The sequence below is a fragment of the Bradyrhizobium sp. Unk1 genome (assembly GCF_059512345.1).
The window spans coordinates 1-56,520 of record NZ_JCAMOP010000031.1; the positions used below are offsets into that span (position 1 = coordinate 1).

A 56,520-nucleotide genomic window follows, 5' to 3' on the forward strand; every position below is an offset into this window, starting at 1 on the left:
CTCCGAATCGTGGGAGCCTCAAACGGCGCCCACTCCTTGGCACTCTCGTGCCCGTGGAGGAGCCGTCCACAGCATCATAACCGGAAAGTTCCACTGTCCGCTTCGGGAGTTCTCCGGGGCGAAGTTACAAGAAGCTGTGACAAGCGGTAAGTCTTGGCACATGCTAGCAGGCCACCGCTATCCGGCTCACCCGCAGGTGGCAGGATACAATCTGGCCCGCGCGAGGCCTAAGATCGTCTTCCGGTACCCATGCGCGTGATGAGGGATGCAATGCGCCAGTCCTCGACGCTCGACCGTCGCTTGTTCATCAAGGCCGCCAGCCGTTTCGTTGGCACGACGGCCGCCGCCGGAGGCCTGTTATCGCTTGGCCCATCGATGCCGGGGGCGCGTTCGCAGCCTGGAGCACCAACGCCCGTGCCGCTTATCCAGCCGCCCGAGATGCACAGCGTCAACGGTGTGCTCGATACGACGATTACGGCAGCGCCCGGACCGGTGCAGCTCGGCGATCGGGCGTTTACCGGACTGCTTTACAATGGCGCTTATGTGCCGCCAACGCTACGAGCACGCCTGGGTGATACGCTGCGGATCACCTTTCGCAATAATTTGACCTCGGGGCTCGATCGTCCTGGTTACATGGGCCCTCTTTGTGCCGGAGCCGGAACCGCGTCGAATCTACACTTTCACGGCATGAGCGTGTCGCCACAGGGCAACGGCGACAACGTATTCGTTCACATTCAACCCGGTGAAACATTCCAATACCAGGTGCGCATTCCTGCGTTCGGCCGGCAAGGTCCGGGCTTGTTCTGGTATCACCCCCATGCGCACGGGTTCGTCAATGATCAAATCCTTGGCGGCATGTCGGGTGCTTTGGTCGTCGATGGCATCGACCAACATTTCCCGCTGCTGCACGGATTGCCGGAGCGCTTTTTTCTGATCAAGCACGTCAAGTGTGGCGAGGAGGAAAGCGAGATTGTTTCGATCAATGGTCAGATCAATCCCGCCGTCGCCATCCGCTCCGGCGAAATGCAATTTTGGCGCATCGCGCACATCGGAGCGTCGGATTTCTACAAATTCCGTATTGAGGGCATGCCGCTTTATGTCATGGCAACCGATGGGCACGCCTTGTCGCAGCCACGCAAGATGACCGAATTGTTCATTGGCCCAGGCGAGCGGATTGACGCCATTGCGATCGGTCCGCCTGCGGGTGAATACTCTATGCGAACCATTTCTTTTCAGAACGAAGCCTGGCGGCCGCCGGAACCGGAGCTGCAATTGGCAGTCATTTATTCCAGCGGTTTGTCGCAGAGTGCGGCGATCGAGGATGATATCTTGCGCCAGCGATTCACTGGGCCGCAATGGATCAACGACGTTCGCGCCGCACCGGTTGCGCGGCGCCGCACGCTACCTTATTCGCGCACCACCGACCGCAAGATATTCATGATTGACGGCCGCGTTATCGACGAGGCGCGCACCGACCAAACCGTCAAACTCGGCGATACGGAAGAGTGGACGGTGGTCAACACGGATCAGCAGTATCACAGCTTCCATATTCACCAGACACCGTTCCTAGTGACAGAAGTAGGCGGCGTTTCTTGGCACGATGATAGTCTGCGGGACACTTTTTCAGTACCGCCGGCAACGGACCAAGGGCCTGGCTTGCTCAAGGTCGTCATTCCGTTCACCGATCCAGTAATCGTCGGTCGATTTGTGTATCATTGTCATGCAGTCGATCACGAAGACAAAGGCATGATGGGCGTCATCGAAGTCGTCGCTTGAACGCACTGGCACACGGCGATTAGGTGACCAACACATCTTCCGCTTCGGGTCATTTCTACGGTTTCAGCGAAGATTGTCGGCTGGCTGATGTCCGCTTCTGCCCTTAAGCACCGACCGACGGAGGGCCGGGGGCGTAGCATTCAGCCAGCCCCAGTCAGGCGCGCAAAGTGAGGATTCTCTGCGTGGTGGAGGAGTACAGACGCCGTTTGCTAACGCTGCTGTACGAGGGACCCTGTCGGTTTTGACAGGTGCGCCGCTTCCGAGATGTGGGCATGATCACGGCTAAAGGACGAGGGCCGCGGCTGTGCGACGTTACTACTTCCCGATTTTCCACAACGGAGAGACACAGGCGGACGATGTGGGGGAGCTATTTCGCTCTGCTGAACTAGCTGTCCAATACGGCGCACGGATCGCACGCGAGATTGGCGGCGATCCCGACTACGATCAAGCGAGCGGCACCGTCGTAATCGTGGTCGACGACTCCGATGTTGAGATCGCGCGGCATAGACCACAGTTGATGCGCATCGACAGCCGGACTTGGCGAAAACCATCCGGCGGACTCGGGAGAGTGAGCCGGCACTCTTAACGGAATGCGTGGTTAGTGGTTTTCGCCGGCATACCATCGTAACTCGCGGGGTTGGCAAGGCGAGTGTACCCTTCATCGTCTGAACTTAGTCCACGCCGGCCGAGGAGGATTACGCTTGGGGACGCCCATTCCGGTGATTTCGACAGGGATACGCTTTCGCCCGATGAGCAGGCCATTCAGATGGACCGCGACATCCATGTGATGCGTGCCGCGATACTCTGACTCGCGCGATACGGTAAGCCCTGTCCCGACCCTATGACCAAGGTCGTTTTGAAGTTCGGCTTCCTTGCCTGAGTTTCGGACCATCCAGCTGACGATCGCTCCCGGCGGCAATTGGTGCGCATTTGCCAACGTGAATGTGATGTCGCAACCCTTAGGGATAGGCCCGATGCGATCGATGCCTTGGTAGCTGTGTCTGCCAGTCGAAGCATGGACGGAGACAATAGGATTGAACTGGATGGTGGCAAGTGCTCGGCTGTGGTCCTTCAGCACAGCCTCCTCCTCATCGTCTTCCGGCACCGGAAAGAAGTGATCAAACGCCTGAGACCATATTTCAGCGCTCGCGGCCTTCGTTGACGCAGCCAAAGCTCGATCGGCGATCGACAGCAGTTCATCGAACTTATGAACGAGCGCGGTCGATTGTTCGCCGTTCAAACGATTCAGATTTTCTTTCGTATTGGCCGGATTTTGAACTTCGTCGTCATCGCGTAGTCGAGATGCGATCTCGGATACGACTTCGCGCAGAAATTCGTCGTCGCCGGTGAATTGATCACGGTCCAGACCGTCAAAAGCGTCTGCTACAAGCACCGTGATCAAGATCGACGATGGACGGCCATCGGCATCGATTTTTAGAGCAGCCCACATCTTAAGATACCGAACCATTCGCCGGCACCTGGCCCTGTCGGCTTGTCCTGTGATCACCTTCCACCAGGCGTAGATTGCCTTCGGATCGCTATTTTCCCACTTGTTCTCAGATGTTGCTAGCGATCGTGCGTCCCGGCCGTCATCAAGATGATAGGCCGGTACGTCGATATGAAAATTGTGATCGAAATGGACGCGGCTGCATTTCGCTCGCGGTTCATCGATGCCGCTCGCATCGTTGGTCTCGTCGTCAACGTAATCAGCAAGGCTAGCTTGAACGAAGCCCTTTAGGTCGGTCGGATCGTGGTCGCCGTCTTCCGGCTGACCGGACCATATGAAATAGACACCAAGATCGATGTCGAACTCGTCGTTTAGGCTCGCAGGTCGAACCTGAGTGCCGAACTTGTACGATCCCTGCAGCCAAGAGGACATTCGGCAATCGGAGCGTTTGGCAAGATCCTCCTTCAAATGCTCGGCGAGATCGTTCCAGCGCTCTTTCTGGGTGTCGTACTGTTCGTCCGAGGGACGCACCCGCCAATCAAGACAATTCTCTGTGTCATCGGAGTTGTAGAAGAGACTTGCGGCGATGCCCATCACAAATCCCTTCTGTTGTAGAAAGTTGCAGGGGGCGCCGTGTGCTGGAGAAACGATTGTAGCGGACCTTTCCCGAGGTTCTCACGAACCGATGCCTCGGCAAGCGCTCGGAGATCGTCAATTGCTCCCGGGCTTGCGCAGTCCAGGGCTAGCTTTCGTTCCTGCTCGGGCGACTGGTCATGATCGATTCTCAGGTATCGGGCTTTAAGGCGATGCCCAATCATAGCGTCGGTGTTCAACTGCTGAGCCGATATCATCACTCGCGGCAGGCGCTGGTTTTCCATCCATCCCATCCAACCGAGATCGATCTCTCCCGAATTCGAAAACGAAAAGCGTGATGTGGTTGTACCGATGCTCAAGATCGAAATGTCTTTAAGGGGCTGTTCAAGAAAATACTCGGCCTCGTGGAGCGCAAGATGGTCCGGGGAGTTTGCGTAAAGCCCTCCGTCAGCGAATAGCTCGCCGCGGATTTGATGAAGTGGAAAGAACGTCGGCGCTGCGGATGTGGCGAGCGCGACATCGACCACAGGCACCTTCCAGTCTCGATGAAACGACGGGTGGTGGTCGGTTTTGAATACCTGAGGTGATCCCTTCGTGAGATTGACAGCGGGAACCATGACGCGATGCTGGAGGTGTCCGATCTTTTTCTTTTCGTCGATGATGCTCGTGATCGTTGCCCGCAGCTTTGCTGCGCGGTATTTTGCATGGCGCGCGTTCGACATTAGGGACAAGCGTTTCGCCAGATTGCTTTGAGGGGGCGGCTTGCGTGAAAATATCTTCGGGCCATCCACAGCAATGGCATTTCTTATCGCCCCAGCCTGCACCTCTGCAGCGAGACCTAAGGCGATTATGCCGCCGATTGAGGTGCCGGCGATCAGATCGAAACATCGTGCAATGGGGCCGCCGATCTCCTCTTCGAGTTCGGCCAGAACGCATGCTGTGTAGAGACCCATGAAGCCCCCACCGGATAATGACAGGATCTGAAAAGCCAAGTTAGTCTCCTAGATAACGAGCCCTGTCAGTCGCGGACCTAAGGGGAGCGCAACACGATGCGCCGCAACTACTCGCGCTAGCTCGATGGTTTCGTTGCAGCGGACGGCTTCTTTGGTTTAGGGGAGGGCGCCAGTGCTGCAGCCTCTTGCTGCTTCTTCAACTCAGCAACCCTTGCCAACTCCGCGCGCTTGGCGTCGGCCTCTTCCTCGTTGACGAGGAGATAGCCCTTCTCGGCCATGCAACCCTGGCCGACAGTATCGGCGGCGTTAGTTCGCTCTTGGGCTGCTATAGCTCCCGCCAATCCACCGCCAGCGACGGTGACGCCGGACAGAGCCGCCTTGTTGCGCTCGCCAAGACATGAGGTTCTGTCCACCTCGAACTGCGTTGCGAGAACCGGATTTTCGCGGGCGGACTGTCCGTCGACGCGCACCCAACCCGTTTTTGGCGCTGCGGCGCAGCCGCCCAGCGCGGCGCAAAGCGCCGCAATCGCAATTTTACACATGTGAAAGCCCCCGGCCCAAAATGTAGGCACATCCAATAGCAACCAGTGCGCGAGATCAACAGCTTGCGCGCGCGAGTATCCACAACCCGGGAAAAATATGCACAGACGAGCTGAAGCGCCCCGTTAGGAGGGGTGTGGCCAGTCACCCCTCCAGCTTCGCCTGCGTTAGGGGGCGAATTAAATCTGAATTGGGGTTGGGCGCTCTACTTCCCGCCGTTCAGCGCCGCAGCGATCTTTCCGCCGTAGGCGCCTCACTCGCGAGAGTGGGCGCTTTACTTGCTCTATTTGCCGCACGGCGCTAACCCTGTACCGGCAGGGAACGTCACATGTCAGACAAGGCCCGCGAGTTTATCGATTTCTGGGTGGAGAACAGCATCCACGCGGTGGAGCAGTACCAGACTGCGGGCGCGTCGCAGGATGTGGCGGAACTCACGCGGCGTCTCGTCGAGGCTGCCAAGGGGCAGGGCATTTCCGAAGCCAAGTTGCAGGCGGAGCTTGGCGACATCGCCGCCTACATCGAAGAGCTTTTAAGGGCGGCGAACGACGCTGAGCGCGAACGGCGCAAGCCTACTTAGGCTTGTCCACCCTACGAACATCACCGGGCTCCAGGTTAAGCTGCTCAAACATCCGCTGCTGCGCGGCTGTCAATGCGACATTCAACACTTCGGCGGTCCAACCCTCAGGAACGGCGGCGAGCACCAACGTCAACGCTTGGCTCGGTTTGGCGAGCGCGATCCAAATTTGCGTTGTTGTGTCGTCCGCGGTCACTTGAACGACAGTGAAGCTACTACCGAAGGATTCCGCCATTTTCTCTCAATGCGGCAACTAGCGGGGCGGGCTTCTTTCTTTTGCTGCAGGAGCGCGGGTACTGGCCGAAACAGGACCATTCGCGGATGCAATTAGGCCACGCGGCCTTAGCCCTTCCGTTTTTCCTCTCTCGAAAGCGCATCCAGGAAGCGCTCGATGGCTTGTTTTCCTGCATATTCAGCCGCCATTTGTGACTGAAAACCGCCAGCACCGACTTTGATTCCCATCGGCATGCCGCGTCTCCGCAATTCCCATCTCCAAGGATGAGGACGCGTTCCTGTATCGATGATCTCGATGTAGTAGTCAGGCTCCGTTGCCATGGTTGCAGAATATATATCGCGGCGCACCAAAGGGAATAGGCAGGCTCGAAACCGAACGGTTGAACTCGAACCAGGACGCTCCCGATAGGGCGAGCTTTCGCACAGCAGCGCCTAGTTACCTCTGCGGTTCGGTTGCGCAGTAGGCGGCCCAATCATCCATCAGCGCCCGGCGCTTCTTAAGGGCGTCCCCCCGCCGGTAGGCACGCTCAACGGCATCACCGGCAGCATGGCCCAACGCGGCCTCCGAAACGTAGTTCTCGTGCTCGGTCTCCTCGGTTGCCCAGTCCTTGAAGGTGCTGCGGAAACCGTGAGTGGTCGCGTCACCGCCGCCATGGGCACCGATGACCTTTCCGAAGGTCATATCGGAGATAGGCCGGTTGGCGCGCACGCCTGGGAATACAATGTGATTGAGCGACTGTGCCTTCATCGCCTTCACGATCCCAACTGCGCGATCGCAGAGCGGGACTCGAAGCTCCCTCCGTTCCTTCGTGCGCGGGGCAGGGATCGTCCACGTAGCGGCATCAAGGTCAAACTCATCAAATACAGCTAGGCGGGTCTCGGCGCTTCTGGTGGCCGTCAGGATAAGGAATTCCAGCGCTCTCGCCGTTATCGTGTGGGTGCCGCGCAGGCGCTCCACGAAGGCGGGCGCGGCCTTGTAGGGTAGGGCCTCGTGATGGCCGCGCGTGGACTCGTCCGGCTTGTGGAGGACATGCTCCAGGTTGCCCTTCCACGCAGCAGGATTGTCGCCGCTACGCAGCCCCTCAACCTTGGCTGCGTCCAGCACACGCTCAATACGCCAGCGGAGTTTCTCGGCGGTCTCCTGCTTGGTGCCCCAGAGGGGACGCACCGCCGCCAGCACGTCCTGGACGTCGATGTCAGCCACCGCCTTTTCCCGCATCAGCTTTACGTGGTTGGTGAGGGTGTTCCGCCAACCGGCCTCAGTCTTGGCGCCCCGCCACCGACCGGCCTTCACGGCGGCGTCTATGTAAGCGTCAGCGTATTTGCCGAAGGTCATCACACCGGCCGACACCTTGGCCGCCTTGATCGCCTCAACGGCCCGGTGGGCGATTGGATCAATGCCACGTCGGAGTAGGGCGCGGGCTGCCTCTGCCCTCTGGCGCGCCTCTCCGAGCCCTACAGTGTGCAATGGCCCGATGCCCATTTCCCGGCGCTTGCCGCCGAACCGGTAGTCCAGGATCCAGTATCGGCCGTTGCCCTTGGTGACCAACCAGAGACCACCGCCATCGCGTAGCTTTACGGATTTGCTCGCCGCTATGGCCTTCACCGTGAGCGCATTTAAGGTATGGCTCCCCATTTCCGATCCCCGCTAGCTTCCCCGCTTTTTCCCCTCTTTAGGGGTATGCGCTAGCAGTAACCGCTATGGACGATATGGACAAGAGCCTCCCTATACGTCTGCGAAATAACCGCTTTTTTGCTCGTTCATATTGGACACGTTGTCTTTATGGACGCGAACGAATATCCAGCCCGGGGAGCCAAAATCCAGCAAATTCAAAGCCTTACCTGCGTTGCAATTACGCAACACGGCCCGCGGCCGCCGGTGCACGGCTGTGCAGTCGGCCGGTGGAGAGGGAATCGGTCGGACCATAGCCGTCCCCCAGCACAACCGAACCAGGCGCCTATAATTCATGCTCAGAGGGTTGAACCCTCAGGCGAGGGACAGTTCGTCCTCCCAGGGTCTGCGACGGACGTTCCCCGAACATCGCATGGTAATACTGCGAGAACCGCCCGAGCTCGTAGAAGCCCTGCTGCATGGCGACAGCGGCCACGGTCGTCGAGCCCGGAACGCTCTCATGCAGAATGGAATGAACCGCACACAGCCGCTTGTGCCTGAGGAAGCTGACCGGGCCCAAGCCGAACACCTCCTGGAACGCGCGATGGAGGGTGCGGCGCGACACCCCGAGAGCGGCGCAGATCTCCGAGACATGCACCGGGCGCGTGCCGGCCTCGTCGAGATACTCCTCGACCCGGCGGATCAGCCGCCTTGCCGAAGGCAGCCAGCCGGTGTCGTCGGGCGGTAGCGACGACATCACGTTGGCCGCCATGCATTCGACGATCGATCGCTTCCAGAAATCGGCGGTCGAGGGCGTCAGGCCGCTCCGGTAGGTGCGCAGATGTGACATGATCCGGACCAGACGATGTGCGGCGATCGCTCCGCTATCGGGGGCCGCCCGGAAATGGTCGCGCCTGCGCCAGGTGTCGGGATTGCTCAGCCTCGCTTCGTCGCCGAACAGCGATGCGACCTCGTTGATGTCGAAGCGCATGGCGGCGTAAGCGGATGCACCGTGAAAGATTCCGTCATGCTCGAGCAGCGGCGGAATCACGAGCACGTCGTTGAGGCGCATGTCGAAAGACCAGTGGGTGACACGCTCTTCGGCCGCGAGCAGCATCCCGATGATCAGCTTGTCGTCGCTGGAGACACGCTGCGTACGCATGCCGACGCTGAAGGTGCCGATGCTGAGCGAGAAATCGCCGATGCCGACATGGGACAGCGATCCGCGCAATCGCCCGCGCCCCAGCTGCATGACATCGACGTGCGAGCCGTGAACGGCCTGGTGAAGACCTTCGAAGCCGTCGAGCTTACGCGAATCAACCAGAAGGAATTGGCCCATGGCTCCACCCTGTTACGCAAGCGCGACAATTCTGCGGCAGGTGGCAGCGAAACACCACTACAACGCGAAGTGGGTACGACAGTCCGAGTTCGCGCTTTGAGGTAAATTATCGCAGAATTTGACGCGAGCTGTGCGCCACATGACGCTGTGGATTGAGGAATTTGCGACATGTGTCGTTAAGCCTCACCGATCGGCAGGACGTACTGGCACAAACTGCACATCACGGGCATCCAATCTTCGGATACCATTTTCAACCTAGGCGATATCGGTGACAACAGCTCTGCGAACCTGCGGGGTGGGTCAGGCGGTATGTTATTGCCGCTCGCTCGAACGGTGTACGCAAAAGAGGGAGAGATGCTGACGCAAGTCTACGACACCCATCTCGCACCCTCGGCGCCAAGAAGAGGGGACCAGACAATGCGTCCAGAATGCCGGGCAATGTGCTCTCGTCGACGCCTGCTGAAATCCGCGCCATAGGATCGGGTGGAATACTCGTATCGGAGTTTCCACGATGCTGCGGGCGGATACGGATCACTGCGAGTGGTTGCCGGACGACGTGAAGACCGGCGAGATGGTCTTCATTCCCGGCGGGACCTTCCGTATGGGATCCGACCATCATTATCCCGAGGAGGCGCCGAGCCACCGCGTCTCCGTCGACGGTTTCTGGATCGACCGCACCTCCGTCACCAACCGGCAGTTCAAGCAATTCGTCAACGCGACCGGCCACGTCACCGAGGCGCAGATCGTTCCCGACCCCAAGGACTATCCTGGCGCGCTGAAGGAGATGCTCTACGCAGGCTCGCTGGTGTTCTCGCCGCTGCCGCGCATCACCGACCTCACCGACTGGAGCCAATGGTGGTCCTTCATGCGCGGCGCCAACTGGCGTCATCCTTACGGCCCCGGCAGCAACATCAAGGGCCTCGACGACCATCCGGTCGTGCACGTCTCCTATAGCGATGCCGCAGCCTATGCCCGCTGGGCCGGCAAGGAGCTGCCGACGGAAGCGGAATGGGAGTTCGCCGCGCGCGGCGGCCTCGACGGCGAGGAGTTCGCCTGGGGCGATGCGCTGATGCCCGGCGGCAAGCACATGGCCAACATCTGGCAGGGCAATTTCCCCGTCCAGAATCTCGGCGAGGATGGGTTCGAGCGTACTTCGCCGGTGATGGCCTTCCCGCCGAACGGCTACGGCCTCCACGACATGATCGGCAATGTCTGGGAGTGGACCTCGGACTGGTGGTCGGCGCGGCACGCCGCCGAGGCTGCGAAGCCTTGCTGCATTCCCAGAAATCCGCGCGGCGGCCGCGAGGAGGCGAGCTTTGATCCATGTCAACCCGACATCCGCATCCCGCGCAAAGTCTTGAAGGGTGGCTCGCATCTCTGTGCGCCGAACTACTGCCGCCGCTACCGCCCAGCCGCGCGCCACGCCGAGCCGATCGACACCTCGACCAGCCATGTCGGATTCAGGTGCGTGGTGCGGTCACCCGAGTCTCCACTATCGTAAAGGGCCTTCGGCCACGTAGGGAATGTCACATGAGCCACGACGTCAAAGACAAGGCCGACGCCAAAGCAAATCCGATCGACAGCGGTCGGAGACCGCTGCTTCGTGGTCTGTTCGCAGCGGCCCTGATCGCGACGAGCCTGTCCCCCCTTGTCAGATCGCCCGCAGTTGCTCAGCAGCCCAGTACGGCAAAGCCCAACATCCTCGTCATCTTTGGTGACGACATCGGCCAGTCCAACATCAGCGCCTATACGCGCGGGGTCGTGGGTTACAAGACGCCGAACATTGATCGTATCGCTAATGAAGGGATGATGTTCACCGACTACTATGCGGAGAACAGTTGCACGGCCGGCCGCTCCACGTTCATCACCGGACAGGTCTGCTTGCGCACTGGCTTATGCAAGGTCGGTATCCCCGGCGCGCCAGTTGGCTTGCAAGATCGCGACGTGACCATCGCGCAGGCGCTCAAGCCGCTCGGCTACGCGACCGGTCAATTCGGCAAGAACCATCTCGGCGATCGGGACGAGTATCTCCCCACCAAGCACGGCTTTGACGAGTTCTTCGGCAACCTCTACCACCTCAATGCCGAGGAGGAGCCGGAGCGCCCGTATTATCCCAAGAACGATACCACGTTCACCAAGAGCAACAGCCCGCGCGGCGTGCTCAAGGCATCCGCCGACGGGAAGATCGAGGACACCGGTCCGCTCAATAGAAAGCGGATGGAGACGGTCGACGACGAGACGACGGCGGCCGCGATTGACTTCATGCAGCGGCAGGCGAGGGCGAATAAGCCGTTCTTCACCTGGATGAACACGACCCGCATGCACGCCTTCACCCATGTGCGTGCGTCCATGCAGGGACAGAGCGGCATGCCTGGCAACGATTATGCGGACGGCATGATCGAGCATGACGGGGATGTCGGCAAGCTCTTGAAGACGCTCGACGAGCTCGGCATCGCCAACAATACGATTGTCGTCTACACCACCGACAACGGCCCGAACCAATGGTCTTGGCCGGATGCCGCAACGACACCGTTCCGCAGCGAAAAGGACACCAACTGGGAAGGCGCATTCCGTGTGCCGGCCATGGTTCGTTGGCCCGGCCGCATCAAGGCCGGCGACGTCTCCAACGAGATGATGTCGGGTCTTGATTGGTTCCCGACCCTGCTGGCTGCAGCCGGCGATACCGACATCAAGGACCGGCTGCTGAAGGGAACGAGCCTCAATGGCAAGTCCGCCAAGGTGCATCTCGATGGATACAACCAATTGCCGCTACTGACGGGGCAGGGCAAGTCGGCTCGCAACGATTTCTACTATCTCAATGATGATGGCGAAGTCGTTGCCTATCGCTACGGCGACTTCAAGATCGTGTTCTGCGAGCAGCGCAAGCCCGGCGGATTCGAAGTCTGGGCCAATCCGTTCACCTGTCTGCGGGCGCCGAAGGTCTTCAACCTGCGGATGGACCCGTTCGAGCGGGCCGACGTGGTCTCCGACCAGTACTACGACTGGCTCGCCAAGAATGCTTATCTGATCCAGTACGGTACCTGGCGGGTGGCGCCGTTTCTCCAGACCTTCAAGGACTATCCGCCGAGCCAGCGCTCCGCGAGCTTCAGCATCGACCAGATGGTCGAGGGGCTGATGAAAACGCTCGACAAGACGGCACCGAAATAGCGCGACAAGCACATGAGCCCCGCTGAGTCAGGCGGCAGGGCTCCTTCTTATCGACAGCAACGCCGATCTTCGCATGAACCAGTTGAAAGCTGTGACAGAGCCAAAATCCTCCAAGAGCTCGCCCGCCCGCGACGCCGTGTTGGAACTGAAGTCACGGATCGGAAAGTCCGTACTGGGGCAGGATCATCTGGTCGAGAGCATGCTGATTGGCCTCCTGGCCAACGGTAATCTGCTCATTGAGAGTCTCCCGGGGCTGGCCAAGACCCGCGCGGTCAAGACGCTGGCGAAGAACCTCGCCGCCGATCTGTCGCGCGTGCAGTTCACGCCCGACCTACTGCCGTCGGACGTGACTGGCGCCGAGATCTACGTCCAGACCGACAAGGGCGGCCAGTTTCAGTTCCAGAAGGGACCGATCTTCGCCAACCTTGTGCTGGCTGACGAGATCAACCGCGCTCCGGCGAAGGTGCAGTCCGCGCTGCTAGAGGCCATGGAGGAGCGCCAGGTCACGGTTGCCGGCAAGACCTACAAGATGCCGGACCTGTTCATGGTGCTCGCGACCGAGAACCCGATCGAGCAGGAAGGCACCTATTCGCTTCCCGAAGCGCAGCTCGACCGTTTCCTGATGCATGTCGTCATCACCTATCCCGACGAGGCATCCGAAGGCGAGATCATCCGGCTCAATCGCGCCGAGAACGCGCAAGCACCGAACGACCACAACTCGGTGCCGCCGCCGATCCCGCAACAGGCGATCCTGGACGCACGTGGTGAGATCGACGGCATCTTCGTCTCGGACCTCGTTCAGAAGTACATTGTCGACGCGATCTACGCGACGCGCTTTCCCGGGCGCTATGGCGAACCGCTGAGCAAATGGATCCAGGTCGGCGCCAGCCCGCGCGGCAGCCTGGCGCTCGATCGTTGCGCGCGAACTCGCGCCTGGCTCGATGAATACGATTTCGTGACGCCCGACCACGTGCGCGCGGTGATCCACGACTGCCTGCGCCACCGGATCATCCTCAGCTACGAGGCAGTTTCGCAGGGCGTTACGCCCGATCAGGTGATCGACAAGATGACCGAGCTGGTTGCAGCAGCCTGAGGCCGTCATGACCGAGACATCAGCCAATATGCCAGGTGTCTATGTCGGTCTTCACGAATTGATCGCGCTCGAACATCGCGGACGCAAGGTCTCCTTCCTTCCGCGCCAACCCGTGCATAGCCTTTTGTCCGGCCGCTTTGCGTCCCGCATGCGGGGCCGGGGCCTGAACTTCGAGGAGATCAGGGACTATCGTCCCGGCGACGACGTCCGCTCGATCGACTGGAAGGTGACGGCGCGCCTGCGCAAGCCCCATATCCGGGTGTTCAACGAGGAGCGCGACAGGCAGACGATCCTGGTGGTGGACCAGCGCCTGTCGATGTTCTTCGGCAGCCGGCATGCGATGAAATCGGTGACGGCGGCCGAGGCCGCAGCGATCGGGGCGTGGCGGGTGCTAGGCGTCGGCGATCGCGTCGGCGCCGTCGTGTTCAACGATCGAGACTTCATCGAGGTGAGGGCGCGTCGTAGCAGGGCGACCGTGCTCCAGATCCTCGCGGCCGTCGTCACGCAGAACCAAGCGCTCGGCGTCGGGCGCGGTCTAGTGTCCGCGCCGACGATGCTCAACACAGCGCTCGATCATGCAAGGCGTCGGGCACCGCACGATGCCGCCGTGATCATCATCAGCGATTTCGACGGCGCGGACGCTGCAACGCGCGATATGGTCGCCGCGCTGGCGCGGCACAATGATGTCGTCGCTGCGATGGTCCATGATCCCCTACAAAGCGATCTGCCACCGTCAGCCAGTATGACCGTGACCGATGGCGAGTTGCAGATCAGGCTCGATGTCGGCCGCGACAGTGTCCGCAAGAGCGTATCGCAGCTCACTCGGGACCGCCTGAAGGGCATCTTCGACTGGACGCGCGAGCTCGGCATTCCCGTGCTGCCGCTGAGCGCGGCGGAGGACACCGCTGCGCAGCTTCGGCGTCTTCTTGGTGGTTTGCCAGCCGGTCGTGGCCGCGCGGCCCCGCATAACCAGACGGAGGCGGCCCTTGGCTGAGGCTACATCCGTGACTTCCGACCCGGTGGCCGGCCTGATCGACTTCCCGCTGCCGCGCGAGGTCAGCCTCTGGCCACAGACCTGGGAGGCGAGGCTTGCGATCGCCCTGCTGCTCGCGGCCATCTGCGCTACCGTGTGGCGCGTGGCGCATCTGCGCCGTGTCAACCGCTATCGCCGCGAAGCACTCGCGGAGCTTGATAGCATCGAGCATGCGCGAAATTCGGTGCCGTCGGAGCTGTTGTCGAAGCTGACCTTGCTGGTGCGGCGCACGGCGCTCGCGGCCTTTCCGCGCGAGCGAGTGGCGCCACTGGTCGGGCCGGCATGGCTGGCCTTCCTCGATCGCAGCTATGGAGGCGAGGAGTTTTCTCACGGCGTGGGCCAGCTGCTCGCGAGTGGTCCTTATCGGCAGATTCCGCCCGATGGCGCCGAGCTGCAATCGCTGGTCCGTCTCGTGCGCCGCTGGATCAGGGGGCATCATGCTTGAATTCGCCTGGCCATGGTTGCTTCTGCTGTTGCCGCTGCCAGTCCTGGCGTGGTGGCTGCTGCCGCCATACCGGGCGCGACAGGCGTCGATCCAGGTGCCGTTCTTCGACAGGCTGGCGGTGGCAACCGGACAGACGCCACAGCGGGGCGCAGTCGTTGTCGAACGCCGCGCTGTCCAGATGGTCGCGGCAGTCGCCATCTGGACGCTGCTGGTCGTGGCGCTTGCCCGGCCGCAATGGGTCGGCGATGCCGTGACGCGTGAGGTCTCCGCGCGCGATCTGATCCTCGCGATTGACATCTCGGGATCGATGGACCAGCGCGACTTCAAGGCGCCGGACGGCACGACGCTCTCCCGTCTCGACGGCGTCAAGCGCGTGGTCAAAGACTTCATCGCCCGCCGCAAGGGCGACCGTGTCGCCCTGATCCTGTTCGGCACGAAGGCCTACGTGCAGGTGCCCTTCACGCAAGATATCTCGACAGCGCAGCAATTGCTCGATCAGGCAGGGGTCGGCATGGCCGGGCAGCAGACGGCGATTGGCGACACTATCGGGCTCGCCATCAAGACGTTTGCGGCCAGCGCGACGAAGCAGAAACTCATGATCCTGCTGACCGACGGCAACGATACGGCGAGCCGGGTACCGCCCGCGCACGCCGCCGATATTGCCCATCAGAACGATGTCACGGTCTACACGATCGGCGTCGGCGATCCCACTGCCTCGGGTGAGAACCGCGTCGACCTTGGCGTCTTGCAGCATGTCGCAGACACCACCGGAGGGCATTTCTTCCGCGCCGAGAATGGTGCGCAGTTGCAGGCGATCTATGCCGATATCGACCGCCTCGCGCCGGCCAAGCTTCAGACCTTGTCCTGGCGACCGAAGCTGCTGCTGTTTCAATGGCCACTTGGCGGGGCTGTCGCAATTGGTCTGCTTTTGTGGCTCGCGCTCTTGCTCAGCAGCGGATGGCACCGGATGCGGGGCGTCGGCAATGCGTGATGCAGCCGCGATGTCCTTCCATCTTCTGCGCCCGCTCTGGCTGCTCGCGCTGATCCCGTTCGCTGTCGTGTTTGCGGTACTGCTTCGCCGGCAGGATGTGCGCGCTCAATGGGGCGGCGTGATCGCTCCGCATCTGCTGACGCATCTCATCGTGCGACCGGAACGAGGGCGCCAAATCAACCCGCTCTATCTAGTGGCGGCCGGCATGATGCTTGGCATCATCGGTCTATCCGGACCGACATGGCGCCGTGAGCTTCCGCCCTTTGTCGAGGACAAGGCGCCGTTGATGATTGCGCTCGCAGTCGGATCGTCGATGAACGAGACCGATGTGGCACCCTCGCGCCTCGAACGTGCAAAACAGAAGATCAGGGATCTACTCGTGGCACGCGCTGGCGCCAGGACCGGGCTTGTGGCCTTTGCGGGTACCGCGCATCTGGTGATGCCGCCGACCGACGACCGCTCCGTGATCGAGCCTTTTCTGGCGGCGCTTGAACCGGGGTTGATGCCGGCAGATGGCAAGAACGTCGCGGTTGCCGTCGCGTTGGCGGCGGACGCCCTGGCGGCCGAACCGGTCCCCGGAACGGTCCTGCTGGTCGCGGACGATCTCGGGACCGCGGATGCGGCCACGGTCCGGCAGGCGGCCGGCCGCAATGGTCTCGTCATATTCGCGGTCAGCCCAGACACATCGGCGCTGCCGGCCGGCGCGGACGTCATCCGGGTCAGTATCGACGGCTCGGACATCGTACGACTGGAGCGCCGGATCGAGACGCGTTTCCAGGCCGCCCAGGGCGATACGTTCGGCACGCAATGGCGGGATGAAGGCTATTGGCTGCTGCCGCCGCTGGCGCTGTTAAGTCTGCTCTGGTTCCGGCGCGGTACGACAGTGGCGTGGGTCCTGGCTCTCTTCATCGTGACGCACGCCAGCGCCTCGAGAGCCGAGGAGTCGTCGCGCTTCGCCAATCTGTGGCTGACGCCGGATCAGCAGGGACGGCTTGCATTTGACCGCGGCGACTATGCCGCTGCGAAAACAATATTCACCGATCCGATGTGGCGCGGCATCTCGGCCTACCGCGCGTACGATTTTCTCGTCGCTGCGGAGGAATTCTCGCGCGTTGAGACTCTGGAGGGACAATTCGCGCTGGGCAACGCGCAAGCGCAGAACCACGCTTATGAGAAAGCACTCAAGACCTATGACGAGGTTCTCAAAGCGCAGCCGGGCAACGTCGCGGTGAAGACAAACCGCGCCATAGTTCAGGCGGCTCTGGATGCGCGCGAAGCCAAACGCCGCAAGCAGGAGCAGGATGACCCTGCGCCGCCGGATGAGAATGCCGACGAAATGCGCGTCGATCCCAATCAGAAAGGCGGCAAGAAGATCACGGTTACACCGCAGGATGTCACCACCGCCGGCGCCGCCGAAGCCTGGATGCGCCAGGTCCAGACCTCGCCCGAGGATTTCCTCAAACTCAAATTTGCGATCCAGGCAGCCACTCCGGTTCAGGGGAGGGCGTCGCAATGAGAATTTGGATCGGCTTCATCGCGTTGCTGCTCGGCGGCATGCCGCCGCCACAGGCCGCGTATGCTCAGCAATCGGTGGCACTCGCGCCGATTGTGCAGGTGACGATCGCTCCCCAGCGAGTGGTGGTCGGACAGAAGATCACGCTGAGTGTCCTGGTCCTCGCGCCAAACTACATGACGTCGCCGCCCGAACTGCCGGATTTTCAGGTACGCAACGCGGTGACGCGGCAATTGCAGAGCGTCAATACCAGCGAGCAGCGGGATGGCCTGCCTTATGCCGGCGTGCGCTTCGAATATGCGATCTCGCCGCAGGAGCCGGGCTCCTACGCCGTCGCCGGCCAGAGCGTCAGGATCATATATGCGGCCGAGCCACCAGCCGCGCGTGAGGTGGCTCTCGCGCTGCCACATGTATCGTTCGAAGCATTCATTCCGGGCGCGGCGAGCGCGCTTCGCCCGTTCGTATCGGCCAACAGCCTGACCGCCGAGCAGGACGTCAAGCGTTCGTCCGACCCGCTCAAGGCCGGTGACGCCGTGACGCGAACCATCACGATCCGGGCGGAAGGCACGCCGGCGATGCTGCTGCCGCCTCAGCAATTCCCGTCTGTCGATGGCTTGAAGCTTTATCCGGCGCAGCCGACACTCGAGGACAAGGTCGACGGGCGCTCCGACGTCATGACGTCGACCCGCGTCGATTCCGCAACGTATATGGTGGAGCGGGCAGGTGACTATTCGCTGCCGTCCGTCGATATCGGTTGGTGGAATGTCGGTAGCGGCAAGGTCGAGCAGGCTCGCCTCGAGGCCGTGCCTCTCAAGGGAATCTTGACCTCGGCGGCGACAGATTCGGCTTCCTTGAGCCGATCGGGCCAGGGGTGGATGTGGGATAGCGTCGTCGACTTTATCGTCGACAACTGGATGACAGTGCTGCTCCTGGCGGCCATTGCCGCGGGGGTCGCTTGGTTTGCGCCTCGTGTCGCACGCCGCGTCGCAGCCGGTCTTCATCGTCGGCACCAGGCTTATCTTCAGTCGGAGGCGTTTGCTTTCAGCCGGCTGCGCCGCGCGATCCGCCATCGCGACGCAAAGGTGTCTTATTACGCACTCCTTGAATGGCTGTCGCATCTCAACGCGACGCAGCCTCCAATCACGGCCGGAGCTTTCAAGGCCATCGCACGCGATCCGGAGCTCGACCGCCAGCTTGATGCGATCGAGAGCGAGTTGTTCGGAAATCGGCACAATCTGGCTCATTGGTCGCCACGCCGGCTGCTGCACCAATTGGTCGCCGCCCGCCGTAGGCTTCGCCCGCGCGTCAGAAGCCGGGCCACGACAGGCCTGCCCCCGCGTTTAAACCCGCTCGGGACCCCGAAGGTCGCCGCGTATCGAAAGCCCGCGAGGTAAGCAAAACACAGGAGGTCACTCAGACGGAACGGACGATCTAGATTCGCCCTCATCCACGACAACCAAGATCGAATAAATCAGGGAGCGTCGAATGACCAACGAGACGAAGAAGCAGGATAATGCCGTTGCCGATTCCGCCCGTGGCGACCATGCGGCGATTCATCGCCGCGCCGTGCTGCTTGGCACATCGTCGATCGTCGCAACAGCAGCGCTGACATCGCAGGCGCTGGCACAGGCTCAGAAGGCAGCCCCTTCGGCGGCGCCGGCTGCGGGCCGCAAGCCCAACATTCTCGTCATTTTCGGCGACGACATCGGCATTCCCCAGATCAGCGCCTATACCATGGGAATGATGGGCTATCGCACGCCCAACATCGACCGCATCGCGCGCGAAGGAGCCATCTTCACCGACTCCTACGGTCAGCAAAGCTGCACCGCCGGCCGCGCCTCGTTCATCCTGGGCCAGGAGCCGTTCCGGACCGGCCTCCTCACCATCGGCATGCCCGGCGATCCCCATGGCATTCAGGATTGGATGCCGACGATCGCCGACGTGATGAAGACGCAGGGCTACGCCACTGGCCAGTTTGGCAAGAACCATCTCGGCGACCGCGACGAGCATCTACCAACCAAGCACGGCTTCGACGAATTCTTCGGCAATCTCTATCACCTCAATGCGGAGGAGGAGCCGGAAGGCTACTTCTATCCGAAGGATCCCAACTTCCGGAAGCAGTTCGGGCCGCGGGGCGTGATCAAATCAACCGCGGACGGAAAGATCGAGGACACGGGACCTCTGAACACCGCGCGAATGCCGACGGTTGACGAGGAGTTCCTGGGCGCCGCCAAGGACTTCATTGGCCGGCAGGCAAGGGCGGACAAACCGTTCTTCGTCTGGTTCAATTCGACCCGAATGCACGTCTTCACGCATCTCAAGAAGGAGTCGCTCGGCAAGACCGGCAAGGGCATCCATGCCGACGGCATGGTGGAACATGATGGCATGGTAGGCGAGCTGCTTAAGCAACTCGACGACCTCGGCATCGCCGACAACACCATCGTCCTCTACACCACCGACAACGGCGCCGAGCTTGCTCTGTGGCCCGACGGCGCGCAAACGCCTTTCCATGGAGAAAAGGGCACCACCTGGGAAGGTGGCATGCGCATTCCGATGATGGTGCGGTGGCCGGGCGTCGTGCAACCCGGCACCCAGTACAACGAGATCATCTCGCTGATCGATTGGTTCCCCACGCTCTGTGCAGCAGCCGGAATCCCAGACATCAAGGAGAAGATGAAGGCGGGATTCACCGCCAGCGGGAAAAGCTTCAAGGTTCATCTCGACGGCTATAACTTCCTGCCCTTTTTCAAGGGTGAGACAACGACGCCGCCGCGGGATTCGCTCTACTACTTCGATCAGGGCGGCAATCTCAACGCCATCAGGTGGAACGATTGGAAGCTGAGCTTTGCAATAGCTTCCAAGGGAAACATCGCAACTGCGACCCGCGAAGTGCCCTCATGGGCTCTGATCGCAAACTTGCGCATGGATCCTTACGAGCGAGGCATGGAGGAAGGCGGAGGAGCCATCCAGTTCCTGGCTCAGAATATGTGGCTGATTGTGCCCGTTCAAGGGAAGATCAAGGAGTTTTTCGCCGACTTCAACGACTTCCCCTTCCAGGAGGGCAGCTCGCTGAATGCGAGCGGCATCAATTACGGCTTGCTCCGACAGCAGGCGGCTTTGAAGCGGCTTGGTGAGATCGAACGCCTGAAGCCACAGTAACGGGAGCGTCACGAACGACAGCGCGGCGAAGACAGCAAGCACCGACTTCGTCGCGCATGTCACAACGTGGTGCGGGATCGCGTTCGACCGCGGGAGGACGGGGCATCGCAACGACGAAGAAGATCGCGACGAGAAACTTGATCAACAAAGAAGAATATCAGGAGGTATCGAGATGTTTGGGCATATGCGCACTGTCCGGTTGACGAGCTGCTTGCTGACACTGGCAACCGGCGTTTCTCTACCGGCTGGAGTAGTGTCGGCGGCGCCTCTTCAACCCGCGGCAATCCATCTGGACGCAATTGGATCACCCGATCTCATCGAAGTCCGCGCCGCCGGCCGTCGTGGTGGTGCAGCGGTTGGCCCGCGCGGCGGCGCCGTTGTTCACCGCGGCGGAGCCGCGGTCGGGCCGCGTGGCGGCGCCTATCGCGGCACCACGGCCGTTAGGGGACCACGAGGCAACGTTGCGGTTCGCCACACCACCGCGGTCGCGGGCCGCGGCGGGTGGGCGCGGCCCGGCTGGTATGGCTGGCCGAGAGGCGGCGCGATCGCGGCCGGTGCGGCGATCGGTTTCGTGACTGCAGCTACGGCTGCCGCCTGGGCGGGTGCGGCGCCCGCGCCGGGGATGTGCTGGTACTACACCGATCCGTCCCGCACGCAGGGCTTCTGGGACTACTGCCAGTGAAGGCGCGTCACTGACGCGATAAGGCGGTCGCCATGAGTGGTTACGACATCTTCGCCTGGATCGTGCTGGTGATCCTGCTCGCCAGCGCGATCGGCGTGGTCTGCATTGCCGGCTGGCTGCCCGGGCATATCGCGAAGTCGCGCAATCATCCTCACGCGCAGGCGGTGACTGTGGCCGGCTGGATCACGCTGTTCTTCGGCTTCGCATTGTGGCCGATCGCCGTCATCTGGGCCTATCTCGACGTGCCAGCACGTAAGTCAGGAGATGCGTGATGGCCGTCGCGATCCTCAATACCTACCTGGTGCTTCTGTTCCTGCTGGTGCACTTTGGCGTCGTTCGCTTCAACCTGTTCTGGAAGGCGTCGCCTTTCATCGTCATGGCGATCGTCCTGATCTGCCTCTTCATTCCGATGGGATGGGGCGCGCCGCAAGGAAGCGCGCTGGTCGTCCGCAACGCCGTCTCGATCGTGCCCGATGTCGCCGGCGAAGTGACGGACGTCCCCGTCGTCGCCAACGTCCCACTCAAATCCGGCGATGTCCTCTTCAAGATCGATCCGACGCCCTACGCCGCGCAGGTCAAGGCGATCGATGCCCAATTCAAGCTCGCCAGGACACGCCTCGGCCAGATGACGCAGCTGTTCGAGCGGGACGCCGGCCGCGGCTTCGACGTCGAGCAGCGGCAATCGGAGGCCGACCAGCTTTCCGGCCAGCTCGAGGCCGCACAATGGAATCTCGACAAGACCGTCGTGCGCGCACCTAGCGACGGCTACGTCACCAACCTCGCGCTGCGCAAGGGCGCGCGCGTCGCCAACCTGCCGCTGTCGCCGGTGATGGCGTTCATCGATACGTCCAACACCATCATCGGCGTCGAGATCAACCAGATCGACGCGCGCTACGTTGCGCAGGGGCAGGAGGTCGAGGCCACCTTCAAATTCGCGCCAGGGCGGATTTTTGCCGGCAAGGTCGAGAGCGTGCTCCAGGCGATCGCGCCAGGGCAGACGCAGACATCGGGAACCGCCGTCGCGCCACGCGCGATCGAGGCGGCCCCCTTCGTCGTACGCGTGAGGCTTGAGGATGCCGAGTTCGTCAAGCGGTTGCCGGCCGGCAGCGCCGGGACGGCTGCGATCTACACCGACCACGCCAAGCCAACCCACGTCGTGCGCCGCGTCATCCTGCGGCAGGTCGCGATCCTGAATTACGTCAATCCGTTCTAGGCGAGGGGACACATGAAGAGAGCAGTGCTGACGGTTTCGATACTCTTACTCACGTCCACCGCATATGCGCAGTCGCCGATGCCGGTGACGGTCGACAATTTTGCTCGCGCGGAGTCCGATCTTTATCTCGGCAACGCCGTCAAGGATGCCGGCGGCACCGGTAAGCTGTTTCACCATCGCGAGCCGATGCAGATCGATAAGCAGGGTGTGATCCGGTCAAATCGCGACACGCTGTACTCGTCGGTCGTATTCGATCTTGATGCCGGACCGGCAATGATCACGTTGCCGGATGCCGGCAAGCGGTTCCGCTCGATGCAGGTGATCAACGAGGATCACTATGTCGTCGGCAAGGTCGAGTACGGCGCGGGCCGCTATGCGTTCGACAAAGACAAGGTTGGAACACGCTATGTGTTGGTGGCGCTGCGGACCCTGGTCGATCCGAGCGATCCGAAGGACGTCGAGAAAGTCCACGCGCTCCAGGACGCCGTCACGATCAGCCAGAAGACCTCAGGCAAGTTCGAGATCCCGAGCTGGGACGCAACCAGCCAGAAGAAAGTGCGGGATGCCCTTCTCGTGTTGTCTTCGACCACGACCGGTTTCAAGAATGCTTTTGGTGCCAAGGGACAGGTCGATCCGGTCAGACATCTGATCGGGACCGCCGCAGGGTGGGGCGGTAATCCCGACAAGGACGCCACGTATCTCAGCGTCACCCCCGAGAAGAACGACGGCAACACGGTCTACAGGCTGGCCGTTTCCGGCAATGTGCCGGTCGACGGTTTCTGGTCGATCAGTCTCTACAACGCCGAGGGCTACTTCGAGAAAAACCCCTACAACGCTTACTCGCTCAACAATCTGACGGCGGCGAAATCAGCCGATGGTTCCACGGTGGTCCAGTTCGGCGGCTGCGACGGCAAGATCCCGAACTGCCTGCCGATCATGAAGGGCTGGAATTACACGGTCCGACTCTACCGGCCGCGCCCCGAAATCCTGAACGGCAAGTGGAAATTCCCAGAGCCGAAGCCGGTGAGCTGAACGGCGAACAGATGGAGGTTGTCATGAGGCATTTATTCGCCGGGGTCGTGGCCATGACATTGATGGCTGCAAATGCGCACGCGCAGAGCCTGTCGCCGGATGAACTCGCCGCGCGCGCTATCCAGCGTCGCGCAGTCGAGGCGATGATCTGGGGCATGCCGGCGGTGAATGCCGATCTCATGCTCCAGACCATGCTTGGGACGACCAAGGCAAAGCCGAACGAGATCATTTACTGGTCGAAGCCGGTGAACTGGAAGAACCAGACGCTGACGCCCAATCCGGACTCGATCTATCTGATGTCGTTCTGGAACGTGAAGGACGGCCCGGTCGTAATCGACATTCCGCCCGCGCAAGGCGGCTCGATCGCGGGCAACATCGTCACGGCGTGGCAGATGCCGCTGGAGGACGCAGGCCCCGAAGGCGCCGACAAGGGGCAGGGCGGCAAATATTTGATCCTGCCACCCGGTTACAAGGGCGACGCGCCCGCGGGCTACATCTCGCTTCAGTCGGACACGTTCAGCGGCTTCGCACTGCTGCGCTCCAATCTCGCAAGCCACGGCGATGTCGACGTGGCGAAGTCGGTCTCCTACGGCAAGCAGGTCAAGGTCTACCCACTCGCGCAGGCGAAGGACCCGCCGCAGACCAATTTCACTGACGCCTACGACGTACTGTTCGACTCCACGATTCCCTTCGATGCGAGCTTCTATCGCAGCCTAGACCGCGTGGTGCAGAGCGAGCCGTGGCTCGATCGCGATCGGGCCATGATCGACCAGCTCGCGAGCGTCGGCATCGAGAAGGGCAAGGCTTTCAATCCGGATCAGAAGACCGTCGCACTGCTCGATCAGGCGGCCCGCGAAGCCCACGCGATACTCGAACAGCGCTACGACGCCGGCTTCGCCGTGATCAATCCAGGCATCCGCTGGTTCCCGGCTGCGGTGGCGGAGATGGTCAAGGCGGCGAGCACGGGATACGCCGATCCGAACACTTATCCGGTCGATATGCGCGGCGTCTCCTACACGCTCGGCTTCACCGGCATCAAGCGTCTCGGAACTGCGCAATTCTACCTGATGGCCAACAAGGACAGGGATGGCCAACCGTTCGACGGCGCCACCACTTATCGCCTGACCGTGCCGCCTGACGCGCCCGTCAAGCAATACTGGTCGGCAACGGTCTACGACCGCGAGACGCATGCGCTGGTGCGCAACATGCCGAGCGCCAGCCGCGCCTCAATCAGCCCGGGCATCGAGAAGAACGCCGACGGTTCGGTCGATGTCTATTTCGGCCCGAAGGCTCCGGAAGGCAAGGAGGCCAATTGGGTGCCGACCGATCCTGCGCGGAAGTTCGAACTGCTGTTCCGCCTCTACGGGCCCGAGAAGCCGCTTTTCGATCACAGCTGGAAGCTGCCTGATGTCGAGCGCGTCGCCACGACGATCGGAGGAGCCAAGAAGTAGCGCAATCATTGGACGGGCGTGATGCGTTAGGGTGGATGACGTGACGAGAATGGGAGACACGACTTGACGGGACACATGCGAAAAGCCGGACTTGTGACGACATTGGCAGTGGCGAGCTTCACTGCCCAGCCTGCGCTGGCCGACTCCGCCGGCGTCAGCTTCTGGCTTCCCGGCATCTTCGGCAGCCTTGCCGCCGTACCGGTGACGCCGGGCTGGGCCTATTCGACGATCTACATTCACCTCAACGAAAAGGCCGGAGGAGGGCAGAACTTCGTCACCAGCGGCGGCATACCCGGCTCGGTGACCGCCGGCCTCAACGCACATGCCGACGCGTTCGTCATGGGCATCACCTACACCTCGCCGATGCCGGTGCTGGGCGGCCAAGCCGGCTTCACCGTGCTCACCGCGCCCGGCAACATTGGCGCCGGCATCGATGCGACGCTGACCGGGCCGCGCGGCAACACCATCTCGGGCAGCGCCACCGACAATCGCACCACGCTGACCGACGTCTTCTACCAGGGCACGCTGAAATGGAATCAAGGCGTGCACAACGAGCTGGTCTACATCACCGGCAACATCCCGAGCGGCACCTATGATTCCAGCCGGCTCGCCAATTTGAGCTTTGGCTTCCCCGCGGTCGATGTCGGCGCCGGCTACACCTATCTCGATCCGAAGACCGGCCACGAATTCTCGATCGTCGGCGGGCTCACCTATAACTTCATGAACGCAGCTCTTCAGTACCAGAACGGCATCGACTTCCACGTCGACTGGGCCGCGTCCCAGTTCGTCAGCAAGAACGTCCACATCGGTGTCGCAGGCTATTTCTTCCAGCAGCTCACCGACGACAGCGGTCCCGGCGCCAAGCTCGGTGGCTTCCGCGGCCAGGCGGTCGGCATCGGCCCGCAGATCGGGTTCATGATCCCGATGTCCGACGGCTACCAGGGCTATCTCAATGTCCGAGGCTACAAGGATCTTGAGACCGAGAACCGGCCGAACAGCTGGTCGACCTGGGTTACTTTCTCGGTCTCGCCGGCGGCGCCCGCGCCGGCCGCGACCAAACCCATCGTGCGAAAATTCTGAGGGGAGGCATCAACGCAGCTCCGATGACCGGAGAGAAAACCAGCAAACGCACATTACGGATCGGCTTTCAGACATCGATCATCGCGGTGTTCGTGGGGGTGGTGCTGCTTGTGGGCCTAACGCTGGTCTATCTCAGCTTCGAACGCGTCACCGCCATCACCAGAACGGCCGCCTCCGGCTTCATCGAGAAGGTGGCGCAGCTTGGCGCCGATCACATCGACGAGCAGTTCAAGAATGTCCGCGACAATCTCGACATCCTGTCCGGCCTGCCGCCGATCCAGGAGGCCGACATCGCGGACAATACGCGGCTCTACAACCTGATGGCGGCGATGCTGCGCAACAACCCGCAGCTCTTCAATCTCTATATCGGCTACGAGGACGGCTCGTTCATCGAGATGGACGTGATCGATCGGGCCAAGCCGTCGTTCCGGAAGGGTTTGAACGTCGATGAGGACGTTGCCTTCCGTCTGGTCGTGATCTCGCGCACGGCGGGGGCCGCGCCTGTCACGCAATATCTCTCCGAAAACCTCATTCAGGTTGCCGAGGTCGCCGGACCCGCGAGCTACGACCCGCGGCAGCGGCCCTGGTATGTCGAGGCGTTCAAGAACGACAAGACGCTGTTGACCGGTCCTTACGTCTTCTACGCCACGGGCGAGCCGGGCTACACGCTGCGGACACCGTTGAGGGAAGGGCGCCGCGGCGTCGTTGCGGGTGATTTGCTGCTGAACCGGTTCGAGGACATGCTGGCGGAGCAGAAGCTCGGCCAATCAGGGCTGGCGTTCCTGTTCAACGATGCCGAGCGCATCGTCGGCCATCCCGAGATGAACCGCCTGATGGCGGAGATCCCGGAGCGGCAGGACGACCTGCCACAGATCGGCGCGCTCAGGCTGCCTGCGCTCGTGCCGGTCATCCGCTCCTGGCGGGGCGGCGGGGCGGCCCAGCAGTTCTTTGCCGACGCGTCGGGCCGAACCTATGTCGCGGCGGTTCACAGGCTCGAGACAGCCGGGTCGGCCAATATCCGGATGGCGATGGTCGCGCCGCTCGACGAGTTCTATGCGCAGATCATCAGCGAGCGCCGCACGCTCTTTGCGCTGGCGCTGGCCTTCGTCGGTGCCACGCTTCCGTTCGCGTTCTGGCTGGGATCGCTGATGGCGCGGCCGATGCGCAACCTCGTGGACGAGACCGACGCGATCCAGCGGTTCGAGATCGCGGAGCGGCCGCGCATCCATTCGGCGATTGCCGAGATCGAGGAGCTCGGCCGCTCGGTGTTCACGATGCGCAGCGTGGTCCGCAGCTTTGCGAGCTTCATCCCGCGCCAGATCGTGCGGCAGCTGATCGAGACCGGCTCTTCGCTCAGCCTCGGCGGCTCCAGGCGCGAGGTCACCGTGCTGTTCACCGACGTCGCCGACTTCACCGCCAAGACAGAGCGCGCCGACCCGTCGCAAGTGATGATCCACACCTCGCGCTATTTCGCGGCGCTGTCGGACGAGATCATGCGGCACCAGGGCACGGTCGACAAATATATCGGCGACGCCGTGATGGCTTTCTGGAACGCGCCGGCCGACGATCCCGACCACACCGGCAATGCCTGCCATGCCATCCTGGCGTGCCTTGCGGCCAACGAAGCGCTCAACAAGGAGTTTCGGCGCGAGGGCTGGCCGCCCTACGACACCCGCTTTGGCTTGCATGTCGGCGATGCCGTGGTCGGCAACATCGGCTCGAGCGACCGGATGAACTACATGGCGCTCGGCGCCACCATCAACCTGGCGTCGCGGTTGGAGGGACTGAACAAGAATTACGGCACGCGAGTGCTGGTCAGCGCGGCGGTCCGCGCCAGCGTCGGCGATCGGTTCCTGTTCCGCAGCGTCGACAGTATCACGCCGAAGGGATTTGCCGACGCGATCGAAGTCAGTGAGCTCCGCGGCGAGCTGGCGCTCGCCGATGAAGCCGACATTGCGATGTGCCGGCGCTGGGACGAAGTCTTTGCGGCGATCGTGCAGGACGGCGCGGTCGAGACGACGCTGGTCCGGCTGTCGGTCTTCCTGCACGACTATCCCAAGGATGGCATCGCGCTATTTCATTCCCAGCGATTTCGGTCCGCGGCCCGGAATGCGGGAGCGGCGGCATGAACATCCGCGCTGTCAATCGCCGGCAGTTGCTGCGGCACGGCGCGGCGCTGGCGGCTGCGTCAATGCACGCGGCACCAGCCATCGCGCAGGCGCGCAGCAGAGTTCGGCTCGGTTATCTCCACGTGGTCGCCGTGGACGGACACATCTGGACCGGGCTCGATCGCGGCTCGTTCGACCGCGAGGGGATCGATTTCGAATTGCACGAGTTCAACACCGGACCTGAAGTCTTCGAGGCGATGGCGCGGGGTGAGCTCGACGTCCTCTCGGCCGGCGGCGTCATCTCCAACTATCTGGCGCTCGGCCGCGGCCGGGGCTTTCTCATCAACGACATTGAGGTCGCCACCACACAGCTCTGGGTCCGGCCGACGCTCGGCGTCAAGGGGATGGCGGATCTCAAGGGCAAGCGGATCGCGACGACGATGAAGACCACGGCGCACATTTTTCTCGATCGCGCGCTGCGGGCCAACAACGTCAATCCGTCCGAGGTCGAGATCGTCAATGGCAGCATGGCCGCCGCCGTCAAGGCCTTCATTGCCGGCGAGGTGCCGGCCGTTGCGCTCTGGGTGCCGTTCAACATTGCCGTTCGCGAGGCGTTGCCGGATGCAGTCAAGCTGGTGGATGCCTCCGCCTTCTATCCGCAATCCGCCGTGCTCGGCGGCTGGGCCGCGCGGATCGATTTTTATGCGGGGAACAGGGACGTGCTGGCCCGGATCATCCGCGCCTGGGCGGATGCGAACGACCACATGGTACGCAACCCGGCAGCCGCGGCGGAGGCGCTCCAGAAACACTACGGGCAGTCGCGTTCCGCCGACATCGCGGAAGCCTTCAAGGCCCAGAAGCTGTATTCCTCGCGCGAATGGAAGCGGCTGTATTCCGACGGGACCGTCGTGAAATGGCTCCAGCAGGTCAGTGACTTCTTCATGACGGATGCCGGCGTCGCGGCACCCGTGCGGGCCGCAGACTATTTCGACACGCAGCTCTACCTTGCAACCGTCGTCTGAATTTGCGGGGGGGGGAACACGCGCTCGCACGAACACTCTCTTCCGGTCTTCCATCGGCTTGCAGAGGTTCAGAGTATATTTCAGTGTATTTTCAATGCGCTGCGTTCACATTCTAATGTCGCTGCCGCACCACTTCAGGCGACATTTCAACAATGACCCACCCAAATCCAGCGCAGAATCGCACTCAAGCAGTTGTGTGTGTCGGGCGCGGTCGCGTCATGCGGGCGACGCCAATTCGACCCAATTTAAATCGAGCTTGCGAGTGTCGGATTTCTACGGAGCTGATTCCCATGCAAGACGTCCAGGTCGACCGTTCCGAAATGGCCCCCTCGATTCTGCCGGCGGACGTTCCCGAGCTCAGCGATGATGAATGCCTGGCCTGCCTTGCGCGCGCCGTCGAGGCGCACGATTCGGCGCGGCTCGACGAAGTCGCCGCGTTGATCGGCCGCCTCGCGGTCACGATCGAATAGCTCACCGACCACCTTGACGCCGTGGGTTGCGTAGCGTGGTCCGCCGGGGCCAACGGACGTGTTGCGTTTTCGCGGAGCCTGTTCCAAAGATGCCGCCAAATTTCGTCCGCGGCATCGTCCGCATTGCAGGGTCCGCAAATGTCCGGTTTCTCGACCGCGCGCCTAAAAATGGTCGATGGCCAGGTGCGCACCAATGACGTCACCGATCGCCGTATTCTCGACGCGATGCTCACAGTTCCGCGCGAGGCGTTCGTGCCGGTTGCCAGGCAGGCTTTGGCCTATCTCGACCTCGATCTCGACGTGAGCGAAGGCGGAGCCAAGCGGTTCCTGATCAAGCCGCAGCTCACCGGCAAGCTGCTCCAGGCCGCCGAAATCGGCGAGGGTGACAACGTGCTGGTGGTTGGCTGCGCCACGGGCTACCTCGCCGCACTGACGGCCGGGCTCGCCCGTCAGGTCACCGCGACGGAATGTGATTCGGCCCTGGCCGCGAAGGCCAAGGAGGCTTGCGCCAGCCTCGCCAACGTCACGTGCAAGGCCGCAGCCTGCCCCGAAGGGGATCCTTCTGCCGCTCCCTATGACGTCATTATCCTCAACGGCGCCTTCGAGGTGACGCCTGAGGTGCTGCTCGGGCAGCTGAAGGAGGGCGGGCGCCTCGTGGGGGTGTCGGCCCAATCCACGCCCCCCCGGGCCGTGATCGTGACCCATACCCACGGTGAATTCGGCCATCGGGCGCTGTTCGATGCCGCAGCCCCGGTCCTTCCCGGGTTGGAACGGGCCGCCGCTTTCGTCTTCTGAAGGCCCGATTGGGGGCTTTGGCCCGTTAAAATCCCGTTCTGAATCAGAAGTGTGGCCCGGATGCTGCACGTGAAGAGTTTCCACCGGGAACTAGCTTCAGGTGGTTCCGTTGCGCCAATTGGCGGCCTATGTTGCTGAGGGGCAACGACTCCACTCGGTAGACGGTATCCTAGCTCGCGGGCACGAGCGGGGCGTTAGAATGAACGGAATTTAAGGGATGCATGGGGTGAAGCTCTTCACCGGAGCTGCGGTTTCGGTCCTGCTGCTGGCGCTTGCCGGGCCGACGCCTGCCTTGGCGGACACGATCGAGGCCGCCTTGGTGCGGGCCTATCAGAACAATCCGCAGCTCAACGCGCAGCGCGCCCAGGTGCGCTCGACCGACGAGAACGTGCCTCAGGCGTTGTCGGGCTATCGCCCCAGGGTCGCACTGTCGGCGAACGGCGGCTATCAATATCAGGATACGCTGAGTTCGCCGGGGCCGGGCAACACACCAATCAACGGGCCCTCCGTGCCGCGCAGCGTGGGCGTGACCGTCACGCAGACGGTCTATAACGGCAACATCACCGGCAACAGGACGCGCGCCGCCGAGAGCCAGGTTTCCGGCTCCCGCGAAGCGCTGCGCAGCCTGGATCAGAGCGTGCTGCTTCAGGGCGCCACGATCTACATGGACTATCTGCGCGATGCGGCTACGCTCGAAGTCCAGCGCAGCAACGTGCGCGTGCTCGAGCAGACCCTGAAGCAGACGCGTGATCGCTTCAACGTCGGCGAAGTGACGCGCACCGACGTTGCGCAGTCGGAAGCGCAACTGGCGGCCGGCAAGACGCAGGCCCTCACGGCCGAAGCGAATCTCACCACGACGCGCGCGAACTTCCGCCGCATCATCGGCAACGAGCCGACGAACCTCGCGCCCGGCTCGCCGGTCGATCGTTTCCTGCCCGCAAGCCTCGCTGGGGCAGTCGAGCTCGGCCTGATCGAGCATCCCAACGTCACGGCCGCCATGTTCGGCATCGACGTCAATTATCTGCAGGTCAAGGTCGCCGAAGGCGCGCTGCTGCCGACGATCGCGTTGCAGGTTGCGGCCACGCAGGGGAACGAACAATCCTTGATTCAATACAGGTCGTTCAATGCGTCCGCCATCGCGCAGGCCAATTGGCAGCTCTACGACGGCGGCAATTCATATTCGCTGATCCGTCAGTCCAAGGAAAATCTGGCGCAGCAGCGTCTCAACCTCGAGACGACCCGCGACCAGACTCGTGCGAACGTGGTGCAGTTCTGGGGGACGTTGCAGGCCGGCAAGGCGCAGGTGCAGTCTGCGCAGGCGCAGGTGACGGCGTCCGAGATCGCACTCAACGGTGTGCGCGAGGAAGCCAAGGCGGGTCAGCGCACCACGCTCGACGTGCTCAACGCGCAGCAGGCGCTGGTCAATGCGCGCGTCGCGCTGGTGACCGCACAGCACGACCGCGTCGTGGCATCGTACAACGTCCTTGCCGCGATCGGCCGTCTGTCGCCGCAGGTTCTCGGCCTCGCGACCACGGTTTACGATCCGAGCGTTCACTACCATCAGGTCCGCGACAGCTGGGCCGGCGTGCGCACGCCTGACGGACGCTAAAGTCCCGTAGTCATCCGGTCGGCCTCGCAAACAGACGGGGCCGACTGGTGCTTTGCTTGCAATCGTCAAAATCCCTGACATAGCCTTGCCAAGAAGATGCGGGTCGATTCGCCCCGCGCCTGATGTTGTGTGCGTACAGCTTGAGTGCCGAGGGCAGGGGCGCACCGCCGCACGTTGAGCCGTGAACTGGGGACAAGTCGGGCTGCCGCGACGAAAATGTCGGGGCGTCCGTTACGGAACCGGCCAATCCTGTCGTGCTTGGTGTAAAACAACGCATGCGAGGGCGTTGATGATGTGGAGTCGGAGATGACGCAGCCTGCAAAGGTCACAGAACCCTCGATGGAGGAGATTCTGGCCTCGATCCGGCGCATCATTGCCGACGATGAGGCCAAGCCGCCGCCGGCAGAAGCTGCCAAGCCCGCTCCCGCGGCGCCCGCACCAAAGCCTCAGGCGATGAACGACATTCCGCCGTCCAAGGTCGCACCCACAAAACCTGTTGCCGAGAAGCCCGCGCCGCCGCCGGCTGCGAAGCCGGCTCCTGCGCCGCCGCCACCCGCACCTGCGGCGGATGCATCCAACAACCAGGACGATATTGATGCTCTGCTGGCGGGGCTGGATGCGGCTACGCCTGCGCCCGAGGTCCGTGCGCCTGAGCCAGAGCCCGAACCTGAACCCGACGTACTCGAATTGACCGACGAGATGGCGATGGATCCGGAGCCGACGCCGCCTCCGCCGCCGCCGAGCTTCCGCAAGGTCGAGCCGCGCGACGATCTGGAATTCGCCGAATCGCCGCTGCGCCCGATGCCGTCATCGTCCTATGCGTCGGTGGACTACGATGCGCCGCCGCTGCCGCCCCAACAGCCGATCCTGGCGCAATCGACGGTCTCAGCTGTCGAATCCGCCTTCAACTCCCTGGCCCACACGGTACTCAGCAGCAATGCGCGGACGCTGGAAGATCTGGTCAAGGAGATGCTGCGTCCGATGCTGAAATCCTGGCTCGACGACAACCTGCCGGGCCTCGTTGAACGCATCGTGAAGGCCGAAATCGAGCGGGTCTCACGCGGCGGCAGGTGAGGGCGGCTCCCGAGCCCTCATAAAGCCCCTCTTATGCGCCTGTTTGGTCTGCCGACCGGCCGGAAAGCCGTTTTGCCGCGGGGCTTTCCGTTGATCCTCTCCCGGACCTTTTCGTTGACTTGCCCCCCGCGCGCGGCTTTCTAGCAGCCCATGATCGAGAAAAATTACCAGCCCGCCGATATCGAAGCCCGCATGTCCGTCGTGTGGGAGGACAGCCTTGCCTTCAGGGCAGGCCGCCCCGACCGCCGCGACGCAGTGCCCTTTACCATCGTGATCCCGCCGCCGAACGTGACGGGCTCGCTGCATATGGGCCACGCCCTCAACAACACCCTCCAGGACATCCTGTGCCGGTTCGAGCGCATGCGCGGCCGCGACGTGCTGTGGCAGCCCGGCACCGACCATGCCGGTATCGCCACCCAGATGGTGGTCGAGCGGCAGCTGATGGAGCGCCAGCAGCCGGGCCGCCGCGAGATGGGCCGCGAGAAGTTTCTGGAGCGGGTCTGGCAGTGGAAAGCCGAGAGTGGCGACACCATCATCAACCAGCTCAAGCGCCTCGGCGCCTCCTGCGACTGGTCGCGCGAACGCTTCACTATGGACGAGGGTCTGTCGAAGGCCGTCATCAAGGTGTTCGTCGAGCTGCATCGCGACGGCCTGATCTACAAGGACAAGCGGCTGGTGAACTGGGACACCAAGCTGCTGACCGCGATCTCCGACCTCGAAGTGCAGCAGACCGAGGTCAAGGGCAGCCTGTGGTATCTGCGCTATCCGATCGAGGGCAAGACGTTCAGCCCCGAGGATCCCTCGAGCTTCATCGTCGTCGCCACCACGCGGCCCGAGACCATGCTCGGCGATACCGGGGTGGCCGTGCATCCCGACGACGAGCGTTATCAGAAGCTGGTCGGCAGGAACGTGATCCTGCCGCTGGTCGGTCGCAAGATTAAGATCGTCGCCGACGAATATTCCGATCCGGAGAAGGGCTCGGGCGCGGTGAAGGTGACGCCGGCGCACGACTTCAACGATTTCGAGGTCGGCAATCGCCACGGCCTGGGCCGGATCAGCGTCATCGACAAGGAAGGTTGCCTCGACCTCGTCGACAACGAGGATTACCTGCGTAACCTGCCCGAAGGCGCCGCGCAATTCGCCGAGGAGTTCCACAGGGTCGACCGCTTCGCGGCGCGCAAGCGCATCGTCGAGCGGCTGGAATCCTTCGGCTTCGTCGAGCGGATCGAGCCGCACACCCACATGGTGCCGCACGGCGACCGCTCGAACAGCGTGATCGAGCCCTATCTGACGGACCAGTGGTACGTCGACGCCAAGACGCTGGCAAAGCCCGCGATCGCGGCGGTGCGTTCGGGCGAAACGACGTTCGTGCCGAAGAACTGGGAAAAGACCTATTTCGAGTGGATGGAGAACATCCAACCCTGGTGCATCTCGCGCCAGCTGTGGTGGGGTCATCAGATCCCGGCCTGGTACGGCCCCGATGGCAAGGTGTTCGTCGCCGAGACCGAGGAGGAGGCCGTCAGCCACGCGCTCGGCTATTACGTCGAGCAGGAGGTTATCACGGCCGAGCAGGGCCGCGAGATGGCGCTCGACCGCAACAAGCGCGAAGGCTTCATCACGCGTGACGAGGACGTGCTCGACACCTGGTTCTCCTCGGCGCTCTGGCCGTTGTCGACGCTCGGCTGGCCCGAGGATGCGCCGGAAGTGCAGCGCTATTACCCGACCAACGCGCTGGTGACCGGCTTCGACATCATCTTCTTCTGGGTCGCCCGGATGATGATGATGGGCCTGCACTTCATGAAGGAAGTGCCGTTCTCGACGATCTACATCCACGCCCTCGTCCGCGACGAGAAGGGCGCCAAGATGTCGAAGTCGAAGGGCAACGTCATCGACCCCCTCAACCTGATCGACGAATACGGCGCCGACGCGTTGCGCTTCACGCTGGCCGCCATGGCGGCGCAGGGACGCGACATCAAGCTCGCCACCAGCCGCGTCGAGGGCTACCGGAATTTCGCGACGAAGCTCTGGAATGCGTCGCGCTTCGCGGAGATGAACCACTGCGCCGTGCCCGAAGGTTTCGAGCCGGCGAAGGCCAAGGAGACGCTGAACCGCTGGATCGCGCACGAGAGCGCGCACACCGCGCGCGAGGTGACCGAGTCAATCGAAGCCTATCGTTTCAACGACGCGGCCGGTGCGATCTACCGCTTCGTCTGGAACGTCTATTGCGACTGGTACGTCGAGCTTGCAAAGCCCGTGCTGCTCGGTCCTGACAGCCCGGCCAAGGACGAAACCCGCGCCATGGTCGCCTGGGCGCGCGACGAGATCCTGAAGCTGCTGCACCCCTTCATGCCCTTCATCACCGAAGAGCTGTGGGAGGTGACGGCCGAGCGCGACGGCCTGCTGGCGCTGGCGCAATGGCCGCTGAAGCCGTCCGAGCCGACGCCGGAGCAACTCGCGATGCTCGCCGCGGCTGCCGGGCCGACCGATCCGCTGATCTCGCCGGTCCTGATCATGCCGATCTTCGACCATGCCGACTTCACCGATCCCAAGGCGGAAGCCGAGATCGGCTGGGTGATCGATCTGGTCACGCAGATCCGCTCGGTGCGCGCCGAGATGAACATCCCGCCGGCAACGCTCACGGCGCTGGTGCTCGCGGGCGCCTCGACCGAGACGAAGGAACGCGCGCCGCGCTGGACCGAAATCATCAAGCGCATGGCACGGCTGTCCGACATCTCCTTCGCCGACCGCGCACCTGATGGTGCGGTCCAGCTCCTCGTGCGCGGCGAGGTGGCCGCGCTGCCGCTGAAGGGCGTGATCGACGTCGCCGCCGAGCGCACGCGCCTCGACAAGGAGATCGGCAAGGCCGACGCCGACATCAAGCGCGCCGAGTCCAAGCTGGCGAACGAGAAGTTCGTCGCCAACGCGGCCGAAGAGGTCGTCGAAGAGGAGCGCGAAAAGCGCGAGGCCGCGCTGGCCCGCAGGGCCAAGCTGCTGGAGGCGCTGGAGCGGCTGAAGCAGGCGACGTAGGTCTACTTCGGAAACGGCTTGCTGAGGAATTTCGAGCCCTTGACGCCATAGCGCCAGGGCAGCTCGACGGCCTTGGTGATGCCGATCCGGATGCCGGCCACCACCTCGACCTCCTCTGTTCGCGCATGCAGCGCGATCGGCGGCCGGTCCAACGGCAGGGCGTTGTGCGCGATGGTGATGCCGAGCGCCTCGGTCAGCTTGCCGGGGCCCGAGCACAGCGTGTGCACCTCTTGGAGATGGCGGCGGCGGCGCATCGCCGCCAAGCCATGCGTCGGCTCCAGCGCGCGGATCAGCACGGCGCTGGCGGAGCCTTCCTCCTCGCAGACGAAGTTCACGCACCAGTGGATGCCGTAGGAACGGTAGACATAGGCAAAGCCGGGCGGGCCAAACATGATTTGGTTCCGCGGCGTCGGGCCATTGTAGGAGTGCGCCGCCGGCTCGGTATGATGATAGGCCTCGACCTCGACAATGAGGCCGCCGACGCCGTCGACGAGCATGGTGGCCCCGATCAAATCGGGCGCGACCTCGTGGACGCTGCGGCCGAAAAAGGCACGCTTCAGGGCTTTGCCAAGCCGCGGTGGTGAGGCTTTCGAGGTTGGAGCCATTCGAGGTGAGAATCGCCTGAGAACAGAGCAGGATATTGCCCATATCTGCCATGTTCCCTGAAGCGGCGCGAGCCGGGTTGCGGCAGGCAGCCAGACCGACTAGGTAGGACCTGAACAGACCGGACAGCCCATGGTCGTTATTGTCGACACCATCTCGAACCCGTTGCGCCCGCGTCACCCTGAAAAGGTGAATCGCCCCGATTCCGCTTCGCCGCCGAAGCCGGACTGGATCCGCGTGCGCGCCCCCAATACCCGCGGCTATGCCGACACCCGCAACATCGTGCGCGCCAACGGCCTGCACACGGTGTGCGAGGAGGCGGGCTGCCCGAACATCGGCGAGTGCTGGGACAAGAAGCACGCGACCTTCATGATCATGGGGGACACCTGCACCCGGGCCTGCGCGTTCTGCAACGTCAAGACCGGCATGCCCAATGCGCTGGATGCAGCCGAGCCGCAGAACGTCGCCGAGGCCGTGGCCAAGCTGGGGCTGGCCCACGTCGTCATCACTTCCGTCGACCGCGACGATCTGACCGATGGCGGCGCGGAGCATTTTGCAGAGACCATCCGTGCGATCCGGGCCGCGTGCCCCTCGACCACGATCGAGATCCTGACGCCCGACTTCCTGCGCAAGGAGGGGGCGCTCGAAATCGTCGTCGCGGCGAGGCCCGACGTGTTCAACCACAATCTCGAGACCGTGCCGTCGCGCTACCTCACGGTGCGGCCCGGCGCGCGCTACTTCCACTCGATCCGGCTGCTGCAGCGGGTCAAGGAGCTCGATCCCACCATCTTCACCAAGTCCGGCATCATGGTCGGTCTCGGCGAGGAGCGCCACGAGGTGCAGCAGGTGATGGACGATCTGCGCTCCGCCGACGTCGACTTCCTGACCATCGGGCAATATCTCCAGCCGACCCGGAAGCACCACGCCGTGATGCGCTATGTGCCGCCCGACGAGTTTTCGTCCTACGAGAAGGTCGCCTACACCAAGGGTTTCCTGATGGTGTCGGCGAGCCCGCTCACCCGTTCGTCGCATCATGCCGGCGAGGACTTTGCGAGACTGAAGGCCGCACGGGCCGCGACTGCCCGCTGAACCGCCATGCCCAAATTTTCAAGCAAGCGCCGTGTCCATCACAGCGCGTCCGAGATGTTTGATCTGGTCGCCGACGTCGAGCGCTACCCGGAATTCGTGCCGCTGTGCAGCGCGCTCAAGGTCCGCCAGCGGATGGCCAAACCCGACGGCACCGAGGTGCTGGTCGCCGACATGACGGTGTCATTCAAGCTGGTCAAGGAGTCCTTCACCAGCCGCGTGACGCTCGACCGCGCCAATCTGCAGATCCTGGTCGAATATCTGCAAGGTCCGTTCAGTAACCTCGAAAACCGCTGGACGTTCGAACCGAAAGGTGAGGGCGTCTGCGACGTCGGATTCTTCCTCACCTACGAGTTCAAGAGCCGCATGCTGGCGATGCTGATGGGCTCGATGTTCGACGCCGCGTTCGCGCGCTTCTCCATCGCATTCGAGAAGCGGGCTGATGCGATCTACGGTCGGCCGAAGCTGGCGTCGTCGTAAGGGAGCGCAGCGGGGAACGCTCTCTCCGCCGTCATTGCGAGGAGCCCTTGCGACGAAGCAATCCAGGATCTTTCCGCGGAGGGATTCTGGATTGCTTCGCTGCGCTCGCAATGACAGTGAGGCTCAATCCACCGCCTTCACCACATCCGGCGGCTGCGAGGCGTAGTACGCCGCGGCCGCCTCGATCTCCTGCGGCGTCATCGCGCGCGCGATGTTGCGCATCTGCTGGCTGATGTCGTTGCGCCGCTCGCCGGACGCGAAGGCATGGAGCTGCACCTTCATGTAAGCTTCGGACTGGCCTTCGAGCCACGGACTGCCGGTCTTGTTGTCGAGGCTGCCATGGCACGAGCCGCAGGGCGCGATCCCGCGCATCGGCGCGCCGTAGATGACGATGCTCGGTTTCGGCAGCTGCGGCGTCGGGTGATAGGCTGCCGGCCGCGGCAGATAGGCGTAGTAGTTCGAGAGATCGGCGATCTCCTGGTCCGTCAGATTGACGGCGAACGGCGACATCACGGCATTGGTGCGCGCTCCGGAACGGAAATCGTGCAGCTCCTTGTAGATGACGGCCGCGTACTGGCCGGCGAGATTGGGCGAATCCGCGCGGCTGATGCCGGTCGGGCCGTGGCAGATCGCGCAGCGCTGCGCCAGCGTGGCGCCGCGGCCGATCGCTTCCTGGCTCGGACGCGATAGCGTATGCGAAGTCAGCACGACCTCCGACAGGCGTTTTGTCTGTTCCGGAGCAGTAACGTTCGCCGCACGCTGCGGGACGCCGGCGGCGCTGCAGATCGCATCCCAGACATTGGCGAACTGAACCCAGTGCTGCGCGAAAGGCAGCACGATGAAGCCGGTGATCGCCGTCACGATCAGGATCGCGGCAGTGATGCCGACGCCAATCCTGAAATGGCTGTTGCGGAAGGTGAAGAGGTCGCGCGCGCTCATCACTGCGCTCCCACATAGACGGCCGGCACCGACGTGCCCTCGGTCAGCGCCAGCGTCACGATCGGGTAGCCGTAATTGGTGAGGGTGAGGACGATCATCAGCGCCACCCACAGCGCATGCGTGTTGAGCGCGACCGGCACGGTCGCGGGCTGATGCACGGCCAGCGCAAAGCGGTAGGGGCCGGCGTCAACCTGAGGCGCCCGCATGCCACGTGCCAGGATGACGATGAACATGATGCCCGAGGCCAGCAGAATGAAGCCGCCGATCGCCGAGAAGGTGACGGAGAGCGCCTGAGGCGCGATCGCGGGATCGCCGAAGTCGAAATAGGCCATGCGGCGCGGCATGCCCAAAATGCCGACCCAATGCCACGGGAAGGTCGTGATGATCATGCCGACGAACCACAGCCAGAGCTGGGTACGGATCAGGCGGAGGTCGATCAGTTCGCGCCCGGTCAGATGCGGCCACAGATCATAGGCGATCGCAAAATACATGATCACGATGGCGCCGCCGAAGATCAGGTGGAAATGGCCGGTGATCCACTGCGTGTTGTGGATCGACGCATCGAGCTGGTAGCTCATGTTGATGAGGCCGCCGGCGCCGCCGAAGCCGAGCATGACGAACGAGAACGCCAGCGCCAGCATCATCGGATTGTCCCAGGGCAGCGCCCTGATCCAGCCGAACATGCCGCGGCCGCCGCGCAGGCGCGCGGCGATCTCGACGGACGCGCAGATCGTGAACACGGTCAGCAGCGTCGGCAGCGCGACCAGCGCGGTGAAGGCCGAATGGATGAACTTGAAGCCGGCGCCGACCTGCGGATCGGCGAAGGTGTGGTGCATGCCGATCGGCATCGCCACCACCAGGAACAGGATGAAGGAGATCCGCGCCATGCTGTCGGAATAGACCCGGCCACCGATCGCGCGCGGCACGATGGTGTAGTAGGCGATGTAGGTCGGCATCAGCCAGAAATAGACGATGGCGTGCAGCGTCCAGGAGAAGAACACGCGGGCAAGACCCGCGTCGATGGTCGCCTTCAGGCCGGCCGCGACGGGAATGATCTGGAGCAGCAGTTCGAGGGCGGCGCCAACCGCGGTCCAGGCCCACAGATAGGAGCCCGCGACATTGGCGAACATCGCCAGCGGCACCGGTGCGCCGGGATGGGCCCTCCGCCAGACGCGCAGATTGATCGCCATCAGCGCGACCCAGATCCAGGAGCCGACCACGACCAGCACGACGCCGAGGTAGTAGAACACGTTGCCGATCAGCGGCGGATAGAACGTATAGAGCACCGAGGCGCGGCCAAGCACGACCGGGACCATCGCCATGATCGCGCCCGCCACGATCAGCCAGAAGCCGGTCCAGGCCCAGCGCACGCCGACGAGGCGCTGCTCCAGCGCGGACTCGCTGATGGCATAGCCAAAGCCCATCGCGACCAGCGTGGGAAAGACGTAGCCCATCACGGTGCCGTGCGCGGTCAGCGAGCGGTAATAGAGCTCGGGATTGGACAGCCAGGTGCCGATCGGGCTGCGGATGAACATCTGCCAGGCGCCGAGCGTGAGCGCAATGCCGAACACGCCGAAGGCCAGCCAGAAATGGGCGAGGATGAGCTTCCTATTGGCCAACACAGTTCAGCCTCCCGCCACCCTTCGCGCGATCGGCGAATTCGGTCTTGTCGATCACCTTGACCTTGCCCCACATGCCCTCGTGGCCGAAGGAGCAAAACTCCTGGCAGGGCATCAGATAGTCGCCGGTCCTCGTAAAGCGCATGAGCTGTTCGGAGACGTAGCCGGGCACCAGCATGGTGTTGACGTTGGTGCCCTGGATCAGGATGCCGTGGACGACGTCTGCGCTGGTGGCGCGCATCGTGATCGGCGTATCCACGGGCACCACGATGCAGGCCGGCGTGAAGGAATATTGCTGGCCGATCGCGTGCACGGTCACATTGCCATTCGCCTCCAGCACGCTGCCGAGATTGCTCTCGACGAACTCGCCGGAGAGATGAATCCGCGATGGATCGGTGGTTTCGACGCGCGGCTGCGGCATGGTCGCGCGATGGATGCCGGCGAACGCCGCCAGCAGCGCCATCATCACGATGATGATCACGGCGACGGTGGCCCAGCGTCGCTCGACACGGGCGGCGACCTCGGCGCTGCCATGGGTGTCCTCTGCGCTCATTGCAGTGACCCGCGCGGCAGGAAGACGAACAGATAGAACGCGAGCCACATCGCGACCACGCAGGCCGTGGCGATGCCGGCAAGCATGATCGCGCCCGACGGTCCCGCGGCGACGACTTCCTCGACGGCCTGGTCGGCGGCGGCTGGGCTGGTCGGCGGATCGGAGTTGATCATGATGGTTCTCTGGCGTCTCTCAGTTCAGTGGTGCCGAGCGCAGCTCGTTGGCCTCGCGCGCCGACACCGGCGTGCCGCGATTGCCCCAGGCGGTGCGGATGTAGGAGACGACGGCCGCGATCTCGTTGTCGGAGAGCAGGCCTGCGAAAGGCGGCATGCCGTAGGGCATCGGATTGCCCTTGGTGCCCGGCGGATAGCCTCCATTGAGCACCATGCGGATCGGATTGACCGCCGACTGCATCTCGATCGACTGGTTGTTAGCGAGCGGCGGCCAGTGCGGCGGCTTGCCTTCGCCCTGCGTGCCATGACAGCTGGCGCAATTCTTGTCGTAGACGGTCTTGCCGAGGCTGATCAGCAGGCTGCTCTCGGTGGTCGGCAGCGCCGAGCTTGCAGGCGGCGGAGGCGAGGGCTCCGAGATACCCTTGAGGTACACCGCCATCGCCTTGGTGTCCTCGTCGCTCAGATATTGCAGGCTGTTGTGCACGACCTCGGCCATCGGGCCGTAGACGACGCCGCGCGCCGAAACGCCGGTCTGGAGCAGATCGGTAATGTCCTTGATGCTCCAGTCGCCGAGGCCCGCCTCACGGTTGGAGGTGAGGGACGGCGCGTACCAGTTCTGCATCGGGATCAGGCCGCCCTTGAAGGCGTCCGATTGCGAGGTGCCGCCGAGCGCGTTGATCGGCGAATGGCACATGCCGCAATGACCGAGCCCCTCGACCAGATAGGCGCCGCGATTCCATTCCGCCGACTTGGTGGGGTCGGGCTTGAATTCACCCTCGCGGAAGAACAGCGTGCGCCAGCCGAGGATGAGCTGGCGGTTGTCATAGGGAAAGCGCAGCTCGTGCGGCTTGTTCTTCTGGTTCACCGGCTGAATCGAGCGCAGATAGGCGAAGATCGCGTCGCTGTCGGCACGCGTGACCTTGGTATAGGACGCGAACGGCATCGCTGGATAGATCAGCCCGCCATCCGGGAAACGGCCGTTGTGCATGGTTCTGTAGAAATCGTCCGCGCTCCACTTGCCGATGCCGGTCTCCGGATCGGGCGTGATGTTGGAGGTGTAGATCGTTCCGAACGGGGTCGGCATCGGGCGCCCGCCGGCAAACAGCCGGCCCTCAGCTGCAGTATGGCAGGCCGTGCAATCGCCGGCGCGGGCGAGATATTCGCCGCGCGCGATGACATCGCCGGTCTTGTCCTGCGCCTGCGCGGCCGTGGTGAGCGCGGCGGCGAGGGCCAGGAGCTTGATCGAAAGCAGCGTGATCGACAGTCTTGAGCCCATCATCCGCCTCGTCAGTTGGGCTGGCTGCCGCAGCCGAACGGCAGCGCATAGGTGCCCTTCGGTACGGGGGCCGGGTTGGTGGGCGCGGCGCGCGTCGCGAGCCAGGCCGCAACGGCGGTAACATCTGCTTCCGTCAGATGGCCGGCGACGAGCTGCATGCAGTCCGGCGATTTTGCCGTCCGCGTGCCGTAGCGCCAGGCGCCTAGCTGCGCGCTGACGTAAGCGGCGCGCAAGCCCAGCAGACCGGGGATGCCGGGCTGCATGCCGGTGAGGCCCGGGCCGTGACAGCTCACGCACGCCGGTATGTTACGACCGGCATCGCCGCTGGTCGCGAGCAGCTCGCCCTGCGCCAGGACCTCCTTGCTGACTTCGCTCGGCGCGGGCTGCGGCAGCGGCGGATGCTCGCTGGCGAAATATTCTGCCATCGCTTCCAGATATGGATCAGGCAGAAACTCCAGCAGATAGTTCATCGGCGGGTATTTGCGCCGGCCGCTGCGGAAGGCGAGGAGCTGGTTGTAGAGATAGCCGGCCGGCTTGCCGGCAAGCCGCGGGAAATAGACGTCGCTGGTGCCTTCGCCCTTGTTGCCGTGACAGGGCGTGCACGCCTCCACCCGCGCCGCCATCGTATCCGGCGGCTGGTTGGCCGTTTGTGCGGCAGTACCATCAATGGTGGCCAAGGTAGCAATGGCTACTGCCAGTGCAGCGTCGCGAGCGAACACGCCGTCGCCCTCCAGAAAGCAGGACCGGGTTGATTCCTGGCCACAGCGTAGAGCCGCATTATTGCGCCAATACAGTCGCGCGCAAGATCGGACATGAGCGATGACGTTTGGTCGCGGTTGCACGTTTGCGATCCTGATCGGATTCGACAAGAATTGCGTGCTTTTTGAAAACTGGACATAACGCTGCGATCTCGCGGCGTAGTCCGCCCGAGCTTTGCTTCACAAGCGGAAAGCGCGGCAATGTGGAATCCGTTCGCGCGCGCGGATGTTCTGCCGCTTGGGCCGGGCAGACGACCTTCCATCAGAGTGCATCTTCACATCGCGCGACAAGTGCAGTTTGTGCCAAAACGCAGCGCGCTGACGCAACACCCCTTGCCGCAAACGGCGCACCACGAGCTCTGCCCTTCGCCAAGGGTTCGACTAAAATCCGATTCGGGCGCGGGCGCTTTGTCGCGGGATCGGGGAGATGGCACGCTGGAAGCAGGCATGGAGCGAAGAAGACCTTGGCAGGCTGAAGGTCTTGGCAGGCACCAAGCCGATTGCAGTGATCGCGAAAGAGCTCGGCCGGACCAGCGGCACGGTGCTGGCGAAGGCGATTGAGCAGAAGCTCCCTGTCATTTGTCGGACGAAGCGCCAGGAACAATAATTGGATGTAGCGGAACCCATCAGGCTCCCTTGCGCCGAACGCTCGTGCCGCCGCTGTGCTCGACCACGCGAGCGCGCTGCTGGCGGCGGCATGACGTGTCTCTAGCCGCGCGGTGAGCGCGGCGTCCTGCGCTTCACCGCATGCCGGCGCGGCGAGCGGGTCACGCGAGGCCGCAGGCGGGTTGCCGCGGCGGCGCGCCGGGGCTTGGGCTGGGCCTTCGGGCCGCGGGCGAGATCCATCAGCATGCGCAATGCCTCGACCACCGAGCGCTGGCGCACGGCGATCCGACCGATCGCGCCAAAGCGATGCTCGCGATGGACGATGCGGCCGTCGCGCGCGGCAACCGCAAAATGCACGAGGCCGACCGGCTTGCCGGGCGTGGCGCCGCCGGGGCCGGCGATACCGGTGATGGCAACGGCGAGATCGACGTCGGCCCGCTCCAGCGCGCCGACCGCCATTGCAGTTGCGGTCTCCTTGCTGACGGCGCCGAAATTCGCAAGCGTGCTCGCCTCGACCCCCAGCATCGCGCGCTTGGCGTCATTGGAATAAGTGACGAAACCGCGGTCGATCACGTCGGAGGAGCCGGGAATGTCGGTCAGCGCGCCGGCAACCAGGCCGCCGGTGCAGGACTCGGCAGTGGCGATCGTCAGCTTGCGCATCCGGCACAGATCGAGCAGCGAGCGGGAGAGGGCGCGTGCGTCGCTGCCGCCCATGACCTAGACGCTCCAGGGCAGACGGATGGTGGCGCTCGCGGTGGCCGCGATGCCTTCCTCGCGTCCGGTGAATCCGAGCCGCTCGCTGGTGGTCGCCTTCACCGCGACGCGGGAGATGTCGACCCGGGAGATCTCGGCGATGCGGGCGCGCATGGTGTCGCGCAAGGGGCCGATCTTCGGCCGCTCGCAGATCATGGTCACCTCGAGGTTGGCGACGCGGCCGCCGCGCTCCGCAACGCGCTCGATGGCGTATTTCAGGAACTGGTCGGAGGAAGCCCCCTTCCATTTCGCATCGCTCGGCGGAAAGTGCGAGCCGATATCACCGTCGGCGAGTGCGCCGAGGATGGCGTCGACCAGCGCATGCAGGCCGACATCGCCGTCGGAATGAGCGAGGAAGCCTTTGGTGTGCGGCACCCGCACGCCACAGATCATCACGTGGTCGCCTTCGCCGAAGGCGTGCACGTCATAGCCGGTGCCGGTCCTGATGTCGCCGAGCAGGCTGGCCAGGCGCGCTTCCTCGCGCACGAAATCCTCGGGAGTGGTGAGCTTCATATTGGCAACATCGCCTTCAAAGGTTGCGACCGTCAATCCCGCCCATTCGGCAATCGCGGCATCGTCGGTGAAATCGCTGCGCCCGTCCTTCGCCGCGCGACGATGCGCCTCGAGGATGACGTCGAAACGAAAGGATTGCGGCGTCTGCGCGATTCGCAAGGCTGAGCGGTCCGGCGTGTCCTCGACATTGCCGCTCTCGCCGGTGACCTTGATGGTGTCGGTGACGGGAACGACGGGGAGCGCGGCGCCGGTGCGGCTGGCCGCCTCGATTGCGCGCGAGATCACGCCTGCCGAGACGAAGGGGCGCGCGGCGTCGTGGATAAGAACGATATCGGGCTTATGCTTGGCGAGTGCTTCGAGCCCTGCGAGCACGGAGGCCTGCCGCGTCGCGCCGCCATTGGTCGGCGGCTCATGGCTCAGTCCTGCGACCGCCGCCGCGAACATGGCGCTGTCGTCGGGGTTCACCACCGGCTGCACGGCAAACACGTCGGGGTGGCGGCTGAAGGCTTCCATGGCGCGGTAGATCACGGGGACGCCGCCGATCTCGCGATATTGCTTGGGACCACCGGCGCCAGCCCGCAGGCCGCGTCCGGCCGCGACGAGAACGACTGCGGTGCGCTGTGATTTCGCCATAGGACTCAAATACTCAGTTGGTGATGAAGAGAGTCGGGGAGTGGGGTGATTGCCGCATGCCTCTAGCACGGCAGGCCCGCAAAAAAAGGGGGTTTCCCCGGATTGTGGGAAACAGCATTTTGCTGCACTGCACTTGAAAGATTTGCAGAACTGTCTAAACTGTAGGCATGACGCTTGGCTGCACAAGAATTGTGCGCAAGATAGGTCATGGCAGGCGCGATGAGGCCCTGCCTACGCAACGAGACCCCTGTGACCGGCTCGGCAGTATCAGGCTCTAAGCCGTTGAAAATTGGCGATATCGAGGTCGCCACCCCGGTCTTCCTGGCGCCGATGTCGGGGGTCACCGACTCGCCCGTCCGCCGGCTCGCCGCCGAGCTCGGGGCCGGTCTGGTCGTGTCCGAAATGACCGCCAGCGATGAGCTCGCGAACGGCCACAAGATGTCTCGGTTGCGCTGCGAACCGACCGGGATCGGGCCTCATGTGGTCCAGCTCGCCGGCTGCGAGGCGCATTGGATGGCCGAAGGGGCCCGGATCGCGGAAGCCGGAGGCGCCGACATCATCGACATCAACATGGGCTGTCCGGCCCGGCACGTCACCGGCGGCCAGTCCGGCTCCGCCCTGATGCGCGATCTCGACCATGCCGTCAGCCTGATCGATGCGACGATCGCGGCGGTGAAGGTGCCGGTGACGCTGAAGATGCGGCTCGGCTGGGACGATCACACCCGCAATGCGCCGGAATTGGCGCGGCGTGCGGAAGCCGCCGGCATCAAGCTCGTCACCGTGCACGGCCGCACCCGCTGCCAGTTCTACAAGGGCGAGGCCGATTGGGATGCGATCCGCGCGGTGCGCGAAGCGATCTCCATTCCGCTCGTCGTCAACGGCGACATCACCACTTACGAGAAGGCGCTCGCGGCTTTGGAGGCCTCCGGCGCCGATGCCGTGATGATCGGCCGCGGCGCGCAGGGGCAGCCCTGGTTGCCCGGCGAGATCGGCCGCCGCCTGAAGGGCGGGGCGATCGAAGCCGCGCCGTCGCTCGAGACGCAGCTGCATTATGTCCGCACGCTCTATGAGGGCGTCTGCGCGCTCTACGGCCTGCGCATCGGCCTCCGGCACGCGCGAAAACATCTCGGCTGGGCGCTCGACGTTGCGGCCGATGTGAGCCGTGCGCCGGCCGAGAAGCTCAAAGCCTGGCGTCAGAAGATCCTCACCTCCGAGGATCCGCGCCTCGTCCACCAGTCCCTGCAAGATGCCTTCGACGACTTCGCATGGAGCGCTGCTGCATGAGCTTAGCCGCTGACCATCGCCGGCCGCTTCCGTCCGAGAGCGATGCGATCCTGGATGCGCTGCCCAATCCCGTGCTCATGATCGGGCCGGACGGCAAGATCGTCGCCGCCAACATCGCGACCGAAGCCTTCTTCGACATCTCGACGCAGTTCCTGAAACGGCAGTCGCTGAAAGAGCTGGTGCCGTTCGGCAGCCCGTTGCTGGCGCTGATCGACCAGGTTCGCTCGTCCAACTCGCCGGTCAACGAATACAAGGTCGATCTGGGCACGCCACGCATGGGGGGCGACCGCCAGGTCGATCTGCATGTCGCTCCGCTGACGGAGCGGCCCGGCCATATCGTGGTGATGCTCCAGGAGCGCTCCATCGCCGACAAGATGGACCGCCAGCTCACCCATCGCAGCGCCGCGCGCTCGGTGATCGCGCTGGCCGCCATGCTGGCGCATGAGATCAAGAATCCGCTCTCCGGCATCCGCGGCGCGGCGCAGCTGCTGGAGCAGCAGGCCTCGTCCGAGGACCGCATGCTGACGCGGCTGATCTGCGACGAGGCCGACCGCATCGTGACGCTGGTCGACCGCATGGAGGTGTTCGGCGACGAGCGCCCCGTGGTGCGCGGTCCCGTCAACATCCATTCCGTGCTCGATCACGTGAAGCGACTGGCGCAGTCGGGCTTTGCCCGCAACATCCGCTTCATCGAGGATTATGATCCCTCGCTGCCGCCGGTCCTGGCGAACCAGGATCAGCTCATCCAGGTGTTCCTCAACCTCGTGAAGAACGCCGCCGAAGCGCTGATCGACGTCCCCGACGCCGAGATCCAGCTCACCACTGCGTTCCGTCCCGGCGTGCGCCTGTCAGTCCCCGGTCAAAAATCCCGTGTATCCCTGCCGCTCGAGTTCTGCGTGAAGGACAACGGACCAGGCGTGCCGGACGATCTTCTGCCCAACCTGTTCGATCCCTTCGTGACCACCAAGCAGACCGGCTCGGGTCTTGGCCTGGCGCTCGTCGCAAAGATCATCGGAGATCACGGGGGCATCATCGAATGCGAGTCTCAGCCGCGCAAGACCACCTTCCGCGTGCTGATGCCGATGTATTCCACATCGGTCAAACATGCCGATCAAAGCAGCCGCGACGGCTCTGCCGGGAAGTCGTCGTCTGCGTCACAGGGGGCGAAATGAGGATTAACGATGCCCGCAGGTAGCATTCTCGTTGCGGATGACGACACCGCCATTCGCACAGTTCTCAATCAGGCACTGTCCCGCGCCGGCTATGAGGTCAGGCTCACCGGCAATGCCGCAACGCTGTGGCGCTGGGTCAGCCAGGGGGAGGGCGATCTCGTCATCACCGACGTGGTGATGCCCGACGAGAACGCCTTCGACCTGCTGCCGCGGATCAAGAAGATGCGGCCCAATCTGCCCGTCATCGTCATGAGCGCGCAGAACACGTTCATGACCGCGATCCGCGCGTCCGAGCGCGGGGCGTACGAATATCTGCCAAAGCCCTTCGACCTGAAGGAGCTGATCGCCATCGTCGGCCGCGCGCTGGCCGAGCCGAAGGAACGGGTCTCGACGCCGGACGAAGACGCCGAGATGGAGGCGATCCCGCTGGTCGGCCGCTCGCCGGCGATGCAAGAAATCTACCGCGTGCTGGCGCGCCTGATGCAGACCGACCTCACCGTGATGATCACGGGCGAGTCCGGCACAGGCAAGGAGCTGGTGGCGCGCGCGCTGCACGATTACGGCAAGCGCCGCAACGGCCCGTTCGTCGCGGTCAACATGGCGGCGATCCCGCGTGACCTCATCGAGTCCGAACTGTTCGGCCACGAGCGCGGCGCCTTCACCGGCGCCAACACCCGCGCCTCGGGCCGGTTCGAGCAGGCCGAGGGCGGCACGCTGTTCCTGGACGAGATCGGCGACATGCCGATGGAGGCGCAGACCCGCCTGCTGCGCGTGCTCCAGCAGGGCGAATACACCACCGTCGGCGGCCGCACCCCGATCAAGACCGACGTGCGGATCGTCGCGGCGTCCAACAAGGACCTGCGCGTCCTGATCCAGCAGGGCTTGTTCCGCGAGGATTTGTTCTTCCGCCTCAACGTCGTGCCGCTGCGGCTGCCCCCCTTGCGCGAGCGCATCGAAGACCTGCCGGACCTCGTGCGGCACTTCTTCACGCTGGCCGAGAAGGACGGCCTGCCGCCCAAGAAGCTCGATGCGCTGGCGCTGGAGCGGATGAAGCAGCACCGCTGGCCCGGCAACGTGCGCGAGCTCGAGAACCTCGCCCGGCGCCTCGCCGCGCTCTACCCGCAGGACGTGATCACCGGATCCGTCATCGACGGCGAGCTGGCGCCCCCCACGGTCAGCCCCGGTGCCGCGGTCCAGCAGGGCGTCGACAATCTCGGCGGCGCCGTGGAGGCCTATCTGTCCTCGCACTTCCAGGGCTTCCCGAACGGCGTGCCGCCGCCGGGCCTCTATCACCGCATCCTCAAGGAGATCGAGGTGCCGCTGCTCACGGCCGCGCTCGCCGCCACCCGCGGCAACCAGATCCGCGCAGCCGATTTGCTCGGTCTCAACCGCAACACGCTGCGGAAGAAGATCCGGGACCTCGATATCCAGGTGTATCGGAGCGGGGGCTAGTCTTCCCGAACGGACGGTGGCTCAGCTCCCCCTACCAAAGCGGAGCTGAGCCTGTCCGGATCGCGCTGGCCGTTGTGGCTGGCGCGGTGAGCAAAAGTCCGAATCAGGCCGAAACGTTCCGTTGGAACCTTGTTATTCGACCGCAGGGCGCTGCGTCGTGCTCATCTGATCAGCCGCCCCGAGACCGGCTGGGCGCTGGCGACATTCGCCAGCGGCTGCTGCACCCCGAGACCGTTGACCAAGAGGTCGGCGGCTACGATCAGCAGCAGCACGGCCGATACCATCATCGCGAGAAAGAACCTGTCCATGGCGGTCAAGCCGCAGGGGCGGGAAGCCGTTCCCGCAAGGGAGGTTTGCCAGAACAGCGGCCTGTGGATGCGCCGGTCCGTCGCGGCCAGGGCGCCGCGGAATTGTCGCAATTCGGCAACAATGTGGTACGAATACATCAGTATCCGCCCGCCGCGGACCCCGTTTTCAGCACCATTGCCGGAATGATCAGCGCAGATACCTCGGCCGCACACTTCGACACGGCCCCAGCGGAAGAGCCCCGGCGTTGGTCGGTGCGGCGCTGGCTGGCGCCCCTTGCCGTGGCGATGGCGCTGCTCTCGGCCCTCCTGACCTTCCTGGTCCTGACCGGTCTCACGAGGATCGAGCCGACGCCGGAGGTGGTCCGCTCGTTCTATCTGATCAATGCGGCCACGATCCTGCTGCTGGTCGGCATCATCGTCCGCGAGCTCTGGCAGCTGATCCTGGCACGTCGGCGGGGCCGGGCGGCGGCGCGCCTCCATGTCCAGATCGTCAGCCTGTTCTCGATCGTGGCGGTGCTGCCGGCGGTGCTGGTCGCCGTCGTCGCCAACGTCACCATCGAGCGCGGCCTCGACCGGCTGTTCTCCGGCCCGACCAAGGAGGTGATCCAGAATTCGCTGACGATCGCGCGGGCCTACATGCAGGACCACGCGCAGCTGATCCGCGGCGACATTCTCGGCATGGCCAACGACATCGCCCACGCCCGGCCGCTCTACGACCAGGACCGCCGCTCGTTCCGCGAGCTGCTGACCGCCAGCGCCGGCTCCCGCAACCTGCCGGGCGCGATGATCATCGACAAGAACACCAATATCCTGGAGTCGGCCGACACCGGCATGCGGCTCGCCTATTCGCCCCCGGCGCCGGACTTCCTCAGCAACGTCAACGAATCCGAGCCCGAGATCGCGGTGCTGCCGGATGCGAGCTTCGTCGCCGCGGTGATCCGCCTGCGCGCCTTCAGCGACACCTTCCTCTATGTCGCGCGGCCTCTTGATCCGAATGTTGTTCAACAGCTCAAGCAGACCGAGGTCAGCGTCGCCGAATACGCCCAGATCGAGTCGCGCCGGCTCGGGATCCAGGTCGCCTTCGCGCTGATGTTCGCAGTGATCGCGCTGACCATCCTGATGGCCTCGGTGCTGATCGGCCTCAACTTCGCCAACTCGCTGGTGGCCCCGATCCGGCGGCTGATGAACGCCGCCCACACGGTCTCGACCGGCGACCTCCATGTGAAGGTGCCCGTGCATCAGTCGGAAGGCGACCTCGCCCAGCTGGGTGAGACCTTCAACAAGATGACGCAGGAATTGCGCAGCCAGCGCGACGAGCTCGTCAACGCCAGCGATCTCATCGACAGCCGCCGCCGCTTCATCGAGGCCGTGCTCTCGTCCGCAAGCGCCGGCATCATCGGCGTCGACAATTCGGGCAGCGTCGGCATCCTCAACCGCTCCGCCGAGAAGCTGATCGGGCACTCCGAAGCCGAGACGCTCGGCCATCCGCTCTCCGACGTGCTGCCCGAGCTCGAGGAGATGATGAAGACGGCGCGGGAAGGGACCCAGCGCCTGGTGCAGGGCCAGATCACGATCACGCGCGACGGCACCGAGCGCAACCTGTCGGTCCGCGTCAGCGCCGAGAAGACCAGCCAGCCGCACGACAGCTACATCATCACGCTCGACGACATCACCGAGCTGGTCTCGGCGCAGCGCACCTCGGCCTGGGGCGACGTCGCGCGCCGCATCGCGCATGAAATCAAGAATCCGCTGACGCCGATCCAGCTCTCGGCCGAGCGCATCCGCCGCAAGTTCGGCAAGGACATCACCGAGACCAAGGACAAGCAGATCTTCGAGCAGTGCACCGACACCATCGTGCGCCAGGTCGACGATATCCGCCGCATGGTCGACGAGTTCTCGCGTTTCGCGCGGATGCCCAAGCCGGTGATGGAGGGCGAGGACGTCGCCGACACCGTTCGGCAGGCGGTGTTCCTGATGAAGGTCGCCCATCCCGAGATCGATATCGAGGCCGAATTCAAGGAAGATCCGCTGCGCGCCCAGTTCGACCGGCGGCTGATCTCGCAGGCGGTCACCAACATCGTCAAGAACGCGACCGAGGCGATCGAGCAGGTCCCGCCGGAGGAGCTCGGCAAGGATTACGGCAAGGGCCGCATCGACGTCGTGGTCTCGCGCGAGGGCGAGGACGTCCTGGTCGACGTCATCGACAACGGCATCGGCCTGCCCAAGGTCGCGCGCTCGCGGCTCCTCGAGCCTTATGTGACGACACGGGCCAAGGGCACCGGCCTTGGCCTGGCGATCGTCGGCCGCGTGCTCGAAGACCATGGCGGGCGTATCGAGCTGAAGGACGCTTCCGATTTCCGCGAGGGCCAGCGCGGCGCGTGGATGCGGATGCGTTTTGCGATCTCCGGTGCCCCCGCGAAGAGCGAGGGGACCATGCAGGCATCGTCGGCCGCAAACGCGGTCACGGGCATCGCAACGCCGCCCGAAACAAAGCAGCCGGCCGCCGAAACCAAAGAGCCGGCTGAAAAGACCAATGATTCAACGAAGATCGAAGCCTCAACAGGCATCTGACAAGACAGGCGCGAACCATGGCAAGTGAAATTCTGATTGTCGATGATGAGGCCGATATTCGCGATCTCGTTGCGGGCATTCTCGAAGACGAGGGCTTCGTGACCCGGACCGCCCGCGACAGCGATACGGCGCTCGCCGAGATCGCCAATCGCAGGCCGCATCTGGTGTTTCTCGACATCTGGCTCCAGGGCTCCAAGCTCGACGGCTTGCAGCTGCTGGAGCAGGTCAAGAAGGACAATGCCGATCTGCCGGTCGTGATGATCTCCGGCCACGGCAACATCGAGACCGCGGTCGCCGCGATCAAGCGCGGCGCCTACGACTTCATCGAGAAGCCGTTCAAGGCCGACCGGCTGATCCTGGTCGCGAACAGAGCGCTCGAGAACTCGCGGCTCAAGCGCGAGGTCAAGGAGCTGAAGCAGCTCGCGCCGAGCGCAAGCTCGCTCGTCGGCCGCTCGCCGAGCATGAACCAGCTGCGCCAGACCATCGACCGCGCGGCCAAGGCCAACAGCCGCATCCTGATCGTCGGCCCGGCCGGCGCCGGCAAGGAGCTGACCGCGCGCACGCTGCATACGGCCTCGGGCCGTGCCGACGGTCCGTTCGTCGTGATCAACGCCGCCGCGATCACGCCGGAGCGCATGGAGCACGAGATGTTCGGTGTCGAGCAATCCAACGGCGAGCAGGCGCGCAAGCCCGGCGCGCTCGAGGAAGCCCATGGCGGCACGCTGTTCATCGACGAGATCGCGGACATGCCGCGCGAGACCCAGAACAAGATTTTGCGCGTGCTGGTCGAGCAGTCATTCCAGCGCGTCGGCGGCACCGCCAAGGTGCAGGTCGACGTCCGCATCATCTCCTCCACCGCGCGAAATCTCGAGGAGGAGATCGCGGCCGGCCATTTCCGCGAAGACCTCTATCATCGGCTCTCGGTGGTGCCGATCCGCGTGCCCGCGCTCTCGGAGCGGCGCGAGGACATTCCGGAATTGATCGACTATTTCATGGATCAGATCTCGGCCGGTAGCGGCCTGCCCAAGCGGCAGATCGGGCAGGACGCGATGGCGGTGCTGCAATCGCATGTCTGGCCCGGCAATGTGCGCCAGCTCCGCAATAACGTTGAGAGAGTCATGATTCTGGCCGCGGGTGGACCGGAGGTAATCATCACCGCCGACATGCTGCCGCAGGACGTCGGCTCGATGGTGCCGGCGATGCCGACCAGCAACAATGGCGAGCACATCATGGGGCTGCCGCTGCGCGAAGCGCGCGAAGTGTTCGAGCGCGACTATTTGATTGCACAGATCAGCCGTTTTTCAGGAAATATTTCTCGCACGGCTGAGTTTGTTGGCATGGAACGTTCGGCGTTGCACCGGAAGCTGAAGGCGCTCGGTGTCGGCTGACACCGCGACGTCGCGGCCGCACCTCAGGGATTCGCGAGGAAAATCATCGATTTCCGTAGTTTTTCGGGGCAATTGGGCGTGGCCTGCCGCGTGAAGCGGCTTGCCTAATAACCCGTCCTGTCCTCTAATTGAACCGCTGTTCCTCCGAGGGGGATCTCATGAGGAATAGCAACCGGAAGAGGCCCCGAATGTCACAAAGAGGGCCGCAACCGGCGCAATAAAAAGAAACTCAAAGCGAGAAAAAAACAATGGCGGCAGACCGCGCACAAAACCTACAGGACACCTTCCTCAATCACGTTCGCAAAACCAAGACGCCACTGACGATCTTTCTGGTCAACGGAGTGAAGCTCCAGGGCATCGTGACCTGGTTCGACAATTTCTGTTTGCTGCTTCGGCGCGACGGTCACTCGCAGCTTGTCTACAAGCATGCGATCTCGACCATCATGCCGGGCGCTCCGATCCAGTTGTTCGAAGGCGGCGAGGATCAGCCGGCTTGAGAGTGACCTGATTGGAACCCCGGAATTTCGACGGGGAGGCCGACCGTCCGCGGTCGGCAGGGGCGAAGCAGACGGGGCGGGTGCTTGTCATCGGCCCCTACTTGCGTGTGCGCGCGGGCGGTGCCGATGCGCAATCGGAAAGCCATGTTCAGCGTGACGCGGAGGCCCGGCTCGATGAGGCCGCCGGCCTCGCGCGCGCGATCGACCTCGTCATTGCCGATGCCATCATCGCGCCGATCAGCCAGATCCGCCCCGCGACCTATATCGGCAAGGGCAAGGTCGAGGAGATCGCCGCGCTGGCCAAGAGCCTCGACGTCGAGCTCGTGGTGATGGATTGCGCGCTGGCGCCGATCCAGCAGCGCAATCTCGAGAAGGAGTTGCACGCCAAGGTGCTCGACCGCACCGGGCTCATCCTGGAAATCTTCGGCCGCCGCGCCAAGACCAAGGAAGGCTCGCTCCAGGTCGAGCTTGCGCATCTCAACTACCAGCGCTCGCGCCTCGTTCGCTCCTGGACCCATCTGGAACGCCAGCGCGGCGGTTTCGGTTTCATGGGCGGTCCCGGCGAGACCCAGATCGAGGCCGACCGCCGCCTGATCCAGGAGCGCATCTCGAAACTCGAGGGCGAGCTGAAGAAGGTGCAGGCGACGCGGCGGCTGCATCGTGCCGGCCGCCAGCGCGTGCCGTATCGCGTGGTTGCGCTGGTCGGCTACACCAATGCCGGCAAGTCGACACTGTTCAACCGCCTGACCCGCGCCGACGTTCAGGCCGCCGACATGCTGTTCGCCACACTCGATCCGACGCTACGCGCGCTCACTTTGCCGCATGGCGGCAAGGCGATGCTGTCCGACACCGTCGGCTTCATCTCCAACCTGCCGACCCAGCTCGTCGCCGCTTTCCGTGCCACGCTGGAAGAGGTGCTGGAGGCCGACGTCATCCTGCATGTGCGCGACATCTCGCACGAGGATGCCGAGGCCCAGCAGAGCGACGTCGACGCCGTGCTGCGCCAGCTCGGCATCAATCCTGACGATAGCGGCCGCATCATCGAGGTCTGGAACAAGATCGACCGTTACGACACCGAGCAACGCGAAGAGCTTCTGAATATCGCAGCGCGCAGACCGGAAGATCATCCGGCGATGCTGGTCTCAGCCGTGTCAGGCGAGGGCGTCGACGCGCTGCTCGCCGCGATCGAGGAACGGCTCGCCGCAAAGCGCACCACGCTCGATCTCTCCATCGACGCCGCCGACGGCGCCGGCATCAGCTGGCTGCACAGGAATTCCGAGGTGCTGGTGAAGGAGCTGCACGACGGCCGCTTCGACATGACCGTACGGGTGGACGAGACCAAGCGGGATATCGTGGTGAACCGGTTCGATGCCGTGCCGCGCGTGGCGTGATCCGAAGGGCGCGGTGCGCCCGACAGGCTTGCGTGCGATATCGGCCATATCCGCGTTTCTGGGTTCAGACGCGTAACGCTAGAATGGAATGGTCAGGCCCGGAGTTTTCGCCTGCGCCTTGGTATAGGCGACGCCGTGGACCTTGATCCCACGCTCATCCAGCAACGAAATGATGCCGCCCTGGTTCGACAATTCCATCGGCTTCTGCACGACGACGGCGAGCGTGCCCCCGGCTGCGATCTTCCCTGACAGGGCCATCTTGTTCTTCTGCTTGTCGGCCAGCATCCAGCCGGTGAGATCGATGTCGCGATCGGCCGTATTAAGCAGCGTGACGACTTCCCGCTCGGGCGTCTTCACGGCGTTGACGAGTGCAGCAATGATGCGCACGAGTCCGTCAGGCATTTGCCCGGTCGGAGGAGCGGTCGGATCTG

The 56,520-nt window shown here is 63.5% G+C and carries 53 protein-coding genes (1 of these 53 only partly in view); 35 read left to right on the forward strand and 18 right to left on the reverse strand.

What is annotated here, in order from left to right; translation table 11 throughout:
- The first annotated feature begins 270 nt into the window (after positions 1-270).
- Together AC5ZFO_RS32465 and AC5ZFO_RS32470 are read left to right on the forward strand one after the other, a co-directional pair.
- On the forward strand, positions 271-1,776 hold the full coding sequence (locus AC5ZFO_RS32465; RefSeq protein WP_496123004.1) for a multicopper oxidase family protein: 1,506 nt from the start codon (positions 271-273) through the stop codon (positions 1,774-1,776).
- A gap of 304 nt (positions 1,777-2,080) precedes the next feature.
- Entirely contained in the window at positions 2,081-2,362 is a 282-nt protein-coding gene (locus AC5ZFO_RS32470; RefSeq protein WP_496123005.1) for a DUF6894 family protein, read from the forward strand.
- Positions 2,363-2,434: 72 nt separating this feature from the next.
- On the opposite strand, the gene AC5ZFO_RS32475 is transcribed toward AC5ZFO_RS32470, so the two are convergent.
- The 3 genes from AC5ZFO_RS32475 to AC5ZFO_RS32485 all read right to left on the reverse strand — a co-directional run bounded on the left by AC5ZFO_RS32475 (position 2,435) and on the right by AC5ZFO_RS32485 (position 5,312).
- Positions 2,435-3,817: a cyclic GMP-AMP synthase DncV-like nucleotidyltransferase gene (locus tag AC5ZFO_RS32475; RefSeq protein WP_496123006.1), complete on the reverse strand. Its 1,383-nt coding sequence runs from the start codon at positions 3,815-3,817 to the stop codon at positions 2,435-2,437.
- On the reverse strand, positions 3,817-4,809 hold the full coding sequence (locus tag AC5ZFO_RS32480) for a CBASS cGAMP-activated phospholipase (protein WP_496123007.1): 993 nt from the start codon (positions 4,807-4,809) through the stop codon (positions 3,817-3,819). Before AC5ZFO_RS32480 ends, AC5ZFO_RS32475 begins: the two co-directional genes overlap by 1 nt.
- Positions 4,810-4,886: 77 nt before the next feature.
- Complete coding sequence (locus AC5ZFO_RS32485; RefSeq protein WP_496123008.1) at positions 4,887-5,312, reverse strand: hypothetical protein; 426 nt, start codon at positions 5,310-5,312, stop codon at positions 4,887-4,889.
- 326 nt (positions 5,313-5,638) lie between these two features.
- On the opposite strand from AC5ZFO_RS32485, the gene AC5ZFO_RS32490 reads away from it, so the two are divergent.
- Positions 5,639-5,887 carry a hypothetical protein gene (locus AC5ZFO_RS32490; protein ID WP_496123009.1) on the forward strand — a complete coding sequence of 83 codons (249 nt, stop codon included), beginning with the start codon at positions 5,639-5,641 and terminating at the stop codon, positions 5,885-5,887.
- Here the strand turns inward: AC5ZFO_RS32490 and AC5ZFO_RS32495 are convergent.
- The 4 genes from AC5ZFO_RS32495 to AC5ZFO_RS32510 all read right to left on the reverse strand — a co-directional run bounded on the left by AC5ZFO_RS32495 (position 5,880) and on the right by AC5ZFO_RS32510 (position 9,069).
- Positions 5,880-6,119 (reverse strand): hypothetical protein, encoded by a 240-nt coding sequence (locus AC5ZFO_RS32495; protein WP_496123010.1) that lies wholly within the window; start codon positions 6,117-6,119, stop codon positions 5,880-5,882. The genes AC5ZFO_RS32490 and AC5ZFO_RS32495 overlap by 8 nt on opposite strands.
- Before the next feature lie 107 nt (positions 6,120-6,226).
- On the reverse strand, positions 6,227-6,352 hold the full coding sequence (locus tag AC5ZFO_RS32500; protein ID WP_496123011.1) for a hypothetical protein: 126 nt from the start codon (positions 6,350-6,352) through the stop codon (positions 6,227-6,229).
- Between the two features lie 202 nt (positions 6,353-6,554).
- Positions 6,555-7,754, reverse strand: a complete 1,200-nt coding sequence (locus AC5ZFO_RS32505) for a tyrosine-type recombinase/integrase (protein ID WP_496123012.1) — start codon at positions 7,752-7,754, stop codon at positions 6,555-6,557.
- Between the two features lie 322 nt (positions 7,755-8,076).
- Positions 8,077-9,069, reverse strand: a complete 993-nt coding sequence (locus AC5ZFO_RS32510) for a helix-turn-helix domain-containing protein (protein WP_282519266.1) — start codon at positions 9,067-9,069, stop codon at positions 8,077-8,079.
- Positions 9,070-9,580: 511 nt separating this feature from the next.
- Between AC5ZFO_RS32510 and AC5ZFO_RS32515 the strand changes: the two genes are divergently transcribed.
- From AC5ZFO_RS32515 to AC5ZFO_RS32620, 22 genes are all read left to right on the forward strand, one after another.
- Positions 9,581-10,570: a formylglycine-generating enzyme family protein gene (locus tag AC5ZFO_RS32515; protein ID WP_282519265.1), complete on the forward strand. Its 990-nt coding sequence runs from the start codon at positions 9,581-9,583 to the stop codon at positions 10,568-10,570.
- 29 nt (positions 10,571-10,599) lie between these two features.
- Entirely contained in the window at positions 10,600-12,237 is a 1,638-nt protein-coding gene (locus tag AC5ZFO_RS32520; protein WP_282519264.1) for an arylsulfatase, read from the forward strand.
- Between the two features lie 73 nt (positions 12,238-12,310).
- Complete coding sequence (locus tag AC5ZFO_RS32525; protein ID WP_282519263.1) at positions 12,311-13,330, forward strand: AAA family ATPase; 1,020 nt, start codon at positions 12,311-12,313, stop codon at positions 13,328-13,330.
- 7 nt (positions 13,331-13,337) lie between these two features.
- Positions 13,338-14,324, forward strand: a complete 987-nt coding sequence (locus AC5ZFO_RS32530) for a DUF58 domain-containing protein (protein ID WP_282519262.1) — start codon at positions 13,338-13,340, stop codon at positions 14,322-14,324.
- Positions 14,317-14,808, forward strand: coding sequence for a DUF4381 domain-containing protein (locus tag AC5ZFO_RS32535; RefSeq protein ID WP_282519261.1), 492 nt, complete (start codon positions 14,317-14,319; stop codon positions 14,806-14,808). Before AC5ZFO_RS32530 ends, AC5ZFO_RS32535 begins: the two co-directional genes overlap by 8 nt.
- Positions 14,801-15,799 carry a VWA domain-containing protein gene (locus AC5ZFO_RS32540; protein WP_282519260.1) on the forward strand — a complete coding sequence of 333 codons (999 nt, stop codon included), beginning with the start codon at positions 14,801-14,803 and terminating at the stop codon, positions 15,797-15,799. The genes AC5ZFO_RS32535 and AC5ZFO_RS32540 overlap by 8 nt, the downstream gene beginning before the upstream one ends.
- Positions 15,708-17,315, forward strand: coding sequence for a vWA domain-containing protein (locus tag AC5ZFO_RS32545; RefSeq protein WP_282519259.1), 1,608 nt, complete (start codon positions 15,708-15,710; stop codon positions 17,313-17,315). The genes AC5ZFO_RS32540 and AC5ZFO_RS32545 overlap by 92 nt, the downstream gene beginning before the upstream one ends.
- On the forward strand, positions 17,312-18,706 hold the full coding sequence (locus tag AC5ZFO_RS32550) for a BatD family protein (RefSeq protein WP_282519258.1): 1,395 nt from the start codon (positions 17,312-17,314) through the stop codon (positions 18,704-18,706). The genes AC5ZFO_RS32545 and AC5ZFO_RS32550 overlap by 4 nt, the downstream gene beginning before the upstream one ends.
- Positions 18,707-18,797: 91 nt before the next feature.
- Positions 18,798-20,471: an arylsulfatase gene (locus AC5ZFO_RS32555; protein WP_282519257.1), complete on the forward strand. Its 1,674-nt coding sequence runs from the start codon at positions 18,798-18,800 to the stop codon at positions 20,469-20,471.
- Positions 20,472-20,643: 172 nt separating this feature from the next.
- The gene (locus tag AC5ZFO_RS32560) at positions 20,644-21,153 is read left to right on the forward strand and encodes a hypothetical protein (protein ID WP_282519256.1); all 510 of its coding nucleotides are present in this window, start codon (positions 20,644-20,646) and stop codon (positions 21,151-21,153) included.
- 32 nt (positions 21,154-21,185) lie between these two features.
- Positions 21,186-21,425 carry a DUF3302 domain-containing protein gene (locus AC5ZFO_RS32565; protein WP_282519255.1) on the forward strand — a complete coding sequence of 80 codons (240 nt, stop codon included), beginning with the start codon at positions 21,186-21,188 and terminating at the stop codon, positions 21,423-21,425.
- Complete coding sequence (locus tag AC5ZFO_RS32570; RefSeq protein ID WP_282519254.1) at positions 21,425-22,366, forward strand: HlyD family secretion protein; 942 nt, start codon at positions 21,425-21,427, stop codon at positions 22,364-22,366. Before AC5ZFO_RS32565 ends, AC5ZFO_RS32570 begins: the two co-directional genes overlap by 1 nt.
- Positions 22,367-22,378: 12 nt before the next feature.
- The gene (locus tag AC5ZFO_RS32575) at positions 22,379-23,398 is read left to right on the forward strand and encodes a DUF1254 domain-containing protein (protein WP_282519253.1); all 1,020 of its coding nucleotides are present in this window, start codon (positions 22,379-22,381) and stop codon (positions 23,396-23,398) included.
- A gap of 23 nt (positions 23,399-23,421) precedes the next feature.
- The gene (locus AC5ZFO_RS32580) at positions 23,422-24,849 is read left to right on the forward strand and encodes a DUF1254 domain-containing protein (RefSeq protein ID WP_282519252.1); all 1,428 of its coding nucleotides are present in this window, start codon (positions 23,422-23,424) and stop codon (positions 24,847-24,849) included.
- Between the two features lie 63 nt (positions 24,850-24,912).
- Complete coding sequence (locus AC5ZFO_RS32585) at positions 24,913-25,929, forward strand: SphA family protein (RefSeq protein WP_282519251.1); 1,017 nt, start codon at positions 24,913-24,915, stop codon at positions 25,927-25,929.
- Between the two features lie 23 nt (positions 25,930-25,952).
- Positions 25,953-28,058, forward strand: coding sequence for an adenylate/guanylate cyclase domain-containing protein (locus AC5ZFO_RS32590; protein ID WP_496123013.1), 2,106 nt, complete (start codon positions 25,953-25,955; stop codon positions 28,056-28,058).
- The gene (locus tag AC5ZFO_RS32595; RefSeq protein ID WP_496123014.1) at positions 28,055-29,059 is read left to right on the forward strand and encodes an ABC transporter substrate-binding protein; all 1,005 of its coding nucleotides are present in this window, start codon (positions 28,055-28,057) and stop codon (positions 29,057-29,059) included. Before AC5ZFO_RS32590 ends, AC5ZFO_RS32595 begins: the two co-directional genes overlap by 4 nt.
- A 290-nt stretch (positions 29,060-29,349) precedes the next feature.
- Positions 29,350-29,529, forward strand: a complete 180-nt coding sequence (locus AC5ZFO_RS32600) for a hypothetical protein (protein ID WP_282519248.1) — start codon at positions 29,350-29,352, stop codon at positions 29,527-29,529.
- A gap of 138 nt (positions 29,530-29,667) precedes the next feature.
- Positions 29,668-30,324, forward strand: a complete 657-nt coding sequence (locus AC5ZFO_RS32605; protein WP_282519247.1) for a protein-L-isoaspartate O-methyltransferase family protein — start codon at positions 29,668-29,670, stop codon at positions 30,322-30,324.
- 217 nt (positions 30,325-30,541) lie between these two features.
- Positions 30,542-31,933 (forward strand): TolC family outer membrane protein, encoded by a 1,392-nt coding sequence (locus tag AC5ZFO_RS32610; protein WP_496123015.1) that lies wholly within the window; start codon positions 30,542-30,544, stop codon positions 31,931-31,933.
- A 306-nt stretch (positions 31,934-32,239) separates the two neighbouring features.
- On the forward strand, positions 32,240-33,007 hold the full coding sequence (locus tag AC5ZFO_RS32615; protein ID WP_282519245.1) for a PopZ family protein: 768 nt from the start codon (positions 32,240-32,242) through the stop codon (positions 33,005-33,007).
- 150 nt (positions 33,008-33,157) lie between these two features.
- The gene (locus tag AC5ZFO_RS32620) at positions 33,158-36,034 is read left to right on the forward strand and encodes a valine--tRNA ligase (RefSeq protein WP_496123016.1); all 2,877 of its coding nucleotides are present in this window, start codon (positions 33,158-33,160) and stop codon (positions 36,032-36,034) included.
- Between the two features lie 2 nt (positions 36,035-36,036).
- Here the strand turns inward: AC5ZFO_RS32620 and AC5ZFO_RS32625 are convergent, their stop codons facing one another.
- Complete coding sequence (locus tag AC5ZFO_RS32625) at positions 36,037-36,639, reverse strand: DNA-3-methyladenine glycosylase (protein ID WP_282519243.1); 603 nt, start codon at positions 36,637-36,639, stop codon at positions 36,037-36,039.
- Between the two features lie 130 nt (positions 36,640-36,769).
- On the opposite strand from AC5ZFO_RS32625, the gene lipA reads away from it, so the two are divergent.
- Together lipA and AC5ZFO_RS32635 are read left to right on the forward strand one after the other, a co-directional pair.
- Entirely contained in the window at positions 36,770-37,726 is a 957-nt protein-coding gene (gene lipA, locus AC5ZFO_RS32630) for a lipoyl synthase (RefSeq protein WP_282519242.1), read from the forward strand.
- A gap of 6 nt (positions 37,727-37,732) precedes the next feature.
- On the forward strand, positions 37,733-38,203 hold the full coding sequence (locus tag AC5ZFO_RS32635; protein WP_282519241.1) for a type II toxin-antitoxin system RatA family toxin: 471 nt from the start codon (positions 37,733-37,735) through the stop codon (positions 38,201-38,203).
- A gap of 123 nt (positions 38,204-38,326) precedes the next feature.
- Here the strand turns inward: AC5ZFO_RS32635 and AC5ZFO_RS32640 are convergent, their stop codons facing one another.
- The 6 genes from AC5ZFO_RS32640 to AC5ZFO_RS32665 are packed head-to-tail and all read right to left on the reverse strand — an operon-like array spanning position 38,327 to position 43,482.
- Entirely contained in the window at positions 38,327-39,142 is an 816-nt protein-coding gene (locus AC5ZFO_RS32640; protein WP_282519240.1) for a c-type cytochrome, read from the reverse strand.
- Positions 39,142-40,764: a b(o/a)3-type cytochrome-c oxidase subunit 1 gene (locus AC5ZFO_RS32645; protein ID WP_282519239.1), complete on the reverse strand. Its 1,623-nt coding sequence runs from the start codon at positions 40,762-40,764 to the stop codon at positions 39,142-39,144. The genes AC5ZFO_RS32640 and AC5ZFO_RS32645 overlap by 1 nt, the downstream gene beginning before the upstream one ends.
- Positions 40,751-41,314 carry a cytochrome C oxidase subunit II gene (locus AC5ZFO_RS32650; RefSeq protein ID WP_496123017.1) on the reverse strand — a complete coding sequence of 188 codons (564 nt, stop codon included), beginning with the start codon at positions 41,312-41,314 and terminating at the stop codon, positions 40,751-40,753. Before AC5ZFO_RS32650 ends, AC5ZFO_RS32645 begins: the two co-directional genes overlap by 14 nt.
- Positions 41,311-41,487, reverse strand: coding sequence for a hypothetical protein (locus AC5ZFO_RS32655; protein ID WP_282519237.1), 177 nt, complete (start codon positions 41,485-41,487; stop codon positions 41,311-41,313). Before AC5ZFO_RS32655 ends, AC5ZFO_RS32650 begins: the two co-directional genes overlap by 4 nt.
- Positions 41,488-41,506: 19 nt before the next feature.
- Positions 41,507-42,763, reverse strand: a complete 1,257-nt coding sequence (locus AC5ZFO_RS32660; RefSeq protein WP_282519236.1) for a cytochrome c — start codon at positions 42,761-42,763, stop codon at positions 41,507-41,509.
- Between the two features lie 11 nt (positions 42,764-42,774).
- Entirely contained in the window at positions 42,775-43,482 is a 708-nt protein-coding gene (locus tag AC5ZFO_RS32665) for a c-type cytochrome (RefSeq protein WP_282519235.1), read from the reverse strand.
- 466 nt (positions 43,483-43,948) lie between these two features.
- Here AC5ZFO_RS32665 and AC5ZFO_RS32670 point away from each other — a divergent pair, with 466 nt between their 5' ends.
- A complete protein-coding gene (locus tag AC5ZFO_RS32670) occupies positions 43,949-44,128 on the forward strand; it encodes a hypothetical protein (protein ID WP_282519234.1) in 180 nt (59 codons plus the stop codon).
- A gap of 101 nt (positions 44,129-44,229) precedes the next feature.
- On the opposite strand, the gene AC5ZFO_RS32675 is transcribed toward AC5ZFO_RS32670, so the two are convergent.
- Together AC5ZFO_RS32675 and AC5ZFO_RS32680 are read right to left on the reverse strand one after the other, a co-directional pair.
- The gene (locus AC5ZFO_RS32675; RefSeq protein WP_282519233.1) at positions 44,230-44,841 is read right to left on the reverse strand and encodes a CinA family protein; all 612 of its coding nucleotides are present in this window, start codon (positions 44,839-44,841) and stop codon (positions 44,230-44,232) included.
- A 3-nt stretch (positions 44,842-44,844) separates the two neighbouring features.
- Complete coding sequence (locus AC5ZFO_RS32680) at positions 44,845-46,026, reverse strand: bifunctional 2-C-methyl-D-erythritol 4-phosphate cytidylyltransferase/2-C-methyl-D-erythritol 2,4-cyclodiphosphate synthase (protein ID WP_282519232.1); 1,182 nt, start codon at positions 46,024-46,026, stop codon at positions 44,845-44,847.
- A 282-nt stretch (positions 46,027-46,308) separates the two neighbouring features.
- Here AC5ZFO_RS32680 and dusB point away from each other — a divergent pair, with 282 nt between their 5' ends.
- Genes dusB through ntrC form a run of 3 tightly spaced genes read left to right on the forward strand, consistent with a single transcriptional unit; the run spans position 46,309 to position 49,934 of the window.
- A complete protein-coding gene (dusB, locus tag AC5ZFO_RS32685) occupies positions 46,309-47,310 on the forward strand; it encodes a tRNA dihydrouridine synthase DusB (RefSeq protein WP_282519584.1) in 1,002 nt (333 codons plus the stop codon).
- Positions 47,307-48,482 carry a two-component system sensor histidine kinase NtrB gene (locus AC5ZFO_RS32690; protein ID WP_282519231.1) on the forward strand — a complete coding sequence of 392 codons (1,176 nt, stop codon included), beginning with the start codon at positions 47,307-47,309 and terminating at the stop codon, positions 48,480-48,482. Before dusB ends, AC5ZFO_RS32690 begins: the two co-directional genes overlap by 4 nt.
- A 9-nt stretch (positions 48,483-48,491) precedes the next feature.
- Positions 48,492-49,934: a nitrogen regulation protein NR(I) gene (gene ntrC / locus AC5ZFO_RS32695; protein WP_028147560.1), complete on the forward strand. Its 1,443-nt coding sequence runs from the start codon at positions 48,492-48,494 to the stop codon at positions 49,932-49,934.
- A gap of 161 nt (positions 49,935-50,095) precedes the next feature.
- Here ntrC and AC5ZFO_RS32700 read toward each other — a convergent pair whose 3' ends face one another.
- A complete protein-coding gene (locus AC5ZFO_RS32700) occupies positions 50,096-50,380 on the reverse strand; it encodes a histidine kinase (protein ID WP_282519230.1) in 285 nt (94 codons plus the stop codon).
- Between the two features lie 45 nt (positions 50,381-50,425).
- On the opposite strand from AC5ZFO_RS32700, the gene AC5ZFO_RS32705 reads away from it, so the two are divergent.
- The 4 genes from AC5ZFO_RS32705 to hflX all read left to right on the forward strand — a co-directional run bounded on the left by AC5ZFO_RS32705 (position 50,426) and on the right by hflX (position 56,089).
- A complete protein-coding gene (locus AC5ZFO_RS32705) occupies positions 50,426-52,813 on the forward strand; it encodes a sensor histidine kinase (protein WP_282519229.1) in 2,388 nt (795 codons plus the stop codon).
- 17 nt (positions 52,814-52,830) lie between these two features.
- A complete protein-coding gene (gene ntrX, locus AC5ZFO_RS32710; protein ID WP_282519228.1) occupies positions 52,831-54,201 on the forward strand; it encodes a nitrogen assimilation response regulator NtrX in 1,371 nt (456 codons plus the stop codon).
- Between the two features lie 248 nt (positions 54,202-54,449).
- Positions 54,450-54,698, forward strand: coding sequence for an RNA chaperone Hfq (gene hfq / locus AC5ZFO_RS32715; protein WP_007591126.1), 249 nt, complete (start codon positions 54,450-54,452; stop codon positions 54,696-54,698).
- 11 nt (positions 54,699-54,709) lie between these two features.
- Positions 54,710-56,089: a GTPase HflX gene (hflX, locus tag AC5ZFO_RS32720; RefSeq protein WP_282519227.1), complete on the forward strand. Its 1,380-nt coding sequence runs from the start codon at positions 54,710-54,712 to the stop codon at positions 56,087-56,089.
- A 78-nt stretch (positions 56,090-56,167) separates the two neighbouring features.
- Here the strand turns inward: hflX and AC5ZFO_RS32725 are convergent, their stop codons facing one another.
- Positions 56,168-56,520 carry the 3' end of a DUF2278 family protein gene (locus AC5ZFO_RS32725; RefSeq protein WP_282519226.1) on the reverse strand. Its footprint extends 670 nt past the window's final position, so the window shows 353 of its 1,023 coding nt (coding positions 671-1,023); its start codon lies off the right edge, out of view — the gene reads right to left on this strand; its stop codon occupies positions 56,168-56,170.

What these genes read in the sequence shown, in the direction of transcription:
- AC5ZFO_RS32660 (WP_282519236.1), bottom strand. Translation starts at nt 42,763, where the DNA reads ATGGGCTCAAGACTGTCGATCACGCTGCTTTCGATCAAGCTCCTGGCC.
- ntrX (WP_282519228.1), top strand. Translation starts at nt 52,831, where the DNA reads ATGGCAAGTGAAATTCTGATTGTCGATGATGAGGCCGATATTCGCGAT.
- AC5ZFO_RS32515 (WP_282519265.1), top strand. Translation starts at nt 9,581, where the DNA reads ATGCTGCGGGCGGATACGGATCACTGCGAGTGGTTGCCGGACGACGTG.
- AC5ZFO_RS32540 (WP_282519260.1), top strand. Translation starts at nt 14,801, where the DNA reads ATGCTTGAATTCGCCTGGCCATGGTTGCTTCTGCTGTTGCCGCTGCCA.
- AC5ZFO_RS32575 (WP_282519253.1), top strand. Translation starts at nt 22,379, where the DNA reads ATGAAGAGAGCAGTGCTGACGGTTTCGATACTCTTACTCACGTCCACC.
- AC5ZFO_RS32550 (WP_282519258.1), top strand. Translation starts at nt 17,312, where the DNA reads ATGAGAATTTGGATCGGCTTCATCGCGTTGCTGCTCGGCGGCATGCCG.
- AC5ZFO_RS32620 (WP_496123016.1), top strand. Translation starts at nt 33,158, where the DNA reads ATGATCGAGAAAAATTACCAGCCCGCCGATATCGAAGCCCGCATGTCC.
- AC5ZFO_RS32650 (WP_496123017.1), bottom strand. Translation starts at nt 41,314, where the DNA reads ATGAGCGCAGAGGACACCCATGGCAGCGCCGAGGTCGCCGCCCGTGTC.
- AC5ZFO_RS32500 (WP_496123011.1), bottom strand. Translation starts at nt 6,352, where the DNA reads ATGCCGATGGGAATCAAAGTCGGTGCTGGCGGTTTTCAGTCACAAATG.
- AC5ZFO_RS32510 (WP_282519266.1), bottom strand. Translation starts at nt 9,069, where the DNA reads ATGGGCCAATTCCTTCTGGTTGATTCGCGTAAGCTCGACGGCTTCGAA.
- AC5ZFO_RS32570 (WP_282519254.1), top strand. Translation starts at nt 21,425, where the DNA reads ATGGCCGTCGCGATCCTCAATACCTACCTGGTGCTTCTGTTCCTGCTG.
- AC5ZFO_RS32610 (WP_496123015.1), top strand. Translation starts at nt 30,542, where the DNA reads ATGCATGGGGTGAAGCTCTTCACCGGAGCTGCGGTTTCGGTCCTGCTG.
- AC5ZFO_RS32700 (WP_282519230.1), bottom strand. Translation starts at nt 50,380, where the DNA reads ATGTATTCGTACCACATTGTTGCCGAATTGCGACAATTCCGCGGCGCC.
- AC5ZFO_RS32475 (WP_496123006.1), bottom strand. Translation starts at nt 3,817, where the DNA reads ATGGGCATCGCCGCAAGTCTCTTCTACAACTCCGATGACACAGAGAAT.
- AC5ZFO_RS32495 (WP_496123010.1), bottom strand. Translation starts at nt 6,119, where the DNA reads ATGGCGGAATCCTTCGGTAGTAGCTTCACTGTCGTTCAAGTGACCGCG.
- AC5ZFO_RS32565 (WP_282519255.1), top strand. Translation starts at nt 21,186, where the DNA reads ATGAGTGGTTACGACATCTTCGCCTGGATCGTGCTGGTGATCCTGCTC.
- AC5ZFO_RS32485 (WP_496123008.1), bottom strand. Translation starts at nt 5,312, where the DNA reads ATGTGTAAAATTGCGATTGCGGCGCTTTGCGCCGCGCTGGGCGGCTGC.
- AC5ZFO_RS32600 (WP_282519248.1), top strand. Translation starts at nt 29,350, where the DNA reads ATGCAAGACGTCCAGGTCGACCGTTCCGAAATGGCCCCCTCGATTCTG.
- AC5ZFO_RS32505 (WP_496123012.1), bottom strand. Translation starts at nt 7,754, where the DNA reads ATGGGGAGCCATACCTTAAATGCGCTCACGGTGAAGGCCATAGCGGCG.
- AC5ZFO_RS32705 (WP_282519229.1), top strand. Translation starts at nt 50,426, where the DNA reads ATGATCAGCGCAGATACCTCGGCCGCACACTTCGACACGGCCCCAGCG.
- AC5ZFO_RS32640 (WP_282519240.1), bottom strand. Translation starts at nt 39,142, where the DNA reads ATGAGCGCGCGCGACCTCTTCACCTTCCGCAACAGCCATTTCAGGATT.
- AC5ZFO_RS32670 (WP_282519234.1), top strand. Translation starts at nt 43,949, where the DNA reads ATGGCACGCTGGAAGCAGGCATGGAGCGAAGAAGACCTTGGCAGGCTG.
- AC5ZFO_RS32530 (WP_282519262.1), top strand. Translation starts at nt 13,338, where the DNA reads ATGACCGAGACATCAGCCAATATGCCAGGTGTCTATGTCGGTCTTCAC.
- AC5ZFO_RS32580 (WP_282519252.1), top strand. Translation starts at nt 23,422, where the DNA reads ATGAGGCATTTATTCGCCGGGGTCGTGGCCATGACATTGATGGCTGCA.
- lipA (WP_282519242.1), top strand. Translation starts at nt 36,770, where the DNA reads ATGGTCGTTATTGTCGACACCATCTCGAACCCGTTGCGCCCGCGTCAC.
- AC5ZFO_RS32490 (WP_496123009.1), top strand. Translation starts at nt 5,639, where the DNA reads ATGTCAGACAAGGCCCGCGAGTTTATCGATTTCTGGGTGGAGAACAGC.
- AC5ZFO_RS32655 (WP_282519237.1), bottom strand. Translation starts at nt 41,487, where the DNA reads ATGATCAACTCCGATCCGCCGACCAGCCCAGCCGCCGCCGACCAGGCC.
- hfq (WP_007591126.1), top strand. Translation starts at nt 54,450, where the DNA reads ATGGCGGCAGACCGCGCACAAAACCTACAGGACACCTTCCTCAATCAC.
- AC5ZFO_RS32525 (WP_282519263.1), top strand. Translation starts at nt 12,311, where the DNA reads ATGAACCAGTTGAAAGCTGTGACAGAGCCAAAATCCTCCAAGAGCTCG.
- AC5ZFO_RS32605 (WP_282519247.1), top strand. Translation starts at nt 29,668, where the DNA reads ATGTCCGGTTTCTCGACCGCGCGCCTAAAAATGGTCGATGGCCAGGTG.
- AC5ZFO_RS32675 (WP_282519233.1), bottom strand. Translation starts at nt 44,841, where the DNA reads ATGGGCGGCAGCGACGCACGCGCCCTCTCCCGCTCGCTGCTCGATCTG.
- AC5ZFO_RS32615 (WP_282519245.1), top strand. Translation starts at nt 32,240, where the DNA reads ATGACGCAGCCTGCAAAGGTCACAGAACCCTCGATGGAGGAGATTCTG.
- AC5ZFO_RS32690 (WP_282519231.1), top strand. Translation starts at nt 47,307, where the DNA reads ATGAGCTTAGCCGCTGACCATCGCCGGCCGCTTCCGTCCGAGAGCGAT.
- AC5ZFO_RS32595 (WP_496123014.1), top strand. Translation starts at nt 28,055, where the DNA reads ATGAACATCCGCGCTGTCAATCGCCGGCAGTTGCTGCGGCACGGCGCG.
- AC5ZFO_RS32635 (WP_282519241.1), top strand. Translation starts at nt 37,733, where the DNA reads ATGCCCAAATTTTCAAGCAAGCGCCGTGTCCATCACAGCGCGTCCGAG.
- AC5ZFO_RS32590 (WP_496123013.1), top strand. Translation starts at nt 25,953, where the DNA reads ATGACCGGAGAGAAAACCAGCAAACGCACATTACGGATCGGCTTTCAG.
- ntrC (WP_028147560.1), top strand. Translation starts at nt 48,492, where the DNA reads ATGCCCGCAGGTAGCATTCTCGTTGCGGATGACGACACCGCCATTCGC.
- AC5ZFO_RS32555 (WP_282519257.1), top strand. Translation starts at nt 18,798, where the DNA reads ATGACCAACGAGACGAAGAAGCAGGATAATGCCGTTGCCGATTCCGCC.
- AC5ZFO_RS32680 (WP_282519232.1), bottom strand. Translation starts at nt 46,026, where the DNA reads ATGGCGAAATCACAGCGCACCGCAGTCGTTCTCGTCGCGGCCGGACGC.
- AC5ZFO_RS32520 (WP_282519264.1), top strand. Translation starts at nt 10,600, where the DNA reads ATGAGCCACGACGTCAAAGACAAGGCCGACGCCAAAGCAAATCCGATC.
- AC5ZFO_RS32465 (WP_496123004.1), top strand. Translation starts at nt 271, where the DNA reads ATGCGCCAGTCCTCGACGCTCGACCGTCGCTTGTTCATCAAGGCCGCC.
- AC5ZFO_RS32625 (WP_282519243.1), bottom strand. Translation starts at nt 36,639, where the DNA reads ATGGCTCCAACCTCGAAAGCCTCACCACCGCGGCTTGGCAAAGCCCTG.
- AC5ZFO_RS32560 (WP_282519256.1), top strand. Translation starts at nt 20,644, where the DNA reads ATGTTTGGGCATATGCGCACTGTCCGGTTGACGAGCTGCTTGCTGACA.